45 protein-coding genes and 2 pseudogenes (1 of these 47 only partly in view) are annotated in these 57671 nt (G+C 33.6%); 26 read left to right on the plus strand and 21 right to left on the minus strand.

Features of this window, described 5'->3' with window-relative positions; all coding sequences use genetic code 11:
- Both MJQ71_RS05750 and MJQ71_RS05755 read left to right on the plus strand, forming a co-directional pair.
- Window positions 1-731: the 3' portion of an alpha-L-fucosidase gene (locus MJQ71_RS05750; protein WP_238805335.1), read on the plus strand. The gene continues 700 nt to the left of window position 1, outside the view; 731 of the gene's 1431 nt are visible here — the last part of the coding sequence; its start codon lies beyond the left edge, outside the window; the stop codon is at window positions 729-731.
- Between the two features lie 2 nt (window positions 732-733).
- Window positions 734-1756, plus strand: coding sequence for a sialidase family protein (locus MJQ71_RS05755; RefSeq protein WP_238805337.1), 1023 nt, complete (start codon window positions 734-736; stop codon window positions 1754-1756).
- Window positions 1757-1858: 102 nt separating this feature from the next.
- Here the strand turns inward: MJQ71_RS05755 and MJQ71_RS05760 are convergent, their stop codons facing one another.
- Entirely contained in the window at window positions 1859-2521 is a 663-nt protein-coding gene (locus MJQ71_RS05760; RefSeq protein ID WP_238805340.1) for a hypothetical protein, read from the minus strand.
- A gap of 164 nt (window positions 2522-2685) precedes the next feature.
- Window positions 2686-4956: an aconitate hydratase gene (locus MJQ71_RS05765; RefSeq protein ID WP_238805342.1), complete on the minus strand. Its 2271-nt coding sequence runs from the start codon at window positions 4954-4956 to the stop codon at window positions 2686-2688.
- Between the two features lie 377 nt (window positions 4957-5333).
- Here MJQ71_RS05765 and topA point away from each other — a divergent pair, with 377 nt between their 5' ends.
- The 3 genes from topA to MJQ71_RS05780 all read left to right on the plus strand — a co-directional run bounded on the left by topA (window position 5334) and on the right by MJQ71_RS05780 (window position 9711).
- Window positions 5334-7802, plus strand: coding sequence for a type I DNA topoisomerase (gene topA, locus MJQ71_RS05770; protein ID WP_238805344.1), 2469 nt, complete (start codon window positions 5334-5336; stop codon window positions 7800-7802).
- 116 nt (window positions 7803-7918) lie between these two features.
- Entirely contained in the window at window positions 7919-8617 is a 699-nt protein-coding gene (locus MJQ71_RS05775) for an SIR2 family NAD-dependent protein deacylase (protein WP_238805346.1), read from the plus strand.
- Window positions 8614-9711, plus strand: coding sequence for a serine hydrolase domain-containing protein (locus MJQ71_RS05780; protein WP_238805348.1), 1098 nt, complete (start codon window positions 8614-8616; stop codon window positions 9709-9711). The genes MJQ71_RS05775 and MJQ71_RS05780 overlap by 4 nt, the downstream gene beginning before the upstream one ends.
- Before the next feature lie 92 nt (window positions 9712-9803).
- Here MJQ71_RS05780 and trxA read toward each other — a convergent pair whose 3' ends face one another.
- Together trxA and dnaE are read right to left on the minus strand one after the other, a co-directional pair.
- The gene (trxA, locus tag MJQ71_RS05785) at window positions 9804-10127 is read right to left on the minus strand and encodes a thioredoxin (RefSeq protein WP_238805350.1); all 324 of its coding nucleotides are present in this window, start codon (window positions 10125-10127) and stop codon (window positions 9804-9806) included.
- A gap of 153 nt (window positions 10128-10280) precedes the next feature.
- Window positions 10281-13862 (minus strand): DNA polymerase III subunit alpha, encoded by a 3582-nt coding sequence (gene dnaE, locus MJQ71_RS05790; protein ID WP_238805353.1) that lies wholly within the window; start codon window positions 13860-13862, stop codon window positions 10281-10283.
- Between the two features lie 202 nt (window positions 13863-14064).
- On the opposite strand from dnaE, the gene rpmI reads away from it, so the two are divergent.
- Window positions 14065-14259 (plus strand): 50S ribosomal protein L35, encoded by a 195-nt coding sequence (gene rpmI / locus MJQ71_RS05795; protein ID WP_238805355.1) that lies wholly within the window; start codon window positions 14065-14067, stop codon window positions 14257-14259.
- Window positions 14260-14433: 174 nt separating this feature from the next.
- A complete protein-coding gene (rplT, locus tag MJQ71_RS05800; protein ID WP_238805357.1) occupies window positions 14434-14778 on the plus strand; it encodes a 50S ribosomal protein L20 in 345 nt (114 codons plus the stop codon).
- Between the two features lie 94 nt (window positions 14779-14872).
- Here the strand turns inward: rplT and MJQ71_RS05805 are convergent, their stop codons facing one another.
- Window positions 14873-15295, minus strand: coding sequence for a nuclease A inhibitor family protein (locus tag MJQ71_RS05805; RefSeq protein WP_238805360.1), 423 nt, complete (start codon window positions 15293-15295; stop codon window positions 14873-14875).
- Window positions 15296-15445: 150 nt separating this feature from the next.
- On the opposite strand from MJQ71_RS05805, the gene MJQ71_RS05810 reads away from it, so the two are divergent.
- The 4 genes from MJQ71_RS05810 (at window position 15446) to MJQ71_RS05825 (ending at window position 23305) form a co-directional block, all read left to right on the plus strand.
- A complete protein-coding gene (locus MJQ71_RS05810) occupies window positions 15446-16036 on the plus strand; it encodes a hypothetical protein (protein WP_238805362.1) in 591 nt (196 codons plus the stop codon).
- A 224-nt stretch (window positions 16037-16260) separates the two neighbouring features.
- Complete coding sequence (locus tag MJQ71_RS05815; RefSeq protein ID WP_238805364.1) at window positions 16261-18810, plus strand: NPCBM/NEW2 domain-containing protein; 2550 nt, start codon at window positions 16261-16263, stop codon at window positions 18808-18810.
- 147 nt (window positions 18811-18957) lie between these two features.
- Window positions 18958-20856: a molecular chaperone DnaK gene (dnaK, locus tag MJQ71_RS05820; RefSeq protein WP_238805366.1), complete on the plus strand. Its 1899-nt coding sequence runs from the start codon at window positions 18958-18960 to the stop codon at window positions 20854-20856.
- A 919-nt stretch (window positions 20857-21775) separates the two neighbouring features.
- Entirely contained in the window at window positions 21776-23305 is a 1530-nt protein-coding gene (locus tag MJQ71_RS05825; RefSeq protein ID WP_238805368.1) for a response regulator, read from the plus strand.
- Between the two features lie 53 nt (window positions 23306-23358).
- Here MJQ71_RS05825 and MJQ71_RS05830 read toward each other — a convergent pair whose 3' ends face one another.
- From MJQ71_RS05830 to trpS, 3 genes are read right to left on the minus strand one after another with little or no spacing between them, the layout of a single operon-like run.
- A complete protein-coding gene (locus MJQ71_RS05830) occupies window positions 23359-23784 on the minus strand; it encodes a DUF2147 domain-containing protein (RefSeq protein WP_238805370.1) in 426 nt (141 codons plus the stop codon).
- Between the two features lie 13 nt (window positions 23785-23797).
- A complete protein-coding gene (locus tag MJQ71_RS05835; protein WP_238805372.1) occupies window positions 23798-24382 on the minus strand; it encodes a phosphatase PAP2 family protein in 585 nt (194 codons plus the stop codon).
- Window positions 24383-24391: 9 nt separating this feature from the next.
- Window positions 24392-25366 carry a tryptophan--tRNA ligase gene (gene trpS / locus MJQ71_RS05840; protein ID WP_238805374.1) on the minus strand — a complete coding sequence of 325 codons (975 nt, stop codon included), beginning with the start codon at window positions 25364-25366 and terminating at the stop codon, window positions 24392-24394.
- Window positions 25367-25423: 57 nt separating this feature from the next.
- Here trpS and MJQ71_RS05845 point away from each other — a divergent pair, with 57 nt between their 5' ends.
- The 3 genes from MJQ71_RS05845 to MJQ71_RS05855 are packed head-to-tail and all read left to right on the plus strand — an operon-like array spanning window position 25424 to window position 29344.
- Window positions 25424-26092, plus strand: a complete 669-nt coding sequence (locus MJQ71_RS05845) for a DUF2461 domain-containing protein (RefSeq protein ID WP_238805376.1) — start codon at window positions 25424-25426, stop codon at window positions 26090-26092.
- A gap of 42 nt (window positions 26093-26134) precedes the next feature.
- Window positions 26135-27748: a DUF1800 domain-containing protein gene (locus MJQ71_RS05850; protein ID WP_238805378.1), complete on the plus strand. Its 1614-nt coding sequence runs from the start codon at window positions 26135-26137 to the stop codon at window positions 27746-27748.
- A 45-nt stretch (window positions 27749-27793) separates the two neighbouring features.
- A complete protein-coding gene (locus tag MJQ71_RS05855; RefSeq protein ID WP_238805380.1) occupies window positions 27794-29344 on the plus strand; it encodes a DUF1501 domain-containing protein in 1551 nt (516 codons plus the stop codon).
- Window positions 29345-29364: 20 nt separating this feature from the next.
- Here the strand turns inward: MJQ71_RS05855 and MJQ71_RS05860 are convergent, their stop codons facing one another.
- From MJQ71_RS05860 to MJQ71_RS05880, 5 genes are all read right to left on the minus strand, one after another.
- Window positions 29365-30537, minus strand: coding sequence for an aspartate aminotransferase family protein (locus MJQ71_RS05860; RefSeq protein WP_238805382.1), 1173 nt, complete (start codon window positions 30535-30537; stop codon window positions 29365-29367).
- Between the two features lie 292 nt (window positions 30538-30829).
- Complete coding sequence (locus MJQ71_RS05865) at window positions 30830-31549, minus strand: LytR/AlgR family response regulator transcription factor (RefSeq protein ID WP_238805384.1); 720 nt, start codon at window positions 31547-31549, stop codon at window positions 30830-30832.
- A 106-nt stretch (window positions 31550-31655) separates the two neighbouring features.
- A complete protein-coding gene (locus MJQ71_RS05870) occupies window positions 31656-32672 on the minus strand; it encodes a sensor histidine kinase (RefSeq protein ID WP_238805386.1) in 1017 nt (338 codons plus the stop codon).
- A gap of 146 nt (window positions 32673-32818) precedes the next feature.
- Window positions 32819-34159 (minus strand): MFS transporter, encoded by a 1341-nt coding sequence (locus MJQ71_RS05875; protein WP_238805387.1) that lies wholly within the window; start codon window positions 34157-34159, stop codon window positions 32819-32821.
- A 71-nt stretch (window positions 34160-34230) separates the two neighbouring features.
- On the minus strand, window positions 34231-36060 hold the full coding sequence (locus MJQ71_RS05880; protein ID WP_238805389.1) for an alpha-amylase family glycosyl hydrolase: 1830 nt from the start codon (window positions 36058-36060) through the stop codon (window positions 34231-34233).
- A gap of 102 nt (window positions 36061-36162) precedes the next feature.
- Here MJQ71_RS05880 and MJQ71_RS05885 point away from each other — a divergent pair, with 102 nt between their 5' ends.
- The 4 genes from MJQ71_RS05885 (at window position 36163) to MJQ71_RS05900 (ending at window position 42496) form a co-directional block, all read left to right on the plus strand.
- The gene (locus MJQ71_RS05885) at window positions 36163-38040 is read left to right on the plus strand and encodes an alpha-amylase family glycosyl hydrolase (protein ID WP_238805394.1); all 1878 of its coding nucleotides are present in this window, start codon (window positions 36163-36165) and stop codon (window positions 38038-38040) included.
- A 24-nt stretch (window positions 38041-38064) separates the two neighbouring features.
- Complete coding sequence (gene pgmB, locus MJQ71_RS05890) at window positions 38065-38718, plus strand: beta-phosphoglucomutase (RefSeq protein WP_238805395.1); 654 nt, start codon at window positions 38065-38067, stop codon at window positions 38716-38718.
- A gap of 8 nt (window positions 38719-38726) precedes the next feature.
- Window positions 38727-40109 (plus strand): thioredoxin fold domain-containing protein, encoded by a 1383-nt coding sequence (locus tag MJQ71_RS05895; RefSeq protein WP_238805396.1) that lies wholly within the window; start codon window positions 38727-38729, stop codon window positions 40107-40109.
- 62 nt (window positions 40110-40171) lie between these two features.
- Window positions 40172-42496, plus strand: a complete 2325-nt coding sequence (locus MJQ71_RS05900) for a family 65 glycosyl hydrolase domain-containing protein (protein ID WP_238805403.1) — start codon at window positions 40172-40174, stop codon at window positions 42494-42496.
- 68 nt (window positions 42497-42564) lie between these two features.
- Here MJQ71_RS05900 and MJQ71_RS05905 read toward each other — a convergent pair whose 3' ends face one another.
- Window positions 42565-45258 carry a M12 family metallo-peptidase gene (locus MJQ71_RS05905; RefSeq protein WP_238805405.1) on the minus strand — a complete coding sequence of 898 codons (2694 nt, stop codon included), beginning with the start codon at window positions 45256-45258 and terminating at the stop codon, window positions 42565-42567.
- Window positions 45259-45341: 83 nt separating this feature from the next.
- Window positions 45342-46946: an acyl-CoA carboxylase subunit beta gene (locus MJQ71_RS05910; RefSeq protein WP_238805410.1), complete on the minus strand. Its 1605-nt coding sequence runs from the start codon at window positions 46944-46946 to the stop codon at window positions 45342-45344.
- Window positions 46947-47082: 136 nt separating this feature from the next.
- Here MJQ71_RS05910 and MJQ71_RS05915 point away from each other — a divergent pair, with 136 nt between their 5' ends.
- Genes MJQ71_RS05915 through MJQ71_RS05925 form a run of 3 tightly spaced genes read left to right on the plus strand, consistent with a single transcriptional unit; the run spans window position 47083 to window position 49901 of the window.
- Window positions 47083-48237 carry an acyl-CoA dehydrogenase family protein gene (locus MJQ71_RS05915; protein WP_238805411.1) on the plus strand — a complete coding sequence of 385 codons (1155 nt, stop codon included), beginning with the start codon at window positions 47083-47085 and terminating at the stop codon, window positions 48235-48237.
- Window positions 48238-48243: 6 nt separating this feature from the next.
- Window positions 48244-49077 carry a hydroxymethylglutaryl-CoA lyase-like TIM-barrel protein gene (locus tag MJQ71_RS05920; protein ID WP_238805412.1) on the plus strand — a complete coding sequence of 278 codons (834 nt, stop codon included), beginning with the start codon at window positions 48244-48246 and terminating at the stop codon, window positions 49075-49077.
- Window positions 49077-49901 carry an enoyl-CoA hydratase/isomerase family protein gene (locus MJQ71_RS05925; RefSeq protein ID WP_238805413.1) on the plus strand — a complete coding sequence of 275 codons (825 nt, stop codon included), beginning with the start codon at window positions 49077-49079 and terminating at the stop codon, window positions 49899-49901. Before MJQ71_RS05920 ends, MJQ71_RS05925 begins: the two co-directional genes overlap by 1 nt.
- A 51-nt stretch (window positions 49902-49952) precedes the next feature.
- Here the strand turns inward: MJQ71_RS05925 and MJQ71_RS05930 are convergent, their stop codons facing one another.
- Complete coding sequence (locus MJQ71_RS05930) at window positions 49953-53183, minus strand: WD40/YVTN/BNR-like repeat-containing protein (protein WP_238805414.1); 3231 nt, start codon at window positions 53181-53183, stop codon at window positions 49953-49955.
- Between the two features lie 126 nt (window positions 53184-53309).
- Here MJQ71_RS05930 and MJQ71_RS05935 point away from each other — a divergent pair, with 126 nt between their 5' ends.
- The 3 genes from MJQ71_RS05935 (at window position 53310) to MJQ71_RS05945 (ending at window position 55041) form a co-directional block, all read left to right on the plus strand.
- A complete protein-coding gene (locus MJQ71_RS05935) occupies window positions 53310-53885 on the plus strand; it encodes a hypothetical protein (RefSeq protein WP_238805415.1) in 576 nt (191 codons plus the stop codon).
- Window positions 53886-53951: 66 nt separating this feature from the next.
- Window positions 53952-54416: a DinB family protein gene (locus MJQ71_RS05940; RefSeq protein ID WP_238805416.1), complete on the plus strand. Its 465-nt coding sequence runs from the start codon at window positions 53952-53954 to the stop codon at window positions 54414-54416.
- 79 nt (window positions 54417-54495) lie between these two features.
- Entirely contained in the window at window positions 54496-55041 is a 546-nt protein-coding gene (locus MJQ71_RS05945; RefSeq protein ID WP_238805417.1) for a DinB family protein, read from the plus strand.
- 65 nt (window positions 55042-55106) lie between these two features.
- Here the strand turns inward: MJQ71_RS05945 and MJQ71_RS05950 are convergent, their stop codons facing one another.
- The 5 genes and pseudogenes from MJQ71_RS05950 to MJQ71_RS05965 form a co-directional block, all read right to left on the minus strand.
- The gene (locus tag MJQ71_RS05950; RefSeq protein WP_238805419.1) at window positions 55107-55805 is read right to left on the minus strand and encodes a sensor histidine kinase; all 699 of its coding nucleotides are present in this window, start codon (window positions 55803-55805) and stop codon (window positions 55107-55109) included.
- Between the two features lie 45 nt (window positions 55806-55850).
- Window positions 55851-55922: pseudogene (locus MJQ71_RS20955) on the minus strand (hypothetical protein); the annotation flags it as partial.
- Entirely contained in the window at window positions 55910-56152 is a 243-nt protein-coding gene (locus tag MJQ71_RS05955; RefSeq protein WP_238805422.1) for a hypothetical protein, read from the minus strand. The gene MJQ71_RS05955 and the pseudogene MJQ71_RS20955, both read right to left, overlap by 13 nt.
- Window positions 56153-56262: 110 nt before the next feature.
- Window positions 56263-56463, minus strand: coding sequence for a hypothetical protein (locus tag MJQ71_RS05960; protein ID WP_238805424.1), 201 nt, complete (start codon window positions 56461-56463; stop codon window positions 56263-56265).
- Window positions 56460-56591 (minus strand): annotated as a pseudogene (locus tag MJQ71_RS05965) (winged helix-turn-helix domain-containing protein); the annotation flags it as partial. The gene MJQ71_RS05960 and the pseudogene MJQ71_RS05965, both read right to left, overlap by 4 nt.
- A 119-nt stretch (window positions 56592-56710) precedes the next feature.
- Here MJQ71_RS05965 and MJQ71_RS05970 point away from each other — a divergent pair.
- Together MJQ71_RS05970 and MJQ71_RS05975 are read left to right on the plus strand one after the other, a co-directional pair.
- On the plus strand, window positions 56711-57328 hold the full coding sequence (locus MJQ71_RS05970; RefSeq protein WP_238805425.1) for a YfhO family protein: 618 nt from the start codon (window positions 56711-56713) through the stop codon (window positions 57326-57328).
- Window positions 57279-57623: a YfhO family protein gene (locus MJQ71_RS05975; protein ID WP_238805426.1), complete on the plus strand. Its 345-nt coding sequence runs from the start codon at window positions 57279-57281 to the stop codon at window positions 57621-57623. Before MJQ71_RS05970 ends, MJQ71_RS05975 begins: the two co-directional genes overlap by 50 nt.
- The last annotated feature ends 48 nt before the right edge of the window (window positions 57624-57671 follow it).

Below are 57671 nucleotides of genomic sequence, written 5' to 3' on the forward strand. Positions count from 1 at the left end.
TTGATGGAGGTTGGGTTCGTCCGCTGGAAACTGTAAATGAAGAAGTTCGTTCCTGGGGTGCTAGAATACCCGAATGGAGTCAGCACATTGATATGCCAAAAATTGCTCAAATGACAAGAAAAAATCAACCAGGTATATTAATGGTTGATAGAACAGTTCATGGCCCTTACGAAAATTATCGTACACCTGAACAAAGTATTCCGAAAACAAAATTAGATACGCCTTGGGAAAGTTGTATCACTTTGGGCGGTGCTTGGGGCTATGTGCCGAATGACCAGTTTAAATCTTCAACTAAAGTTATTCATACTCTAATCGAGGTTGTTGCTAAAGGTGGGAGTTTACTTCTAGGTGTTGGACCAACGGCTGAAGGCATATTTTTACCAGCTCAGATTGAGCGATTAAAAGAAATCGGTGAATGGCTAAAACTGAATGGAGAAGCTATTTATAATACCCGTGCAATTGATAATTTTAATGACAAGGAAGTGTATTTTACCAAAAGTTTGACTAACAAATTTTACGCTATGGTCCGAATTGGAGAAAACCAAAGTCCAGAAGCCATTATTAGCTGGGCAAATAATGTTCCAAAAAGTGGAAGTCAAGTTGTTTTATTGAGCGAAAATCTAAAACTCAAATGGGAGAAAAAGGGAAATAAAACTTTTGTATATTTACCCAAAGAATTAGTTGAAAAATATAAAAATTACCCAGCCTTTGCTTTAAAATTTGAGATGTAATTATGAAAAATAAAATAGCAATTTTCGCAATTTTATTAAGCTTTAATGCTTTTTCACAAGTAAAAATGGTAAATAACCAATTTATTGATTCTTTTCCTGTTGAAAAATCTTGCCATGCTTCTACAATAGTAGAATTATCAAATGGGAAGTTTATGGCCGCATGGTTTGCTGGAGAATATGAAAGTCACCCAAAAGTTGGTATTTATATTTCAACATTAGAGGAGGGTATTTGGAGCAAACCAACAAAAATTGCAGACGGGATTGAAAATGAAGATAAACAATTTGCTTGCTGGAATCCAGTACTTTTCAAAAATAATTTGGGTAAATTATTCTTATTTTACAAGGTTGGTATCAATCCAAGAGAATGGTGGGGCGTGATGAAAACCTCAAATGATGAAGGGAAAACGTGGTCAAAAGCGTCAAAATTACCCAAAGATATACTTGGCCCAATAAAAAATAAACCCATTCAATTGCCTTCAGGTGAAATCTTGTCTCCATCCAGCACTGAAAGTTTAGATGCCAAAATTTGGAAAACGCATGTAGAATTCTCTGATGCGAATGGCGAGAATTGGGAAAAAATTGACATTGATTGTGCAGATTACGGTGTTATCCAACCAAGCATTTTAACCCATAAAGATGGTAGATTGCAAATGTTACTCCGTAGTCGTCAAAATAACATTATTCAGTCTTGGTCAGTTGATAATGGAAAAACTTGGAGCAAACTCTCCCCTATTAATTTACCAAATCCAAATTCAGGCATTGATGCAGTTACACTTAAAAATGGCGACTTTTTGTTGGTCTATAATCCTCTACCTTCTGGAAAAGACTGGTCAAATGGTAGAAATATATTAAAAGTAGCCATTTCAAAAGATGGAAATAACTGGACGGATATTTACGAACTAGAAAATCAGAAGAAAGCAGAATTTAGCTACCCAGCTATTATTCAAGCAAATGATGGAAATATTCATATTACCTATACCTATGACCGAAAGTTAATAAAAAATGTAGTTTTAAAGGTTGAGTAACCTACTTTTAGGCTATCAATAATAAAACGCAAACTTTTTGTGTCAATAAATAAAAAGCCCAACAGCTAGTTGGGCTTTTTATTTAAGTAAACCTTGATAAAATTATTTAATGAATTTTATTGCAGTAATTACGTTGTTATATCTTTCTTCATAATAGCCCACAACTCTCGTTCCATTAGCTTTTACCATTGAAGCAGTAACAAAAAAATCAAAATTTAGCGTAACGTTATCTTTTGAGGTAATTGAAACAGTTCCAGGCAAATCTCCAGGAGTTTCTTCATCAGCTCCGCTTAATACGCCTATAATTTTCTTCGATTCTGGGCTTAATTCAACTTTTTCATCGCTTATAATAGATTTGCCATTGACACGTAAATCCATCAAAGCATTAACTTGCTCACTTTTATATAAAAAAGATATATATTTTCCAGTCCATTTGCGAAGAACATTCGCATCAACGCCTTTTACTTCCTCTAAATTAACAGTAAAATATTCAGAAAATTTTCTTTCAGGAAACTCAATCGTCAAAGTTACCATCGGATAACCCGAATCCTCAACTTCTTTTATAATTCCCATTTCACGAATTTCATCATCTTTTGGATTCAACTCTTCATCTGATTCCGACGGTTCTTCAACAATTGCATTGGCAACTGTATCAGTATTAGTAGTTACTTTTGTAGAATCGACAGAAGCAGTTTTACTGTCTTTTGCACCACAAGAAATACAAAACATCAGCAGAAGCGATGTTGTAAAATTTTTCAAACTCATCTCAATAATTAGGTTTAAATGATAAATTGCAAAAGTACTTTTTTTTGATAAAAAAACACTTTTGACTATTTATTTTTTTAATAATTATTTGATATAAAAGTATTTAAAACAAAAAATACCCCACATAAATGTGAGGTATTTTCAGAAATTGTACTATTGTCAAATTATTTATTTGCTTCTGCAGCAATCAAATTCAAAGCGGAACCAGCTTTAAACCAACCAATTTGACTTTCATTATATGAATGGTTCAATTTGATTTCATCTTTTGAACCATCTTTGTGATTAGCTATCAAAGTCAAAGGTACACCTTCAGCAAATGTAGTTAAGCCTAAAATATCCAATGAGTCATCTTCTTGAATTTTATCGTAATCTGCAGGATTAGCAAATGTTAATCCTAACATACCTTGTTTTTTCAAGTTTGTTTCGTGAATACGAGCAAATGAACGAACAATGATGGCACGCACACCCAAATGACGTGGCTCCATTGCAGCGTGTTCACGTGATGAACCTTCACCGTAATTTTCGTCACCCACAACGATAGTTCCTACTCCTGCGGCTTTATAAGCACGTTGTACAGTCGGAACTTCACCATATTGTCCTGTTAATTGATTTTTAACAGTGTTAGCTTTACCGTTAGCAAAGTTAATTGCACCAATCAAGAGGTTATTTGAGATATTATCTAGGTGTCCACGGAATTTCAACCATGGGCCAGCCATTGAAATATGGTCAGTTGTACATTTTCCTTTGGCTTTAATCAATAATTTCAAGCCAGTCAAATCTGTTCCTTCCCACGGTTTGAATGGGTCAAGTAATTGTAAACGGTCAGATTTTGGACTAACAGCTACTTTTACTTTACTTCCATCTTTTTTAGGTTTTTGGTAACCAGCATCTTTCACATCAAATCCCATCGGAGGTAATTCAACGCCAAATGGATTGTCCAATTTTACTTGTTCACCATTTTCGTTTGTCAAAGTATCTTTTGCAGGATTGAAAGTTAAATCACCTGCAATAGCAAACGCAGTTACAATTTCTGGCGATGCAACAAATGCATGTGTATTTGGATTTCCGTCGGCACGTTTCGCAAAGTTACGGTTGAACGAAGTAATGATTGAGTTTCTTTCACCTTTTTCAGCTCCATGTCTTGCCCATTGACCGATACAAGGCCCGCAAGCATTGGCTAAAACAACACCACCAATTGCATCAAATTTTGCAAGAATTCCATCACGTTCAGCTGTAAAACGAACCAATTCTGAACCTGGAGTGATTGTAAATTCTGCCTTAGCTTTGATATTTTTGGCCGCAGCTTGAGATGCAATTGAAGCAGCACGAGTCATATCTTCATAAGAAGAGTTTGTACAAGAGCCAATCAAACCAACATCAAGTTTTTGTGGCCATTTGTTTTTAATAACAGCTTTCGCAAATTTCGATAAAGGCCAAGCTAAATCAGGCGTGAATGGACCATTGATTCTTGGCTCCAATCTCGAAAGATTAATTTCGATAACTTGGTCGTAATATAATTCAGGATTATCAATACATTCTTGGTCTGGACGTAACAAATCTTTGATACCATTCGCCAAAGAAGCTACTTTAGCACGGCCTGTTGCTTTTAAATAACCAGCCATTTTTTTGTCATAACCAAAAAGAGATGTTGTAGCACCAATTTCTGCACCCATGTTACAGATTGTACCTTTACCAGTTGCTGAAAGTGCATCAGCACCTTTACCAATATATTCTACAATTGCACCTGTTCCACCTTTTACAGTTAATTGACCTGCAACCTCCAAAATAACGTCTTTTGCAGAAGCCCATCCTTTTAGTTTTCCAGTCAATTTAACACCAATTAATTTTGGCATTTTCAATTCCCAAGCTAAACCTGCCATTACATCGCAAGCATCAGCTCCACCAACTCCAATGGCAACCATACCCAAACCACCTGCATTTGGTGTGTGTGAGTCAGTTCCAATCATCATTCCACCTGGGAATGCGTAGTTTTCAATTACTACTTGATGAATAATACCAGCACCAGCTTTCCAGAAACCAATACCATATTTATTAGATACTGAAGCTAAGAAATCGTAAACTTCTTTATTTTTTTCTGTAGCAATTTTTAAATCGTCTGTTGCACCAACTTTTGCTTGAATCAAGTGGTCACAGTGAACTGTTGAAGGAACGGCAACCTTTGGACGACCCGCCGACATAAATTGTAATAAAGCCATTTGAGCAGTTGCATCTTGCATCGCAACACGGTCTGGAGCAAAGTCAACATAATCTACACCTCTATTATGTGCTTTGGTTGGCGAACCTTCCCACATGTGAGAATATAGAATTTTTTCTGCCAAAGTAAGAGGTCGTCCAACTACCTTACGGGCAGCAGCTACTCTTTCTGGCATACGAGCGTAAACGCTCTTAATCATATCTAAATCAAAAACTGCCATTAGTTAAAAAATTTTAAGATTTATTGTTACCGATTCCTTTAGATTAGTAATGATGTACAAAGACAAAATTACAAAACAAAGATTAATTATATGTAGGAATTATTGCAAAAATAGAATAGAACATATGTAAATACAACCTTTGGGACTTTTTATCTCAAAAAAAATATTAAAAAAAATATTTCACCAACCAAAATAAGACATTTTCCCATTTATTATTGTTAATTACATTCAAATCAACCAATTATTGAATTTTTTTAAAAAGTAATAACAATATTTTCTGTTCAACAAATGATATATTTTAAGCAATTTTTTAAAGAAAATAGTTGTTTTATGAATCAAGGCTTATATTTGAGCCATAAAAACCAAAAACAGGATAGATGTCTAAAAATTTAGTTATAGTTGAGTCCCCTGCAAAAGCCAAAACAATTGAAGGTTATCTTGGTAAAGATTTTACGGTAAAATCAAGCTTTGGTCATGTACGTGACCTTCCAGATAAAGAATTAGGAATTGACGTAAAAAACCAATTTCTACCTAGTTATATAGTCTCTTCTGATAAAACTAAAGTCATAAGCGAATTAAAAAAATTAGCAAAAGAATCTGAAACGGTTTGGTTAGCAACCGATGATGACCGTGAAGGAGAGGCCATTTCTTGGCATTTAAAAGAAGCATTAGGCCTAACTGACAATACCCCTAGAATTGTTTTTAGAGAAATTACAAAAAAAGCAATCACCAATGCCATCGAAAATCCACGAACTATAAACATGGATTTGGTCAACGCTCAACAAGCTCGTCGTGTACTCGACCGACTTGTTGGATTTGAACTTTCCCCTGTTTTGTGGCAAAAAATTCGGACTGGCGAACGAACAAACCTCTCTGCAGGGAGGGTTCAATCAGTAGCTGTTAGAGTGATTGTTGACCGTGAAAGAGAGATAGATGCTCACGACTCAAAATCTTCTTTTAAGGTTGTTGCTCAATTTTTGGTCGAAAAAGGGAAAGTTCTTAATGCTGAATTGGGCAAAAACTTTGAAAAAGAAGCTGACGCTAGGGCATTTCTTGAAAAGTGCGTCAATGCTATTTTTACCATCAAAAATCTTGAAGTAAAACCAGCAAAAAAATCTCCTGCAGCACCTTTTACAACATCTACTTTGCAGCAAGAAGCTTCTCGTAAGCTTGGCTTTTCGGTTTTACAGACAATGACGGTGGCTCAAAAATTATATGAAGCAGGTAAAATTTCATATATGAGAACTGACTCAACCAATCTTTCAGGCGAAGCAATTGAAAAAGCTAAAACGCAAATTGAAAATGCTTACGGTGAAAAATATGTAAAAACTCGTCAATATAAAACCAAAAGCGAATCGGCACAAGAAGCCCACGAAGCCATTCGTCCAACTGATTTTAGCACCGAAAAAGTTGACGGCGATAGAAACGAACAAAGATTATATGATTTAATTTGGAAACGTTCGATTGCCTCTCAAATGGCTGATGCAGAATTGGAGCGAACAATTGCAACAATCTCAATTTCGACCACAAAAGAAGAACTCGTTGCGACTGGTGAAGTTATCAAATTTGATGGTTTCTTGAAAGTTTATCTCGAATCAAACGATGATGAAGACGAAGAAAACAAAGGGATGCTTCCTCCATTAAATATCGGACAAATTTTAGATTTGTCAATAATGAAAGCAACAGAAAGATTTACAAAACCAGCAGCTCGATACACAGAAGCAAGTTTAGTGAAGAAACTGGAAGAAATGGGCATTGGCCGACCATCAACTTATGCACCTACAATTTCTACCATTATTAAAAGAAATTATGTTGTAAAAGAAGATAGACCAGGAAAAGAAAGGAATTTCAAGGAGTTTACCCTCCAAAAAAACGAAATTACCGAAAAAGTAGGTAAAGAAAATTACGGTACTGAAAAAGCAAAACTTTTCCCGACTAATATCGGAATGGTTGTTAATGATTTTTTAGTTGATAATTTTGACGCTGTAATCGACTATAATTTTACAGCAAATGTTGAAAAAAGTTTCGATACTGTTGCCGACGGAAAAGCTCAATGGCAGAACATTATCGCAAGTTTCTATAAAGATTTTCACAGTAAAATTGAATTAGCCTCTGAAGCTAAGTCAACCGCTGGAACAAGAGAATTAGGAATTGACCCGAAATCAGGAAAAAAGGTTTCTGTTAAAATAGGAAAATTTGGTCCTTATGTTCAAATTGGAGAAAAAGACGACGAAGATAAACCAACTTTTGTAAGTCTTCAAAAAGGTCAATTAATTGATACAATTACATTAGAAGAAGGTTTAGCTCTTTTTGATTTACCAAAATTACCAAAAGAAGTTGGTTTCTTTGAGGATAAGCCAATCATTGTTTCGGTGGGTAAATTTGGTCCATATATCAAGCATGATGACAAATTCTATAACTTAGAAAGGTCTGATGACCCACATCAAGTTGACGAAAAACGAGCAATTGAAGTAATTGAAGCCAAAAGAAATAGCAACGACCTTTCTCAACCAAAAGATTTAGGAATTTACGAGGGTTTGGCGGTAAATATTGGCAAAGGTCGATTCGGGCCTTATGTGAAATATGGTGATAAGTATTACAATATTGCCAAAGGAATTGACCCTACAACTTTAACAATTGAAGGTGCAATCGAGATTATCAAAGCAAAAAATGCCGCAGAAAGTAATAAAATTATTAGAGAATTTGAAGAAAATAAAACAATTCAAGTACTTAATGGTCAATACGGCCCCTATATCAAAGCTGGAAAACGCAACGTCAAAATTCCAAAAGGAACTGACCCTGCAACTTTGACTTTGGAAGATTGCTTGAAATTAGCAAATGGTTGATTTTATTTATTAGATTTTCTTACTATTTATAATACAAAAGTGGCACAACTTGTTAGAAATAATAATTAGTTGTGTCACTTTTTTGTTAAAAAATTCATAAAACAAGATTTAATTCAATGAAAAAAAAGCTCGTCGTACTAACTGGTGCAGGAGTTAGTGCTGAAAGTGGACTAAAAACATTTAGAGATACTGGTGGACTTTGGGAAAATTATAGCATTGAAGACGTGGCAACTCCTGAAGGTTGGCAAAAAAATCCGGTACTTGTTTTACAATTTTATAATGATAGACGGAAAACAGCTTTCGAGGCTCATCCAAATCAAGGACATTTGGCTTTAGTTGATTTAGAAAAGTATTTCGATGTGCAGATAATTACTCAAAACGTTGATAATCTTCACGAAAAGGCTGGTTCAACCAATGTACTTCATCTTCATGGCGAACTTACCAAAGTTCGGAGTGTAAAAAATCAAAATCTAATTTATGATATTGGCGAAAAATCAATCCAAATTGGTGATTTAGCTGAAGATGGTGGACAATTAAGACCGCATATTGTCTGGTTTGGTGAAATGGTTCCGATGATTGAAGTTGCAACTGATATTTGTGCAAATGCCGATATATTTGTCGTAATCGGAACTTCCATGCAAGTTTATCCTGCTGCTGGTTTAATCGGATTTGTATCGAAAAACGTTCCAAAATTTATAATCGATCCAAGTATTCCAGATGTTTCTAAACAATATAAAAAGATAAATTTTATCAATGAAACAGCCACCATTGGTGTTCCTCAACTAGCTGAAATACTTATAAAAAACTATCAATGAAAAACATATTTTTTTTCTTTCTGATGATAAATATTGCTTCAGGACAAAGTTTCAAACAAAGCCTCGATTCGCTGCTTTCAGCTAATTATTCGGAAAATCAACCTGGTACAGCCATTTTAATTATTCAAAATGGCCAAGAAGTTTATAAAAGTGGCATAGGTTTAATGAATACTGAATCTAAAAATCCTATAAATGCTGTGACCAATTTTAGAATGGCATCTGTTTCCAAACAGTTTACCGCTATGTGTATTATGTTATTGGAAAAGCAAAAAAAACTTAGTTACGAAGATAATCTACTAAAATTTTTTCCTGATTTCGATGAAAAATTGGGTTCAACTATAAAGATTAAACATTTGCTTACGCATACTTCTGGCATATTTGATTATGAAGCATTAATTCCCGAAAACCAAAAAGACCAAATATTAGATGCCGATGTGGTTAATTTTCTAAAAAAATCAAATAAGACGTACTTTGAAGCAGGAAGTAAATTTCAATACAGCAATTCAGGTTTTTGTTTGTTGGAACAAATAGTTGAGAAAACATCAAAAATGAGTTTTGTACAATTTATTGAAAGCCAAATTTTTCGAACTTTAGGCATGTCAAATTCTCGAATTTATGAGGCTAATGTTAAAATTCCAAATCGGGCAATGGGTTATGCGAGAAATGAAAAAGGTGAATTTGTTCTGTCAGACCAAAGTTTAACAAGTGCAACTAAAGGCGACGGATGCGTTTACACTTCGTTGAATGATTATGAAAAATGGATAAATGCTTTGAAAAACGACAAATTAGTCAATTTAAAAAATCAATTACAAAAAATAAATTATTTGATTGAAGGTACAAAAAACATCAATTATGGTTTAGGCTGGTTTCATGCATATAATTCAGCCAAACAAATTGAGCTTTATCACACGGGCAGCACTTGCGGATTTAGTAATTCGGTCAATTATATTCCTACAAAGGACTTTTTAGTTGTTTGTTTTTCTAATATTGCTGATAATCATTCAATTGAGAAAAAAATTCGAGACATCTTGAAAAAATACAAAATAAATGATTCTAAAATAGACTTTATTCAAACACTTGAACTCACGCGTTAATCTTAATTATTTATTATTTAGTAAAATAAAAAATCCCTACTTTTATAAAAAGGCAGGGATTTTTTATAATTAAGGAAAACCTTATTACTATTTTATATATGTGCTTCCAATTTAGAAGTAAGGGCACCTTTTGGAACTGCACCAACGATTTTTTCAACCATTTTGCCGTTTTTGAAAATCATTAATGTTGGAATTGAGCGAATACCAAAAGAAGCAGGAACATTAGAGTTTGCATCAACATCTAATTTACCAACAATTGCTCTACCTTCATACTCCCCAGCGATTTCTTCAACAACTGGTCCAATCATTTTACATGGTCCACACCACTCTGCCCAAAAATCAACTAATACTGGCGTGTCCGAGTTAATTAAGTCTGCAAAACTTGCATCTGTAATTTCAATTGCTTTATGTCCCATTTCTATAAATTCCGTAGTGGAAATTAATTTAAAATTGTTTAATATGTTTACTGACTAAGTAACAAAACAGCCTTTATGAAAAGTTCCAAGAATTTTCATGTAAAAGTCCAATGGTTTAGGATTCGTTAGTATTCATGCCTTAAAGCTTTATAATTATGCTAAAATAACATTTTCTTCTCCGACTAATTCTTTTAATTGCTTAACAAAATCATTTCCAGAAGAAACTTTTTGTTTGCGTGAAAGTAATAACACATCCATTTTTTCCTCTGCATCAAAAATTGACATTTTAAAATCAAAAGTTCCTGGAAATTTTGCAGTCATCTCATTTATTTGGTCGATTAATTGGGCATTCACAAATTGTAAGCCCAACGAGATTTTGACTTCTTTGAAAATTTTATTTCTAATTTCACTTAACAATTCCATTCCTAATGCTTTAAAATCCCAATCGCCTTCACGGCCCCATTTGGTTTGTACCTTTCCGCGAATAAACAAAAACAGCCCAACTTGCATATATTTAGAAAAGTTAACAAAATCCTGTCCAAAAAGCATCATCTCCATACTTGAAGTATAATCTTCAATCTTTAAAATTCCGAACGGATTACCATTTTTGGCAGTTTTTGTAACAACACTTGTGACAACGCCGCCAATGGCAAATTCTTTATTCTGATTTAGGGGGTCGAGAACTTGGTCTAATGGCACGCATCGTCGCATTTCTAGTCTAAATTGGTCAAGAGGATGCCCAGAAATATAAAAGCCAACAACCTCTTTTTCAAATTTCAACTTTTGAATATCACCCCATTCTTCACAATCAGGTATTTTTGGTTTGGCAATATCAAAAGCCCCTCCCATTGCACCAAAAAGTGAATTTTGCCCCGCAGAAGCATTTTCATGAAACTTATTGGCATATTTAATAATTTTCTCAATGAGAGATGTACCATCTGTTTCATCAAAAAACTGAGCTCGGTGCAAATCCGAAAAGCAATCAAATGCCCCTGCATAAGCAAAAGATTCAAGGGTTTTCTTATTTACAGTACGAAGATTTACACGAGTGATAAAATTAAATATGTCAGTAAAATGTCCACCTTTGAGACGTTCGTCAATCACAGCGTCAACGGCAGCATCACCAGAACCTTTAATCCCTCCCATTCCGAAGCGAATTTCTCCTTTTTTATTAACGCTAAATTGTTTTTGCGATTCATTTACATCTGGTCCTAACACTTGTAAACCTAAAGCTTTACATTCTTCCATGAAAAATGTAATTTTATCAATATTACCCAATTGTGAAGTCATTACGGCCGCCATGTATTCGGGGGTATAATGTGCTTTCAAATAAGCCGTTTGATACGCAACAAAAGCATAGCAAGTAGAGTGTGATTTATTAAAAGCATACGAGGCAAATGCTTCCCAGTCTGTCCAAACTTTTTCTAAGATTTTCCCATCATGCCCTTTTGCCATCGCACCGTCCATAAACTTTGGTTTGAGTTTATCGAGTGTCGCACGGTCTTTTTTCCCCATTGCTTTTCTCAAAACGTCAGCATCACCTTTCGAGAAGCCTGCCAATTTTTGCGATAAAAGCATTACTTGTTCTTGATAAACCGTAATTCCGTAAGTTTCGCCAAGAAATTCTTCCATATCAGCCAAATCATACTTCACTTCTTCACGACCGTGTTTACGATTGATAAAATTAGGAATGTATGCAATTGGCCCGGGTCGATAAAGTGCATTCATCGCAATTAAATCGTCGAGTCTATCAGGTTTCAAATCTTTCATGTATTTTTTCATACCATCAGATTCAAACTGAAAAACTGCATTTGTTTCACCTCTTTGGAATAATTCGAAGGTCAAATTGTCATCTAAAGGTATGTTATCAATATCAATTTCGACGCCATGATTTTCTTTAATCATTCGCAGACAATCTTTGATAATTGTCAAATTTCGCAGACCTAAAAAGTCCATTTTAATTACCCCAGCATCCTCAATAATTTTCCCTTCATATTGAGTGATGAGAAGTTCGGTTTCTTTGGAAGTAGAAACTGGCAAAATATTGAATAAATCTTCGGGAGCAATGATAATTCCAGCGGCGTGAATACCCGTATTTCTAACAGTTCCTTCTAATTTATGGGCTTGCTGTAAAACCTTGCCTGTCAAGTCATTACCATTGTACATTGCCCTAAACTTCTTTACATTTTCAATTTCATCGGGCTGAATTCCTATTTCAACCAAACTTCCTTTGCCTTCTAAAGGATAATTAACCATTTTTTCAAAATCAATTCCATAAGCAGGTTTATCAGGAACTAATTTGACTATATAATTGGCATCTGCCAAAGGTAATTCCATCACACGAGCCACGTCTTTTATGGAAGATTTTGTGGCCATTGTACCGTAAGTAATGATTTGTGCAACTTGATTCTTTGTATATTTCTGTACCACATAATCAATTACTTTTTGACGACCTTCATCATCAAAATCTGTATCAATATCGGGCATTGATTTACGGTCAGGATTCAAAAAACGCTCAAAAAGTAATTGGTATTTTATTGGGTCAATATTCGTAATTCCGATGCAATAAGCCACCGCAGAACCTGCCGCTGAGCCACGTCCTGGTCCAATCATAACGCCCATATCTCGACCAGCTTTTATAAAATCAGCAACAATCAAGAAATATCCTGCAAAACCCATTGACTTAATCGTAAACAATTCAAAATCTAGTCGTTCTTGTACTTCAACACCAATTTCACTATATCTTTTTCGAGCTCCTTCGTAGGTCAAATGCTTCAAATATTCCCATTGATTGAGTACATCGTCGCTATGTATTTTAAATTCATCAGGAATCGGAAAGTTGGGAAGCATAATATCCCGCTTCAATTTCAGCGTTTCAACCTTTGAAACAATCTCATTTGTATTATCGATAGCTTGAGGCATATCGCTAAACAAAGTTGTCATTTCTTGGGTAGTTTTGAAATAAAACTGGTCATTATAAAATGCAAAACGAGTATTTTTTGAAGAACCTTCGTCATCATTAAAATCTTTCGCTGATGGTGTAGAAAACTTTTCATTGGTATTGACGCACAATAAAATATCATGAGCCACCCAATCTTGTTGGTCAACATAATGGCTATCGTTTGAAGCGATGACTTTGACATTGTATTTTTTTGCAAACTTCGCTAAAACCTCATTCGCTTGAATTTGCTCAGGGATTTCATGGCGTTGCAATTCCACATAATAATCTTCTCCAAATCTATCCAACCACCATTGAAACTCTTTTTCTGCTTCCTCTTCTCCCTTTTTTAAGATTGTTTGTGGAACAACAGCTCCAATACAACAAGTTGTTGCAATTAAACCGTCTTTGTATTGTTCAATTAGAGCCTTCGTAATTCGGGGATATTTTCCATAAAGCCCATCAATATAACCCATAGAGCAAAGTTTAACAAGGTTTTTATAACCTTGAGCATTTTTTGCCAATAATAATTGATGATACCTTTTATCTTTTTGGTCTTTGGTAAATTGCTTTCTAGTGTGGTCGTCAACCACATAAAATTCACAGCCAACAATCGGTTTTACGCCAAATTTGGCAGCATTTGATACAAAATCAAATACGCCAAACATATTTCCATGGTCAGTAATGGCCATTGCGGGCATATTGTCGGCTTGGGCTTTTTTGAACAGTTTTTTTATATCGGAAGCTCCATCGAGCAACGAAAACTGCGTATGATTATGTAGGTGTGAAAATTGCATTCGTAGAATCTATTTTTATCCATTTGACTTTAAATTTAAGCATAATGAACGAAAATATTTGAAGAAATTTGATAAACATCGATTAAATCACTGATAATCAGATTGATAAAGCAAAACATTTTCATAAAATTTTGAAAAATCAATATCAAGTCGTATCTTTGCACCCCAATTTACTTTTTGATCAATACTTAATGTTTTAGCGATGCCAAAGCAAAAAACCAATTCTGGAGCGAAAAAACGCTTCAAAATTACAGGAACAGGTAAGATTAAGCGTAAACACGCTTTCCATAGCCATATCCTGACAAAAAAATCAAACAAACGTAAAAGAAACTTGGTTTCTGCAACGCTTGTAAGTTCGGCTGATACTGACCGTATCGAAGGATTATTATGTATGTAATTTGACTAAAGTCTCTTACATGGTTAATGCGGACAGTCGAAAATCGGCAAACCGCTCATTGTTTCACCCGACAAATGGCAAAAAAGAGTTCTAAATTTAGAATTTAATGTTTTAAAACTATTCAATTCTAAATTAATTGAGCCGCCAAAGTCAAAAAACAAAAAACACAAAAAAATGCCAAGAAGTGTAAATCACGTTGCGTCAAGAGCAAGACGTAAAAAAGTCCTTAAATTAGCCAAAGGTTATTACGGACGCAGAAAAAATGTTTGGACGGTAGCGAAAAACGCCGTTGAAAAAGGTTTAGTTTATGCCTATTCGGGCCGTAAACAAAAGAAAAGAAGTTATCGTCGTTTGTGGATTGTTCGTATCAACGCTGGTGTGCGTCCATTAGGAATGTCATATTCAGTTTTGATTGACAAACTTGCAAAGGCAGGCATCGAACTTAACAGAAAAGTATTAGCTGATTTAGCAATGAATCACCCAGAAGCTTTCAAAGCTGTTGTGGACAAAGTAAAATAAATCCTTGATTTTACACGATTAGAAATTCGTTTCTAATTAAAACAAATAAAGGTATAGCAAAACGGCATCAAATAATTGATGCCGTTTTTGTTTTTTAAGATTCAATAAGTAAGGTTTTCAACCCTTTCCATTTGCCTTCTTTGTCTTGTCCAATTAAATAAGCCTCGATTTCAATTCTCCCCGCTCGAAGATATTCCAGATTAGTTAAGTTAGCTAAAATGAGTTCTTTTACTTTAAAAAAACTTTCAGCTCTGGTTTTCTCAAAATCACTCCACCACTCTTTTTCATCAATAACTGGTTCAAAGAACCTTTCCCAAGGCAAAACCTCAACTCTAACAGAAGGAGGCACACCAATGTATTTACGAAAAAGAATTGTATCAAATGGAGCGGGATTATCTGCTTGCCAGTCAATCACTTTGATTTTCTCATCAGATTCACTAGGAAATAACAAGCCGCTCACACTATTTGTCAGAATTTCGACAAAGTTTTTTTCTGAATTTTGTTCGTTTTCGCTCACTTTTAATCGGTTAGTAATTTTTTTTGTTTTTTTTGTTACCTTTTTAAAGAATAATTGTCAGATACATTAAATTAATTCCAATCAATTTGGGATTAAATGTAAGGAAAATAGTAATATTGTGCCAATTAACAACCATTAAATCTTAAAAAAATGTTAGAAGTATTGCAAGGGCTTATTCAGCAACACGGCCAAAGTGCTGTAATTAATAATCCTGATGTTCCAAACGAACACAATGAAGGTGTCATGGGTGAAGTGATGCAAGGCCTATTGGGGGGGCTTTCTAATCAAGCAACTTCTCAAGGTGGACTAGGTAGCTTAATTGGACTTTTAGGTGGTGCTGCTGGTAATAATGGTGGAAGTTTGATGTCAAACCCAATTGTAGGAAGCATTGCTCAAAGTGTTGTTGGAAACCTTATGGAAAAATTTGGTTTATCAAACTCTGCTGCAGCGGGAGTTGTGGGCAATATGTTACCTTCAGTTCTAGGAAATTTAATCCAAAAAACAAATGACCCAAATGATGACTCTATTGACCTTGGTGGTTTAATGGGAACAATTACAGGCGGTAAAACCTCTGGAATTGATTTCGGAAGTATTTTAAGTCAAGGAACAGCAGCATTGGCTGATGGCAAACTTGACATGAATGATTTGATGAACATTGCTGGAAATGCAATGGGTAGTCAAAATCAACAAGGAGGCGGTGGATTAGGCGGCTTACTTGGCGGCCTTTTTAGCGGAAAATAAGACAATAAAATATATAAAAAGTAGTTAATTAAATAAATTGAGCCGTTTAATCAATAATGGTGCAATGATATTTAATTAGCTACTTTTTTTTGTTATTTTTGTAGTTGCTAAAAATCATGACTTCTAATTAAATCTAAATATAGATGAGATTCATTTCTCTTACTTTAATAGTAATTTTCTTAACTCAACTGTTTTCATTTGCTCAAATTAGCCTAACATTTCCAATGGAAAAGGCTGTTTTTCAAAGAAACCAAAATAATACTGCAAACATCTACATTGCAGGAAATTATACTTCATCCATTTCAACTGTTGAGGCTCGTTTTACTAATGCTACAAATAGTCAAGTTGTCATTGATTGGACGGTATTTTCTTCAAATATTAATGGTGGCATTTTTCATGGAAGTGTTGCAAATGTGCCTGGTGGCTGGTATAATATTGAAGTTAGAGGAAAAATGAATGGTAATATCGTTGGAACTACCAATATTAATAAGGTAGGAGTTGGTGAAGTTTTTATCATTGCAGGACAATCCAACGCTCAAGGTCGTGAAGGAGATCAAGGTGAAGTTGGAGCTACTGATGAAAGGGTTGTTTCACACAATGAAGTTTCGTGGTTTGATGCAGGTCTAGGACAATGTGACATAAAATTTCCAAACTACCCAACTTTTTCACAAATCACAAGTGCAAGTGGAACACGCAGCTATTTATCAAAAACTGGTCAAAATCCATGGTGTTATGGAAAATTGGGAGATAACTTAGTGAATAAATTAGGCGTTCCTGTCGCATTCTTCAACTCTGGAGCAATATCAACTTCGTCTGTAAACTGGAAGGAAAGCTCTGATGGTTCTCCTACTAATAATCATTACTCAAATGTTCAATATTGCAACGCTGTCGGCGTTCCATATTCTGGTTTAAAAAGAGTATTAAACTATTATGCTTCTATTTTTGGAGTAAGAGCCATTTTATGGCATCAGGGTGAAACAGATAACTATATGACAAACACTGGAAGTAATTATATTTCAAATATTAATTATGTTATCAATAAAAGTCGCACTCATTTAGGACAAAACATCCCTTGGGTTATTTCTCGAGCTACTGTTTTTGATAAGAATGCCAACGGTGGTTCAGGAAACTCAAGTAGTACAATTATAAATGCTCAAAATTCAGTTATAAATAGTAGCAACAAAATTTTTTCTGGACCTTATACCGATGATATTCTTGGTTCAAACCGTTCGGATGAAGTTCATTTTTATGGAAGTGGTTTGATTGAATTAGCCAATCGATGGGATGCTTCCTTAAGTTTAGATTTCTTCAATAATGCCACTCCTATTCCAGCACAACCATTACCAAATATTTCTATAAGTTGTGCATCATTAAATCAACAGCGTCTAACTGCACCTGGTGGCTATGTTTCATATAAATGGGTGAAAGTGGATTCTGGAAACCAAGATTTTGAAGATACCGCTGAAGCGACAACCCAAATAATCGACCGTTCATCGGGTTCTTATAGATGTTATTTAACTGATAACTTAGGCAATATAACATTCACCCAAACCGTAACTGTACAAAATGTTGCAGCACAATGCTCTTGCGTTGGAATAATAAGTTGTTCAGGCATCACCTATTTATCTGATAATCAACCATGTAGCTCAACAAACGGTTGGGGACCAATAGAATTTAATAAAAGTAATGGTGAAAATGGCACTGGAGATGGGACAACAATTAAACTCAAAGGTGTAAGCTATGCTAAAGGAATAGGCGTTCATGCAAATTCAGAAATTAGATATAATTTAAACAATAGTTTTGGCAGATTTATCGCTGAATTAGGAATTGATGATGAAGTGAGTACGGCCGTTGGTGGAGCAACAGTTATCTTTAAAGTTTATAAAGACAATGTTATTAGTTATACTAGTGGCATTATAAATAAAAATACTTCGACTGTAAAAATTAACATCAATGTGGTTGGAGTTAATGAACTCAGGCTAGTTGTCGATGACTCTGGGGATAATTCTTTTGCAGACCATGCAGATTGGGCTGGAGCAAGGTTACATTGTGTTGATAGTCAAGCTCCAACAGCACCTACAGGTTTAGTTGAAAGCCTTATTTCTCAAAATTGTGCCACACTTACTTGGAATGCCTCAACAGACAATATGGAAGTAGAAAAATACAATATATATAAAGATGGGGCATTGATTGGGTTTGTTAACGCTCCAATTACCACATATAGGGTAACAGGTCTTAATCAACTTAATTACTACCAATTTCGGGTAAAAGCTGTTGATTACTCTGGAAATGAATCCTCTCAGAGTAACTTGGTTGAAGTTGTGACATTACAAAACCTTGTGATTACTAATTCAAATAAACAAATTAATATTGGTCAATCGAGCTCTCTTTACGCTTTTGGTTGTTTCGGAGGCACAGTAACTTGGTCAACTAATTCTACCCAAAACCCAATTTTAGTCAGTCCGACAGACACAACTACTTATAGTGTTACTTGTACTATTGGCGATTGTACAAGTGCCGCAACCAGTGAAACTGTTAATGTGATTCCAAATTGTAAAAACTCCTATAATTTACTCCAAGGCATAGACGATTTTGTCACCTCAACAACTAATTTGACTTATAATGCTTCTCAAACCATTCGTGCTACAAATATTATTTCGAGTGAGGCAAAGGTAAATTATAATGCAGGCCAATCAATCACTTTATTACCTGGTTTTCAATCCATCCCAGGAACAGTTTTTAAGGCAAGTATTGTAGGTTGTAACAATCCTTAGAAAAACGGTCATATTAATTATTTAAATTTTGAAACTACCCCAATAAACTGCCAATCTGTCAGTATTTTCTGACATTTTCATGCTTGGCATTTCAATTGATGAGAGTATTATCAAAACATTTTGATTAAATAATACTGACACAAAAACATGGGAAAAATTATTGGAATTGACTTAGGAACAACCAACTCGTGCGTTGCAGTGATGGAAGGAAACGAGCCAGTTGTGATTGCTAATAGCGAAGGTGCTCGCACAACTCCTTCGATTGTAGCATTTTTAGAAAACGGAGAAAAAAAGATTGGTGCACCTGCAAAACGTCAAGCTATCACAAATCCTAAAAATACAATTTCTTCAATTAAACGTTTCATGGGAAAACGTTTTACCGAAGTTGGAAGTGAATTGAAAACAATCACTTATGATGTAGAACAAGGAGCAAACAATACGCCACGTGTTCGCATTGGTGATAGACTATATACTCCGCAAGAAATATCGGCTTCTATTCTTCAAAAAATGAAGCAAACTGCCGAAGATTATTTAGGCACAACAATTACAGAAGCGGTTATTACAGTACCTGCATATTTCAATGACGCCGAGCGTCAAGCAACAAAAGAAGCGGGTACAATTGCAGGTTTAGATGTAAAACGTATTATTAATGAGCCAACTGCCGCTGCACTAGCTTATGGCCTTGACAAACAAGGAAAAGACATTACAGTCGCTGTTTTTGACTTAGGTGGTGGTACTTTTGACGTGTCTATTCTTGAATTAGGCGATGGCGTTTTTGAAGTAAAATCTACTGATGGAGATACACATTTAGGTGGTGATGACTTTGACCAAGTAATTATCGAATGGCTTGCAGAAGAATTTAAGAAAGATGAAGGAATTGACCTTCGCCAAGATGCAATGGCTCTTCAACGTTTAAAAGAAGCTTCTGAAAGAGCTAAAATTGAACTATCAAGTTCAGCACAAACAGAAATCAATTTGCCTTATATTTTTCCAGTAAATGGCATTCCAAAACACTTAGTAAGAAGTTTAAGCAGAGCTAAATTTGAACAACTAGCTGATAGTTTGATTCAAAGAGCAATGGAACCTTGCAAGCGTGCAATGCAAAATGCAGGTTTAAAAATAAGCGATATTGATGAAGTTATTTTAGTTGGTGGTTCTACCCGTATTCCAAAAGTACAAGAAGAAGTAGAAAAGTTCTTCGGCAGAAAACCTTCAAAAAATGTAAATCCTGATGAAGCAGTTGCAATTGGAGCAGCGGTCCAAGGAGGTGTTTTGACTGGCGAAGTGAAAGATATTTTATTACTTGATGTTATTCCTTTATCATTGGGTATTGAAACTTTAGGTGGTGTATTTACCAAAATGATTGAATCTAATACAACTATTCCATCTAAAAAAGTTGAAACATTCTCAACTGCTGCCGACAATCAACCATCAGTTGAACTACATATCTTACAAGGTGAACGCCCAATGGCTACGCAAAACCGTACATTAGGACGATTCCATTTAGATGGTATTCCACCAGCACCAAGAGGTGTACCACAAGTTGAGGTTACTTTTGATGTGGATGCTAATGGTATTTTGCACGTTGCAGCTAAAGATAAAGGCACTGGTAAAGAGCAAAAAATCAGAATTGAAGCTTCTTCTGGTCTATCTGATGCAGAAATTCAAAAAATGCGTGATGAAGCGAAAGCAAACGAAGAAGCAGATAAAGCTGAAAAAGAAAAAGTGGAAAAAGTAAATGGTGCTGATACAATGATTTTCCAAACTGAAAAACAGTTGAAAGAATACGGAGATAAATTATCAGAAGGAAATAAAACAGCCATCGAAACTGCCTTGACCGAACTAAGAGCGGCACATGGTACACGAGATATAGCAGCGATTGATTCAGCAATGGAAAAAATCAATGCTGCTTGGCAAGCTGCTTCACAAGAAATGTATGCTTCTGGTGCTACACCAAACCCAGCAGACATGGGCGGCCAATCTGCTAGTGGAAATACAACTTCTGATGAAGGTGTAACTGACGTAAACTTTGAAGAAGTGAAATAATACCGTTCAGTAAGTATTAAAAAGCCCTCTTTTCTATAGAAAAGAGGGCTTTTTTTTATCCACACTAATTTTATCAACTTAAAGGTTCTTACTTACTAGTAATCCCACAAAAAAATAAACCTTAAAGATAAATAGACCAATTAGATTATTCACAGTACGTCAGAAAACGAGGAAAATGCACTAAAAAACGAACCAATGAATCCTATATAATAGGCGTGCCAATTTTTAAAAAATAAAAAAAACACTTTTTATGAAGAATTTTTAAAACAATTTCTGCTAAATCAGTCAGCAAAAAACACACTTTAGGAGAGTTTTTATATTGTAAGTGTACTATTTGGGAAGATGCAAATTACAATTATTTTTTTCCACATTCCATTTAAAATATTCGGTATAATATTTGCAATATAAATATCATACTGGTACTCAAAATTTTAATAGAAAAGTTGCCTTTATCTAAAATTAGGAGAAAAGTAGAATTTAATACACGATGAATTTACCCGATTGACATCACAATTGAAGGTTAATGTATATTTTACAAAGACCGTGCCAATCTCAAAAACTACCCACAACTTGTTTTACAAAGAAGTTTGATTCAGGAAAACTATCTTTCGTAGTGACATTATACAATTTACTCTTTTTTAACAGAAAACTCATCTCAAGTCTAAAATTGAGATGAAGAATGAATTGTATCTTAAAAATACGTTTGGTTTTATTTTTTTGCATTAGTGCTTTCTTCGTAAAGATTCCTATAACATTGGCCATCCTAATAATTTATTGAGGTACGTATTATTTATTAATACTTTCTCAAACCATGATTCTTTTATATCGGTGCTTTCAATTTAAAGTAATCATAGTACGCTGTGCTATTATTATTGTTGACAAACTGTAATTATAAAAACAATACACCTTCTAAGGATTTATGAAAACCATTATGGATGCCATTCATTATCATCAGTCTCTGAATGATATGATAAAAAAACACTTACCGAAAGATTACTATAAACACAAATTCCTGACCCGATTTTTGTGGTCAATGAATGAGCTATGTTTTGCTTTTGAGAATGAAAAAGAACAATTAAAAGGACAAATTCGTCCGAGTGAAAGAAAGTATGCCGAAATAAATACAAAGCTCAAAGAAGAAATTGAGCAAAGAAGAGAGTCTGTCCACAAATTGATGGAAGGTATTAGCAAATTGGATTTGCCTAAAAATTACCAACTACCTGATTTTGGTGAAGATAACCTATTTGAGTTGGCTATTTTTATTAAGAAATTATTGATTTATCAACAAGGAATCGAAATCCAGTTGAGAAAAGCGAAGGAGGATGCTGATAAAGCCTCAAACGCAAAATCAGAATTCCTTTCGATGATGAGCCATGAAATTAGAACTCCTCTCAACGGAATTGTTGCAATGACTTATCTCATGCAACAAGGAACGCATGACCCTGAAATGACAGAGAATTTAAAGATATTAAATTTCTCTACCGAAAACCTCTATGTGCTTATCAACGATATTCTCGATTTTAATAAGATTGAAGCGGGGAAAGTTGCACTTGAGATGATTGAATTTAATCTAAAAGATTTGGTTACGAATATCAAAAAATCGGTTCAGATAAACGTTTCTACAAAAAAATTAAATTTAATTTTAAATTATGATGAACGAATTCCAGAGTTTGTCATGGGCGACCCGCTTCGTTTAAGTCAAATCTTAAACAACTTAGTAAATAATGCAGTCAAGTTTACTGAAGAAGGTTATATAATTATTGATTTGACACTTAATCAAATTAATGAGGAAAAGGTTTCAATCGATTTTTCAATAAAAGATTCTGGAATAGGAATTGCCAAGGAACATATTCCGTTTATTTTTGAAAAATTTAGGCAAGCTGATAATCAAATTTCACGACGTTTTGGCGGAACTGGACTAGGGTTGGGAATCACCAAAAAACTGCTAGAACTTCATGGCTCTAATATTCAAGTTGAAAGCGAAACCGATATTGGCTCAAAGTTTTATTTTACACTTGAAATGAAAATTGCTTCTCAAGATGGAGAAATTTTAAGAAAAGAAGAAGACTTAGATGAGCAAATATTGAGAGGAACAAGGATTCTATTAGTAGAAGACTTTCCGATGAATGTAAAAATTGCAACAAGATTTTTAGAAAAATGGGGAATGAAATATGACACCGCATCCAATGGTAGAATTGCCGTTGAAAAACTTTTACATAATAATTACCAAATTGTTTTAATGGACCTTTTAATGCCCGAAATGGATGGTTATACAGCTACTGAAAATATTAGAAAATTTGATAAAAAGACACCAATCATAGCTTTAACGGCTTCGGCTCTAAATACACAAAGCCGAGTCTATGAAGTTGGAATGAATGATTTTGTAACGAAACCATTCAACCCAAAAGAACTGTTTCAGAAAATAAATAAACATGCTCTGAGGGCCTAAAACAAAAAAGCGACTGTCTTACAAACAGTCGCTTTTTTATTGATAGATACAAATTAATCAGCTTTCGTAAATTTTGAAGTACGGCCAATAATTGAAATACCGATAAAACCTCTCACATCTAATTGTGTCGGACTTACTAATGTCATTTTGCAAGAATATGTTTTTCCATTTTTAGGGTCATAAACTTCTCCATCTTCCCAAATTCCTTTTCCTGTATTTTTGAAATTTTTCAAGTTAATTAATCCTAAAATTTGTCTTGATTTCTGTTTATCGTCTGGATTTTCTTTGTCTAATTTTGGTTTACCATTTTCAAGTGGGTCTTTAAGCCATACTATTTTTCCAAAAATCTTTTCTCCTTGTTTGAAAAATTGAATTTTGCCAGTTTTCTCCTCATTGAACCAAGTTCCTTGTGTAATATCTTGAGCGATTGCAAAAGTAGAAATGAGTAAAAAAGTAGAAATTGAGACTATTTTTTTCATAAATTAATGTTGATTAAGAATTTGTTGAATAAAATTTAACATTTATATAATTGAGAAGTGGAAATAAAATCAATGGAATAAAAGCACCCACAAGCCCTCCTACCAATAAATCTGTTGGAAAATGAACACCTACATAAATACGACTATATGAAACGAATATTGCCCAAAAAAACAAAAATAGGCATAGAATCCGCCTTTTTGAATGATATTTATTTAATAAAATATACATTGAAGAAACCAAAGCAAAACAATTGGCTGCATGACTAGAGGCAAATCCATATTGCCCACCACAATCACCAACTACGTGAACTAAATTTTGAATTAATGGGTCATGGCACGGTCGAAACCTTTGAAAATATGGTTTCATAAATCCCGATGTAATTCGGTCAGCTAATCCAACCGAAATGATTACAAACAATAAATTTCGCCAAGTATTGGTTTTTAGTTCCGTAAAAATAAAGTAAATGATGTACAAGTAAAGCGGAATCCATGTAAATCGGTAAGTAACCCAAAACATTACAACATCCCAAATGTTGGTATGAAAACTATTTAGCCACAAAAACCACTCGTATTCGGCAAATTTTATTGTTTGAATCATCATTTGAGTTTATAAATAACCTAATACACCCCTTACATCATTGATAGTTTTTTCGGCAATTTCTTTGGCTTTTTCTTCACCCGCTTTCAATTTTTCTTCCAGAGCTTCAGTGTTTTGCATGTAATAATTAAAAATTTCTCTTTCTTTTTCAAATTTTCGCCATATTAGTTCAAAAAGAGCTTGTTTTGCGTGCCCATATCCATAACCGCCATTTAGATAATTCGTACGCATTTCTTCAATTTCATTTGGGTCGGCAAGCAATGTAAATAACTTAAATGTGATATCAGTATCAGGATTTTTTGATGCTTCTAAAGGAGTACTATCTGAAATTATTGACTTAATTGCTTTCAAAAGTGGTTTTTCTGGCAAAAATACATCGATGAAATTGTTGTACGATTTGCTCATTTTTGTACCATCAGTTCCAGGAATCACCATAACATTTTCATCAATTAATGCTTCAGGCAAAATCAGCACTTCCCCATAGGTACGGTTGAAGGCTGCAGCAATATCTTTCGACATCTCAAGGTGTTGGCGTTGGTCCTTACCAACAGGCACAAAATTAGCTCCATAAAGAACAATATCTGCCGCTTGTAAGACTGGATAAGTAAAAAGTCCAGCATTAATATCAGATAATCTATCAGATTTATCTTTAAATGAATGGGCATTAGCCAACATTGGAAACGGTGTTTGGCAATTCAAATACCACATCAATTCAGTATGATAACCAGCCAAACGAGACTGACGATAAAAAAAGTTTTTTTCAGCATCAAAACCACAAGCCAACCATGCTGCAGCTACAGCTCGAGTATTTTCTTGCATGATTTTTGCATCCTTAATTGTTGTCATCGAATGCAAATCCGCAATGAATAGAAATGATTGATTATCAGGATTTTGAGACAGTTTGATTGCAGGCAAAATTGCACCTAAAATATTTCCGAGATGAGGTCGACCGCTTGCTTGTATGCCTGTTAATATTCTTGCCATATATCTATAAGTAATAAAAAATATTGTAATTTACCACAAAAATAGACATTTTTACCAATGCTGACCCATCATACGCTTCAATTTTTAACATACCTTCAAGAAAATAATAATCGAGAATGGTTTCAGTCCAATAAAAAAGATTACGAAAAGCTAAAGGAAGAATTTGAAGCTTTATGTCAAGATATTTTATCTGGTTTAACATTATTTCAAGAAGATTTGATTAATACGAAAGTAAAGGATTGTATTTTCAGGATTAATCGAGACGTTAGATTCTCAAAAGATAAATCTCCTTATAAAAATTATATATCTGCAGCATTTGGTCCAGGTGGCAGACATTCAAACAAAATTGATTTTTATATTCAAATTCAACCCGATGCAACTATTCTTGGTGGTGGAATGTGGGCCCCAACCCCTACTCAACTAGCTAGTTTCCGCCAAGAAATCGACTATAATCCTGCGATGTTGAAAGGCATAATTGAAGATGAAAGTTTTAATAAATATTTTAATGAAATTCATGGTGAAAAAGTAAAAAAAATGCCAAAAGGTTATCCGATTGACCATCCAGATATTGAATTATTGAAATATAAACAATTATTTTTTGTTCATCGCTACAAAAATGATGAGGTTTTTAATCCCACTTTTGCTAACGAAATTGTAACAGGTTGCAAAATCTTAAAACCGTACCTTGACTATGTAAACCATTTATTTTTTGAAGAGAACAACTAAACTATTGGCTACCAATGTAGTCCAAATCAAAATAACTATTTTATGAGTAACCCTTATTCTCAATCAAGTACACGAGCAGAAATCAATACCTATAATGGTGAATGGACTAAGGTACAGATCTGTCATTTATTAAAGCGAACCATGTTTGGAGCGACAGTTGAAGATATTGCTTATTTTAAAGAAAAGACCCTTGACCAAACTGTTGATGAATTGCTTCAAAATCAAGATTTGCCTTTACCCCCACTCAATTATTATGAAACGGCCGATTATAAAGATCCACAAGGAATCAAATTTGGAGAAACTTGGGTAAATGCCGCTTTTGGTGATGGAACAGTCAATTTCAAAAGAAATTCGGCTTACAAATATTGGTGGATAATGCAAATGCGAACTCAAAAGAGAAGCATTCGTGAAAAAATGATTTTGTTTTGGCATAATCATTTTGCTACGGAAGTAGATGTAATTAATGATGCTCGTTATGCATATTTGTATAATCTAGTTTTGAGAAAAAACGCTCTAGGAAACTTTAAGGACTTCGTAAAAGAAATCACGCTTGACCCTGCGATGCTCAAATATCTTAATGGTCGATACAATACCAAAGATGCCCCCGATGAAAATTATGCCAGAGAATTACAAGAACTTTTTACTATCGGGAAGGGTTTTGATGCGAAATTTACAGAAGATGATGTGAAGGCTGCCGCCAAGATTTTGACAGGTTTTAGAATTAATTCTGATACAAAAACTTATTCGTTTAGTGCATCAAAACATGATACAACTGATAAAAAATTCTCTGCTTTTTATAACAATACCGTTGTCAAAGGTATTTCTGGCGAAAATGGTGAAAAGGAATTGGACGAATTGTTAGCCATGATATTTAAGGTTGATGAAGTTAGTAAGTTTATTTGCAGAAAACTGTATCAATTTTTTGTTTATTATGATATTACTACAACTGTCGAGAAAAATGTAATCGAACCCTTAGCAAAAGTTTTTAGAGAAAATAATTACGAAATAAAACCAGTCATTGCTACGCTTCTTAAAAGTCAACACTTTTTTGAACCAAACTTTTATGGTGCAATAATCAAAAGCCCTCTCGACTTAGTGATTGGAACTTTAAGAGAATTTAATGTAGAATTTCCTTCGACAAAAACAAATCTTTATGAATATTATAGCTTGCACGGAGATATGATGCGACAAGCAGAAGGAATGCAACAAGCAATTGGTGAGCCACCAAATGTGGCTGGTTGGCCTGCTTACTATCAAGCCCCAAATTTTCATGAAATTTGGATTAATTCGGATACTTATATTAAAAGAAACCAATTTACAAATACGATTATAAAAAATGGATTTCCTAAAAATGGCCTACGAATGCAGGTTGATGTAATAGCTTTTGCTAAAAAATTAGAAAATCCAAGTGACCCAAATAAGCTAGTTTCGCAGTCTATTGAAATTTTATTTAAAACTGCAGTTTCATCTGATTTAATAAAACAATTAGTGAAGGATATTTTATTGAGTGGCCAATCAAGTGATTACTATTGGACTGAATTATGGGACAAAATGATTCAAAGTCCAACCGATAAAACAACACTACAAATGGTAACAAATAGATTACGAGATTTATATAAATACCTTTTAGGGATGCCCGAATACCAATTAAGTTAGAAAACAAATTTTCCTAATTTCAATTCATCAATATCACAAAGTTCAATGAAACGGAGAGAATTTATACAGAATACATTTACTGGCTTATTAATGCCAGCCTTAATAAACGGGCAAACATTTAGTGTTTTTAACCAAGTAGATACAAGTAGCATTGCAGATGACCATGTTTTGGTTGTCATTCAACTTTCTGGTGGAAATGATGGTTTAAATACAGTTATTCCAATCGACAAATATGGTTTATACAAAAATGCAAGAACAAATATTGCCATTCCTGAAAACAAACTATTAACAATTCCGCAAAGTAATGTTATTGGCTTGAATCCGAATATGACGGCACTGCAAAAAATGTTTAAGGAAGGAAAAGCATCAATAATACAAGGTGTAGGTTACCCAAATCCAAATTTTTCACATTTTCGAGCTACAGATATTTGGAATAGTGCCTCTGATGCCAATCAAATCGTCAATAATGGCTGGATAGGAAGATATTTAGCCATTGAAAATCCAAATTTTCCTACTGGTTATCCAAACGCAAAATTCCCAGACCCTTTAGCCATGCAAATCGGCTCATTGGTTAGTACTGCTATGCAAGGGCCAATACAAACAATGGGAATGTCGATTTCAAATACCTCAACTTTTTATAACCTTGTAGCCAACAAAGTAGAAACGACACCCGATACATTGGCTGGAAAAGAATTAAGATATTTGCGACAAGTTGCAAGTCAGACCAATTTATATGCCAATGTTATTAAAAATGCTGCGGCGAAAGTTAGCAAACAATCTGCCTACCCAGACACAAATTTGGCGGCAAAACTCAAAATTGTAGCTCAATTGATTGGTGGAGGTCTGAAAACAAAAATTTATTTCGTAAACATGACTGGCTTTGATACACATAGTGAACAAGTGAATCAAAGCGATACGACCACCGGGGTTCATGCAGAACTATTAAAAGTTCTTTCTGAAGCAATTAGTGCATTTTCAACTGATTTAACAAATCTTGGTGTTTCCAAGAGAGTTTTGGGAGTAACTTATTCAGAATTTGGTCGTCGAATAAAATCAAATGCTAGTGGAGGAACTGACCACGGTGCTGCTGCTCCAATGTTTATGTTTGGCGATTTAGTTAATTCAGATGTTTTAGGTAATACTCCAGACATTTCCACCAGTCCAACTGGTAACGACAATGTTAATATGCAATATGATTTTCGTTCAGTTTATGCATCCATTTTGGCAAACTGGTTCTGTCTTGATAGTTCATATCTTGATGATGTACTTTTGAAAAACTTTCAGCCTTTACCATTAATAAGCGGGCAAGCTTGTGGAAATATTACCGCTTCTGAGCCATTTTTGAATGAAGAACTCATTAATATTTCGCCAAATCCGTTTATTGATAGCACAAAAATTACTTTTATTAGCAAGGGGGGGCATACAATGATTCAGATTTTTGATAATATCGGCAGAATAATAAGTACACCAGTTGATTCAAAACTTAATGCAGGAAAGCATGAAATAACTATTGATACCAAAAATTTCATTGCTGGAATGTACTTTGCACGCTTACAAAATGGCTCTATTCAGCAGGTGAAACGAATGGCAAAATAATACAAGCACTAACAAGAGATTTAATCAATACAACTTAATATTACTTGGCAAGCTTCTTTGATTTCATTTTCAGTGATAATCAATGGAGGTGCAATTCGCATTGAATTATCGCAATACAAAAACCAATCAGTAATCACGCCTTTTTCAATAGCCTTATCAATGATTTTCTTTAAAATATCAAAACTTTCAAATTCGACTGCTAGCATTAAACCCTTACCTCTAACTTCTTTTATTTTCGGATGAATCAATAAATCTTTGAATAACTGAGATTTTTGTTCAATTCCTGCTAACATATTTTCGTCAAAAATAGCATTTAGAGTGGCTAGAGATGCTGCACAACTAACAGGATGACCGCCAAAGGTGGTAATATGTCCTAAAATTGGATTATCTTTCAAAACAGACATAATTTTATGTGAAGAAATAAATGCTCCAATTGGCATCCCTCCCCCCATTCCTTTGGCACAAAGTAAAATATCAGGATACACACCAAAATGCTCATAAGCCCAAAATTTACCTGTTCTTCCAAAACCTGATTGTATTTCATCAAAAACCAATAAAGCTCCCTCCTCCGTACATTTTTTTCTTAATGCTATTAAATATGCTTCCTCCGCAACTCTAATACCTGATTCGCCACCTACTGGCTCAAAGAAAACTGCCGCCGTTTTTTTAGTGATTTTTTCTAAATCCATGAAATCATTTCTTTCAATCTTTTGAATCGAAGGTAATAATGGGCGAAAATTTCGTTTAAAATGCTCATCTCCTAATGACAAAGCACCTTGAGTAGAACCATGATATGATTTATTAAAAGCTATAATTTCAGTACGATTTGTAAATCTTTTTGCTATTTTCATTGCCCCTTCTACAGCTTCTGTTCCGGAATTTGTAAAATATACATTATCAAGATTTGTCTTAACTAATGTTTTTACCAGTGCTTCTGCCAGTTTTACTTGTGGAGACTGAATATATTCCCCATAAACCATTAGGTGCATGTATTTATCAACTTGATTCTTGATTGCTTCCACTACTTTTGGATGACGGTGGCCAACATTACTTACAGCAATTCCAGAAATCAAGTCCATCATTTTTATCCCATTTCCATAAAGATAAATTCCTTCGGCCTTTTCGATTTCTAATGCAAGTGGAAAATCTGAAGTTTGAGCAACATTTTGGAGAAAAAGTTGACGATTAGTCATATCTATTTTTTTGATTTTTATGCAAATTTGGCACAAAAAAAACTCGCATGCAAAGCCCGCGAGTTTTAAGTACTAACCTATTATTTATGAGTCGTTAATTACTCCTTACACTAAACTTTTAATGTAATCCTTCAGAATTTTAAATTTCTTTAAATTTGAAACATTTAAATCTACTCTTCAATATCTTTTACATTAAAAAATGCTGATTAACATTAAAGTATCCACGAAAATAATATTTTTTTTTTTTGTTTCAAACGACATGAGACAAAACACCGTAATTCTGCGACTATGCTTATTTACTACCTATTCTTCGCAATAATTCATCAGAAAACTGCTCACTTACAGGTATTAAATGTGGCCCAATACTAATTTTTAGATTTCGGATAGATTCAATTTTATTGAGCGAAACAATGTATGATTTATGCACTCTCATAAAAGGCAACAAAGAAAATTTTTCTTCAATACTTTTCATCGTCATTCTTGTTATGATTGGTCTTGGCTGCGTATTGGTATAAATTTTAATGTAATCTTTAAGTCCTTCAATGTACAAAATATCAGCATATTTTACTTTTACAAGCGAATATTCGGCATTTACAAAGAAATGTTCCTCAACATTTATTCTGGGTGTATGAACATTATTTTTCAATTGCAATAATTCATTTGCTTTATTGCAAGCTTTTAAAAATCGTTCAAATGAAACTGGTTTCAAGAGATAATCTACCACATTCAAATCGAAGCCTTCAAGTGCATATTGGTCATAAGCTGTAATAAAAATGACCATTGGGTTTGAAACCATGCTTTTGAGAAACTGTACACCAGTAATCCCAGGCATTTGAATATCCAAAAAAATCAAATCAATATTTCTGTTTTCAGATTTTTCTTTTTGTAATAACTCAATTGCTTCAAAGGCATTTCTGCACCTTCCTACCATTTCCAAATAGGGTACTTGAGAAATATTATCTTCAAGTAAATCTAGAGCCAATGGCTCATCGTCAACTGCAATACAACGCATTTTAGTAGGAAGCGTAATACGCTTATTATAAGGTTAATAATAGGAATTGATGAACATATCAAATCAATTTGGATATGCTAAACAATCAGTTGAAAATTTAAACTTTCTATTTGAAATTCAATTTTAATTCGATGGTATATAAATTATCATTTTCAGAAACTTTAAGCTCATATTGTTTAGGATAAAGCAGCTCTAATCTTCTTTTTACATTGTTTAAACCAATGCCAGAAGCCCCATCTTTTGCTTCTTTTTTATCAGAACTATACTTATTAGAAACTTTAAACAATAATTGATTAACAGTAGTTTCCAATTCAACTGAAATGAATGGATTCTCTATTAGTCCAACACCATGTTTAAACGCATTTTCAACAAATGGAATCAAAAGCATTGGTTCAATATTTTTATTTTCATAAGTAGTTTTGGTTATAAATTCAATATTTACATAATCCCCAAATCTAATTTTTTGTAAATCAATGTAGTTTGATAAATATTTGATTTCATTATCAAGCGAAATTTGTTTGTCATCTTTTTCATAAAGCATATACCTCAATAAGTCTGACATTTTAAGCAAAACTGGCTCAACTAAATTTGATTTTTTCCGATTTAAAGAAACTAAACTGTTCAACAAATTGAACATGAAATGAGGTGAGATTTGTGAACGCAAAAACGAAAGCTCCGATTTTAATCTTTCATTTTCATTTTCTCGTTGAATTTCTTGTTGTTTTTGATAATCCGAAAAAAAACAATATGATGCACTTATTCCAAAAACATACAAATATTGAATAAACGCATTTACATAAAACAAACTTTGATTAATATCATTTCCGACAAAAGTCACTCTTACAAAAAAACGTCCAAAAAGCAATATTACAATCACGGCAACTAAGGTCAAGAAATACCTAATCGGTTGACGCTTATAAATTTTAGGAAATAATATTTGGGAGTTTAGGTAAAATAAAAAAATAGAAGAAATTGAAACGTATGCCCAATATGTTGGATTTGTATAAGGATTTACTTGAGTTCTGGCAGAATCACGTTGAAAAGCATTAATTAATGGTAATGTCGTATATCCAAGCCACATAATGATGTGCAAGAATATATATAAATATCTATTTTTAAACATAGGTTTAGGTTATCTTTCACAATGTTAAAAATTTACAAGTAAAGTATAAGTTTTATAAGATACACTAGTATTTTACATAGACAAAAATACTTTTTAAAGCGACAAAAGCCTTCATTCGATTATGAAGGCTTTTGATAAATGCTTTATTATCCATTGTTATCATCCACAAATCTAACACAAAATGCCGCAATTAATAAGCTAACGCCACCCGCGGCAACCACGTACATTGGTGCTTCAATTGAGCCTTCTCCAAAAATTGATTGAACTATTTTTCCTAAAAAAAGTGAAGCGAGAATTTCTGGAATAACAATAAAGAAATTAAAAATACCCATATAAACTCCCATTTTATTTGGCGGTAATGCTCCTGACAAAATGGCATAAGGCATAGAAAGTATTGATGCCCAAGCGATCCCAACTCCAACCATTGAAAGTAAAAGCACGTATTGATTGGTAATAAACAAAACAGAAATAAGTCCAATTCCACCACAAATAAGAGCAACTGTATGCACAAATTTTCTACTTGTCTTTTTAGCAATTACAGGAATCATGAATGCTACTAAAAAACAAACCACCGAATAAGTTGCAAAATTTACACCATTCCATTCTCCACCAGCTCTAAACTCTGGTGAATCGGCCGAAGTTGCACCGAATATATGGTAAGAAGTCATTAGTCCAAAGAAAATCCACATACAAAACAATCCAAGCCAAGTAAACATTTGTACAACAGCCAGTTGTTTCATAGTTTTTGGGATGCTTCCAACTGAACCAATTAATTCTCTAAAATAGCCTACAATTCCCTTGTTATCTTCTTTTTCCTTTTTGAAAGCCTCCATATCTTCTGGCGGATATTCATTCGTTGTAAAACAAGTATAAAGAACCGAAATCAAGAAAATAATAGCCCCTAATTGAAAAGCGTATTTAGTTGTCAATGAAATTCCACTTTCTGTTGTGCCAATTACGCCCATTTTACTAAATATGAATGGCAATAAATTGGCAAATGTTTGACCTAAACCAATAAAAAATGACTGCATCGCAAATCCAGCCGTTCTTTGACTAATATCAAGTTTATCAGCAACAAATGCCCTGAATGGTTCCATTGAAACATTGATACTTGCATCTAAAACCCAAAGTAATGTAGCGGCCATCCATAAAACCTGTGAATCTGGCATCAAAAAAAGACCAATTGAAGCTAATATAGAACCAACCAAAAAATAAGGTCTTCTTCTTCCAAATTTAGTCCAAGTTCGGTCACTCATTGAGCCAATTAGCGGTTGAATCAGAAGTCCAGTCATCGGGCCAGCTAACCAAAGAATCGGTATTTCGTCAGGATTAGCTTTTAATTGGGCATAAATACTACTCATATTAGCCAATTGTAATCCCCATCCAAACTGGATTCCGAAAAAACCAAAATTCATGTTCCACAATTGCCAAAAAGAAAGTTTTGGTTTGGCTTTACCGCCATCTTGCTGAATTGTTACTGCTGCCATATTGTAGGTTAAAGTTAAGTTTGGCAAATTTTTTAGCCCGCCACAAAGCTATTGAATAAAAAATTGAATCATTATTTCATTTCAAAAACCAAAACACTATTTGGAGCTAAATTTACTCTTAGCGATTCTTTAGTTGAAATTGCTTTGGTTTGTTGGTTAATTATTTGACTATTCAAATCTTTTTCGAATATTGCCTTGTTTGTATAGCTTACAGGAACTTTAGTGTCAATTTTCATCATTTCCCATGCTCCTTGTGGAATAAAAACAGTTGTTGAATATGATTTTTCCAAGTCAAAGTTGCAAATAAACAACAATTTTTGATTATCTGTGAATCTGAGATAACTAAATATTTTTTTATCATTATAATTTACAGATTGTCCATTTCCATTGACATACTGTAAATCATAAAATTTTCCTTCCTTTACTGCTTCATTTTCATGAACAAATTTCAAAATATTGGCATAAATTTCTCTAATTGATTTTTGCTCATTAGTCAATTTACCACCATCATAATTATGATTATTTACCCAGTTCTGAAACTCTGTTACTCCCCAATAATCAAACATGGTTGTTCGGCCATCTTCACCACTAAAACCTTCAGAAACGACTGGTTTAACTCCTACTTCCTGTCCAAAATACAACATGACAGGCCCTGTATGCAAAGCTGCACTCACAACCATTGCAGGAATTGCTTTAAATGGGTCATCGGCGAATTGTCTAGATGCAATGCGTTGTTCGTCATGGTTTTCCAAAAAACGCAACATTCTATTAGAAAAATCACCCGATTCTTTCTGCCAAACACTCGTGATATCATTCGCATTACCTCCGCCTTCCATTAATCTTCGTAAGGCATCATAAAGGCCCACTTTATCATACAAATAGTCAAATTTTCCTTCAAAGATATATTGTTTATAGGTTTGTGGATTGTAGATTTCAGCAATGAAAATAACATCTGGATTTATTTTTTTTATTTCTGGAATCACCCAACCCCAAAACTCAAAAGGAACCATTTCGGCCATATCACATCTAAAACCATCAACCCCTTTTTTTGTCCAATAAGTCAAAATATCACGCATTTTCAACCAAGTACTCGGAATCGGGTCAAAATGTTTTCTTCGATTATCTAAATAATCAACGCCATAATTCAATTTAATCGTTTCAAACCAATCATTAATACTTGGTCTTGCCGAAAAAACATCATTTCCAGTGGCTTTCGCAGGAGATTCGTAATAGCTATTTTTAACTTCAACTGGTGGGTTTACTCCATCAGGTACTACAAAATCTTGATTTGGCAAATAATAAAAATTATTATAGTTTGCAAAAGTCTTTCTTTTGTCGTCTTCCTCACCAAAATCTTTGATTCCCTTCGGTTTTTTATCCGAATGATAACTTCTTGCAACATGATTTGGCACACAATCAATCAGTACTTTTAAACCATTTTTGTGGCTACGCTCAACCAAAGCCTCAAATTCCTTCATCCGATTTTTAACATCAACCGCTAAATCGGGGTTTACATCATAGTAATCTTTAATGGCATACGGCGAACCCGCAATTCCTTTCACAACTAATGGATTATCTTGAGGAATACCAAATTTTGAATAATCTGTCATTGTTGCGTGTTCAATTACACCTGTGTACCAAACGTGCGAAACACCAAACTTTTTAAGTTCTTGCAAAGCTTTATCATTGATGTCGTTAAATTTTCCAGTACCATTTTCTGAAATTGAACCATAAAATTTGTTGGTAGTGTTTAGGTTACCAAACAAACGCGTGTAAATTTGATAAACTACTAATTTGTCAGTTTTAGGTAAGTTAGATTTTTCTTTGGTCATTTTTGGTAATTTTTGAGCTACTGCAAAATGGCATAATGCCACAAAAACAATGGCGATTTTACTATTCATTATATTTCAGGTTAAAGTTAGTTTCAAATCTAAACAGTATTTTTTTATGAAAAAATAGTTTGTTTGTGTTATTTTGCCTTAGAAACGAAATACTTTAATAAAATGAAAATTCATAAAAACCTCCTCCTTCTTGTTTTAGTACAATTAGGCTTGTTTACTCATTTATTTGCTCAAAAACCTGACATTCAACGTATTAACCCTACAAATTGGTGGGTTGGAATGCACAATCCAAATCTTCAAATATTGGTTTATGGCAAAAACATTGCTACATCAAAAGTTTCGTTAAAAACCTATAATGGCGTAAAACTAAAAAAAACACAAACGACCGAAAATCCAAATTACATTTTTGTAGATGTTGAAATTTCAAAAATTGCAAAAGCAGGCAATCTTCAATTTACATTTACCAATAAACAATCATCGGTAAATGTTTCTTACGAATTAAAAACTCGTTCGGCTCATCCGCAAGCAGTTTCACAGGAAGATGTTGTCTATTTGATTATGCCAGATAGATTTGCTAACGGCGATGAATCAAATGATAAATATGACAACATGAACGATACTCAAGTCGACCGTAAAAGTCCTTGGTTGCGTCATGGAGGCGATTTACAAGGAATCATCAACCACCTTGATTATTTCAAAGAACTAGGCGTTACGGCTCTTTGGCTTACCCCAATTATTGAAAACAACACACACCAGAGCAATGAAGGTGGTACAATGAGAAGCTCTTATCATGGCTATCATTTTACTGACCATTATCAAATTGACCGTAGATTTGGTGGAAATAATGCCTATCTGAAATTAATCAATGAAGCACATAAAAAAGGCATTAAAATTGTACAAGATGCAGTGTACAACCACGTAAGTGAAGACGCATGGTTGGTTAAAGATTTGCCAGCAAAAAATTGGTTGCACAATTGGGATAAATATACCAATACATCCTATAAAGACCAACCGCTTTATGACATAAATGGATCTAAATTTGACAATAAAATTACTGAAGAAGGTTGGTTTACGGCATTTTTACCTGATTTAAATCAAAAAGAGCCACTTTTGGCAAATTATTTAATTCAACATGCACTTTGGACTGTCGAATATTTTGGAATAGATGCCTGGCGAATTGACACATATATCTATAACGATATGGATTTTATGAATCGTTGTAATAAGGCTATTTTGGATGAACATCCGCAAATGTTGCTTTTTGGCGAATCAGCCGTGAATACAGTCATTGGCCAGTCATATTTCACTAAAAATAACTTAAATATTCCGTTTAAATGCAATTTGCCTTCAAGTTGTGATTTTCAGGTTCAAGGAGCAATTAATACAGCTTTGAAAGAAAACTTTGGATGGAATGAAGGCGTAAATCGTTTGTACCAAACTTTGGCTCAAGATATTGTTTACCAAAATCCAGAAAAACTTGTACCATTTGTAGAAAATCATGATACCGACAGATATTTCTCAGTAATTGGTGAAGATTTTAATAAATATAAATTAGGTTTAACTTGGCTTTATACCGTTCGTGGAATTCCACAAATGTATTATGGCACTGAATTTTTGATGAAAAACTTCAAAAATCCAACTGATGCGGAGGTAAGAAAAGATTTTTCTGGTGGATTTAACGGTGATTCAGGTAACAAATTCCTTCCATCAGGCAGAAATGCACAAGAAAATGCAGCGTTTGAATTTAACAAAAAACTGTTGAATTACCGTAAAACATCAGAGGCTTTGACCAAAGGTAAATTTATGCAATTTACTCCGTTTGACAATGGCGTTTACGTATATTTTCGTTATACTGACAAGCAAAAAGTAATGGTTGTGAGCAACACTAAAATTTCAGAAACAAGCTTTTCAACAGAAAATTTTGCAGAAATAATGAAAGGGACCAAATCAGCAAAAAATATTATGACTGATGAAGTGTTGAATGATATTTCAACTTTGAAAGTGCCTGCAATGACAGCAATTATTTTAGAATTAAAATAAAATTTACCAAAGAAAAAACATATAATGATTAAAGCTTTTTTATTTGATTTAGACGGCGTTATCGTCGAAACAGCCATTTTTCATTACCAAGCGTGGCGACAAATGGCCAATGATTTAGGTTTTGATATTTCAGAAGAGTTCAATGAAGGTTTAAAGGGAATAAGTCGAATGGATTCGTTGAATCTAATTTTACAACACGGCAATATTGAGCTTTCTGAAGAACAAAAACTAGCATTGGCCGCAAAGAAAAATGATAATTATTTGACATTAGTAAGCAAAATGACTCCCGATGATATTTTGCCAGGTGTTAAAGAGTTTTTTGAACAAATTAAGCAAACAGAAATAAAAATTGGTCTAGGTTCGGTCAGTAAAAATGCTAAAATGATTTTAGAAAGAGTTGATCTTTTAGATGATTTTGATGCAATTATTGATGGTACGAAGATTTCAAAAGGAAAACCTGACCCTGAAGTTTTCTTAAATGGAGCTACTGAACTAGGTTTTTCACCTTCAGAATGCATTGTTTTTGAAGATGCTGTTGCAGGAGTTGAAGCAGGGAAAAATGCAGGAATGAAAGTAATAGGAATTGGCCAAAAAGACATTTTAAATAAAGCCGATATCGTTTTACCTGGTTTTGAAGGAATAGAAATAACACAACTTTTAGAAAAACTAAAGAAATAGTAGCGTGTATGAAAATAGTTTTTGCTGTATTTTCTCTTATAATATCCACCACTTTTAAGAGTTTTTCACAAGTAGATTATTTCCTACCTGATCCTTGGCCAAATGCTTTGGAATTAGCAAAGGCAAAAAATCAGATGTTAGTAGTTTATTATAGTTCTGAATCTGAAAAATGTAAATTATGCAATGAATTAGATAAAAATATTTTTTCAAATTCTAATTTAATGGATAAACTTTCATCAAAAGTTCTTTTTTATAAGTTTTCAATAGAAGCTAAAAAAAATGATAAAGAACTAGAAAAACGGTTAAAAGATTATAACGCTAGCACGCCATCTTTGCTGTTTTTTTTGCCAAGTGGCGAAGTAATTCATCAAGTAAAACTAATTACTTCGGATTTTGATTTGGAGTCAATGTTTGAATCTGTCAATCTTAGATGGGATACCTATAAAAGAAATATCGCAAATTATCAGCATTACATTCAAAACAAATCAAATCCAGAGGTTGTTAAAAATTTCATAACAATTTTATTGGAGCGTTCTCCAACAATTTATTTAAATCATCTAATAAAAGAGTACTTGGTTTTGCTTAAAAAAGAAGAAATTGTTTCAGATGAAACCATAGATTTGACGTTAAGAAGCATTTATTATCCGGATGATGAACTGAATGAGTTTCTTTTCCTCCAATTACAACAATCAGCAGAAAAAGGAAATCTTTATTTTCAATATGCTTTAAAAGAAAAAATTCTTTCAACACCAATTCAAGCCATCACTCGTGGTACATTAGAAAGCAAATTAAAACTTAAAAAGGCAATTAATATTGCGAACAGATGCAATCAAATTGCTCCAAATTTTAGTAATAAAGGGAAGCAAATTTTTGATTTGTATTATCATTCAACGGCAGCCAATAAAATTAGATTTATGAAGTTGGCAAAAGCCTATTATCATGAAAAAGATATTAATTTTGATAAACAAGAATTAGCTTTGAAAGATGCAGTTTTTTATAAAAAAATTCTTGATAATATTGCCAGCGACACTACTATTTCAGATTTAAAGAAAAGTATTATGGCAGCGAAAAAAAATTATTTTTCAAACGTTCAGGCATCAAACTTAACTTTTATTGCTAAAACAATTTTATTTCAGCAAAATCATCCTAAAAAAATTGAAGTTGGAATAAGATGTGCAAAAAAAGCAGTAGAATTAGCCCCAAATACAGATAGAATGGCCACTTATGCACTTTTATGTGATAAAAATGAACGATACAAGATAGCTTACGAAATGCTTTTGTCGGCGATAGAAACAGAAAGTTCAACCGATGATAAAATTGGAAGCGACATTTCTCGGCAAGCTTATAACACATTTTTGAAAATTCAAAAAATGATTCCAAGTGAATATTGATATTAAAAAACAAAATACTTTACCTATAAATTAAGATGGTTTGAAACCATCCAAATAAAACAATGAAAAACTATATTACGCATCACGAATGGTGCATTGTGGAAACAGGTTTTCATCCTGAACACAATGAAATTACTGAAAGTTTGATGAGTTTGGGCAATGGCCGAATGGGCGGTCGTGGTAACTTTGAAGAAAAGTATTCAGGAAAAACACTTCAAGGAAATTACGTTGCTGGAGTTTGGTTTCCTGACAAAACTCGTGTGGGTTGGTGGAAAAATGGTTATCCAAATTACTTTGCAAAGGTAATTAACGCTTGCAATTGGACGGGAATTGACATTGAAATTGACGGCGAAATACTTGATTTGAATACAACTAAAGTGCTCGAATTTAGTAGAACTCTAGATATGCAAACAGGAGTTTTGGATAGAAATTGCTTAGTTGAATTATCTAATAATAAAATTCTAAAAATTCATTCGCAAAGATTTTTGAGTTTAGTTGATGATGAATCTGGTGTAATAAATTACTCAATCACACCAATCAATTTCTTTGGAACTGCGAAAATTACAATTTCTTTAGATGGAGATGTTTCAAATAAAGATTCAAATCATGGAGAAAAATTTTGGAATGAAATAAGTAAAGAAACGGCTCATAGTGAGGGATACTTGACCCTTGAAACTAAAAAATCTGCTTGGGAAACAGTACCTACTTTTCAAGTTTGTACTGGAATGAAATTCGACGTTTTCCAGAATGAACAATTACTCGATTTTCAAACGCTTCCTATCAAAAAAGAAAAATATGTTGCGAATGAATTTAAGCTTAATTTGGAAGAAGGGCAAGAAGTTTCGATTATTAAATTTGCAGCAAATTTATCTTCTGAAAATTATTCAATTGATAAATTAGAAGAATCAACCAAAGCGTATATTCAAAAAATTAGTAAAAAAGGGTTTGAAATAATGCTTCAAGAGCAAAAAGCTGCTTGGGCAAAGAAATGGGAAGGAAATGATATTCAAATTGAAGGAGATGTAGCAGCTCAACAAGCCATCCGTTTTAATATTTTTCAATTACAACAAACATACACAGGAGAGGATGCTCGATTGAATATTGGACCAAAAGGATTTACAGGAGAAAAATATGGTGGCGTAACATATTGGGATACCGAAGCTTATTGTTTGCCATTTTACTTATCAACTTCTGAACAAAAAGTAGCCCGAAATTTATTAGTTTATAGACATAATCATCTTCAAAAAGCCATTGAAAATGCCGAAAAATTAGGATTTTCTGGTGGAGCTGCCTTGTATCCGATGGTAACAATGAACGGTGAAGAATGTCACAACGAATGGGAAATTACATTTGAAGAAATTCATCGAAATGGAGCAATTGCGTATGCAATATTTGATTATATCCGTTACACAGGTGACGCAAAATACCTTGAAGAATACGGGCTCGAAGTACTTACAGGTATTTCAAGATTTTGGTCTCAACGTGTCAACTGGTCAGCTGATAAAAATAAATATGTAATGTTAGGTGTAACAGGACCAAACGAATACGAAAATAACGTAAACAATAACTGGTACACAAATTATTTAGCTAAATGGTGTTTGACTTATACGATTGAATGTTTAGAAAGCTTGAAAAATGAAAATCATCACAAATTTCAAGAAATAATTAGTAAAACACAGCTTGATTATACAAATGAAATAAATAAATGGCAGCATATCATCGAAAATATGTATTTCCCATTTGATGAAGAACGCCAAGTTATTTTACAACAAGATGGCTTTTTGGATAAAGAATTATTGACCGTACAAGATATTGCTGCCCATAGACCTATCAACCAAAAATGGTCTTGGGATAGGATTTTGCGTTCATGTTTCATTAAGCAGGCTGATGTTTTACAGGGAATGTATTTCTTTGAAGAAGATTTCACAATAGATGAATTACGAAGAAATTTTGATTTTTACGAGCCAATGACTGTGCATGAATCTTCACTTTCGCCATGTGTACACGTAATTCATGCAGCACGATTAGGTAAAAAAGATAAAGCATACGAAATGTATGTCCGTACTGCCCGTCTTGATTTAGATGATTATAACAATGATACCGAAGATGGTTTACATATAACCTCAATGGCTGGAACTTGGCTCTCAGTTGTACAAGGTTTTGGCGGAATGAGAGTAAAAAATGGCAAATTATCTTTCGAACCATTTTTGCCTGAGCAATGGCAAGGATTTTCTTTTAGAACTGGTTTTAGAGGAAATTCATTGAAGGTTTCTATTAATCAAAATCTAATTGAAATTGAAAATTTATCTGCCAATTCAATTTCAGTTCAAGTATTTGGAAATGAAGTGACAGTTCCTGCATTTAATACGCAAACAATCGCTTTTTAATAGTAATACTAGAAAACGAAGAAGACTGTCGAATTGAATTTTGACAGTCTTCTTCGTTTTCACGGTACTTAATTACATCCCCCAATTTCAGCTTTAAAAATGGTTCCATTATCTGCTTTAAAACCAGCCTTTAATTCAATACTTTTGGCTTGAAAAGTAGCTCTCGTGCCAATCCCAGTAATTTTATTTGTGGCTGTAATATTTGCAGTTGGATAAACTGAAGTAGTTGCTGAAGCTATCTTTGTAATATTACCGCTAGAAATGTCATCACCGGCACTGGCGAGCGTTAATATTAAAGGACAATTATTGATTGTAACAGTTGCAATTGCTCGTGTGTTACTTGTACAGCTATTTATTGAACAATCCGCAAAGTAAGAAGTAGTAATTACCAAAGGTGGAGTTGTAAAACTTAAACCCGTCGCTAAAATGGTAGTTCCTGTATTTGAACTATACCATTTCACAGTTCCTACACAACTGGTTGCGGTGAGTGTAGCTGTTTGTCCAGGAAGTTTTGATACACTTCCTACCGAAGGAGCATTTGGAATCAAATTAACAGTTGCAATTGCTAATGCTCTTGTACTAACACAACTATTAATAGTACAATCTACATAATAATTATTTGTGTTTGATAAAGTCGGTGTTGTAAAAGTTGAAGAAGTACCTAAACTTGAACCACTGTTTAATGAAGCATACCAATTATATGTTCCTGCACATCCAGATGCTGATAAAGTTAAAGTTCCAGTACCGCAACGACTAGCACCAACAGTTACTGGTACAGAAGGATTTGATTGACAAATGATATCTACCAAAAATTCTTCTGTTTCTCCGTAAGTGTAAGAACCGCATGGATTTGTTGGGGCCGAAAAGAAATTAGAAACAACCCTCATTCTAGTTTGGGTTTTTGTCGGACTATCCAGCGGAACAGTAAAAGACCCTGTTATTGGAGCGGAAGTTGCCGTAGAAGTTGTAAATACTTTTTCTGTAGTCTCAAAAATACCATTCTTATTATAATCTATCCAAATTGCTGCTTGAATGTCATTACCCCCTATCCAAAGTGGATTTAATGTTATACTATAAGAATTTCCAATGATAAGTGTTCTTACAGTATTAAATCGAAAACTATAACCACCATCAGATGCACAACCTGAACTTGGATTATAATTTACTCCACCAATAATTACATCGTTTAGACCAATAGCGTAATTATTACAACCTGTTGTATGATTTATCGTACAATAAACGATTGCTGGTGTCGAGTTAGTACTAAAATTACTGGTAACATAAGGTGAACAATTGGCCTTTACTCTCCAAATATATGCAGTATTTTGAGTCAAACCTGTTAATTGAACTGAATTTGAATTACTTGTTATCGTTTCCCAAGTTGAAGATGTAGTGGGTCTATATTCTATCGTATATGGCCCTGCAAATGATTCCCAAACTAAAATTACACTCGAATTATAAACTTCAAGAACACTCAAATTTGTTGGTGCAACAGCATTGCCCATACAGTTTTGGGTTCGATTTCTGATTAAATTTCCTGGCAAAATTCCAAAACCATTGCTAAAATTTATTCCATAACTAGTCAAATGGCAGTAACTCATTATCGTCCCACCATTTACTGGAGTTGGTCCACTCGAACAAGAACCCTCTGGAGAAACACAATTATCAATCGGTCCTCCAATCCATGAGCAACTTTGAGTATGAGGTGAACCAAAATTATGTCCCATCTCATGGCTTACTACTTCAACTTCCCAACTAAAAGTCGGTACGTTATAAACTTTATTTCCAATATTTGCACTTATTCCTTTACCTTTATTGCACAAAACATCTAAATAGGCCACCCCACCTCCTAAAGAACGTCCTGAAATTAAATGAGCTAAATCACCAGTAAAAGTATTTCCGACTTGCGTACTAAATGCATTTAACATAGCACTAGTGGTAGTGGTTGAATTGTAAGGGTCGACTATATCCCATATTTTAAGCTGCGAAATCTGAATTTCGATTCCTTCATTTGCATAAAGAACAGCAACTTGTGCAAAAAGAGCATTGACAAAATTTGTAGTTGAAGTTATATTAGAAGAATTAGCAAGATAAATTGCATTATCCGCTTCAAAATAAATCTGAACAGCACGGCAGGCGACATTATTTAAAAGGGTTGACTGAACTTCATTATTGAGCATCATTTTTAGATCTTCATCTTTTACTCCACACTCAAACGATGGTTTTTCAATCAAATCCTTATCATTATATAAAATATAATTGTTTGAATCTCTTAATTTCCCTAAAATATAATTTCCATACTTATTAGAAATTATCCCACATATTTCGCCATTCGCAATACTTATTGAAACCAATGATTCTTTATCTCCTTTTATAATTCCTTTATAATAAATGCCTCTTTCAACTAGAATTTCTTGGTTTGACCCATTAACAACCTTAAAATTATTACCAAAAATATCTATTTGAATCAGTTCTAAATCAAAATTATTTGTAAAAGAAAATGGAACAGATAAATTTAGTAAGGCAGGTTTAGTGCTCTCAATTTGGCGTAAATCTGCTGCATTAGCATTCAATTGTAAAGAGGTATTATTAACAGAGAATGAATTGCTTACGTTTGTTAAAGAAGTTGTAATGTTAAAAGGTGAAAAAAAAGTTGCATTTATCTGACTTTTAAAACTATTTATTTGGTTAAAAACTGTTTTTTGGGCAGAAATTCTTAAAGTAACAATTAATAGCAAGCAGGTGAAAAAATATTTATTCATTAAATTTTATAGTTTTTTACAAAACTATTTTATTTTAATGTAAATAAAATCAGTAAGGTATTATTTTTATTTTAAGGTTATACCTATGTCTGAATCACGCCAACATTATATCTTTTAGTAATAGGAGCATGATTAGCTGCCTCAATTCCCATTGAAATAATTTTACGAGTTTCCAACGGATCTATCACACCGTCTGTCCAAAGATTTGAAGCCGCAAAATAAGGACTAAGCTGTGAGTTATAGCGGTCAGTGATTTTATCTAGCAATTCATTCTCTTCGATTTCATCAATAACAATTCCTTTTGATTTAAGAGTTGCTGTTTGTATTTGTACCAAAGTTTTCGCTGCCGACGCACCGCTCATAACAGCCATTTGTCCTGTAACCCAAGAATAAATTAATCGTGGGTCATAAGCCTTTCCACACATGGCATAATTTCCAGCACCATAAGAATTTCCAACAATAAAAGTAAACTTAGGAACAACTGAATTGGCCATCGCATTGACCATTTTAGCTCCATCTTTTATTATTCCGCCATGTTCAGAGCGGCTACCAACCATAAATCCAGTCACATCTTGCAAGAAAACCAGTGGAATTTTTTGTTGATTACAATTCATAATAAAACGAGCAGCCTTATCTGCCGAATCTGAATAAATTACTCCACCCATCTGCATTTCGCCTTTTTTACTTTTAACAATTTTTCGCTGATTTGCTACAATCCCAACCGCCCAACCATCAATTCTTGCGAGGCCGCATAAAATAGTTTGTCCATAACCTTTTTTATATTGGTCAAATTCAGAATTATCTACAATTCTTTCAATAATTTCAACCATATCATACGGTTTTCCACGGTCAGCTGGAAGAATTGAATAAATTTCATTAGGGTCTTTTATAGGTAAAAACGATTCTTTTTTATCAAAACCTGCTTTGTCAAAATGACCCATTTTATCAAAAATATTTCTTATTTCATCCAAACATGCTTCATCATTAGGAAATTTATTATCAGTAACCCCCGAAATTTCGCAATGGGTTGTTGCTCCGCCTAAAGTTTCATTATCAATATCTTCACCAATCGAAGATTTTACCAAATATGAACCTGCCAAAAAAACCGAACCACTACCTTCAACAATCAATGCATAATCTGACATTATTGGTAAATAAGCCCCACCCGCAACACAACTACCCATAATGGCAGCCACTTGTGGAATTCCAATGGACGACATCTGTGCATTGTTTCTAAAAATACGACCAAAATGCTCTTTATCTGCAAATACTTCCGATTGCAGTGGTAAATATATGCCTGCGGAGTCAACTAAATAAACGATTGGGAGTCTGTTTTCCATAGCAATTTCCTGAGCCCTCAGGTTCTTTTTTGCAGAAATTGGAAACCATGCACCTGCCTTAACAGTGGCATCATTTGATACAATTACACACATTTTACCACTCACAAAACCTATAATGCACACACAACCACCATTAGGGCATCCACCCTCTTCTTCGTACATCCCATCTCCAGCAAATAATCCAAACTCGATATATTTAGTATCTTTATCAATTAAATATTCAATTCTCTCACGAGCAGTTAATTTCCCTTTGGCTTTATGGCTTTGTATTTTCTTTAATCCTCCGCCCATTTTTAATTGCTCATACTTTTCTTTTAATTCCTGCAATAAATTCTCAATTGTTTGCATAATTCTGGTTATATTTCGATGATGAAGCAAAATAATGATAATTTTTCATTGTTTTAAACAATTTTTACAAAGATGATAAATAGTTGTCAAAACAATGATTAGTTTTGCAATTAAATTATCAACAAACATAAAAATTATGAATCTAATTGAAATTGAAACGGCAGAACATACTGAAATGATTCGCCAAAGTGCCAAAGACTTTGCAGAAAATTACATTCGACCACAAATAATGGAATGGGATGAAAAACAGATTTTTCCTGTTGACCTTTTTCATAAAATGGGAGATTTTGGTTTTATGGGCGTGCTTGTCCCAGAAATATATGGAGGCTCAGGTTTGGGTTATCAAGAATATATTACAATACTTGATGAAATTTCAAAGGTTTGTGGAGCAATTGGGCTTTCTGTTGCTGCTCATAATTCGTTATGTACGAATCATATTCTAACTTTTGGGAATGAAGAACAAAAACATAAATACTTACCAAAATTAGCTTCGGGAGCCTGGGTTGGAGCGTGGGGATTAACAGAAACTGGTACAGGTTCAGATGCTGGTGGGATGGCTACTACCGCTGTTGAAGATGGAGATTTCTTTGTTTTAAATGGCTCTAAAAATTTCATCACGCATGCAATCAGCTCTGATGTATCTGTTGTAATTGTACGAACAGGACAAAAAAGTGATTCTCATGGGATGACGGCTTTAATTATTGAAAAAGGTACTCAGGGATTTTCTTCAGGAAAAAAAGAAAATAAATTAGGAATGAGGGCAAGTGAAACCGCATGCTTATTTTTTGATAATTGCAGAGTTCATAAAGATAATGTAATCGGTAATATTGGTGAGGGATTTGTTCAATCATTAAAAATTTTAGATGGAGGACGCATATCAATAGCCGCACTTTCACTTGGAATTGCCAAAGGTGCTTATGAAGCAGCATTAAAATATGCTCAAGAAAGAGAACAATTTGGCAAAGCTATTTTTAATTTTCAAGGAATTAGCTTTAAATTAGCCGAAATGGCCACCAAAATTGAAGCCGCCGAATTATTGACACGAAATGCTGGAACATTAAAAAATCAAGGCAAAAAAATGACAAAAGAAGGTGCTATGGCTAAACTTTTTGCTTCAGAAACAGCTGTAGAAGTAGCAACCGAAGGTATTCAAATTCATGGAGGTTATGGTTATACAAAAGATTTTCCTGCTGAAAAATATTACCGAGATGCCAAACTTTGTACAATCGGTGAAGGCACGTCAGAAATTCAGAAAATTGTCATTTCCAGAGAAATTTGTAAAAATATTTAATTTTTCATGAAACTCATCGAATGTCCTCGTGATGCCATTCAAGGATTGCATCAAATAATTTCGACCCAAAAAAAAATAAAATATATCAATTTATTACTTGAAAGTAATCTTTTTGATACAATCGACTTTGGTAGTTTTGTTTCGCCAAAAGCTATTCCACAAATGGCTGATACAAAAGATATTGTAAAAAAATTAAATATTAGTCAATCAAAGTCAAAACTTTTGGCCATTATCGCTAATGAAAGAGGTGCAAACGAGGCTTGTCAATTTGACGAAATAGCCTATTTAGGTTATCCTTTTTCGATTTCAGAAACTTTCCAAATTAGAAACACAAATGCTACTATTGAAGAGTCGCTTGAAAGAGTAAATGCCATTCAAGAAATTTCTCAAAAAGCTAATAAACAAGTAGTTATCTATATTTCAATGGGCTTTGGTAATCCTTATGGGGATGAATGGAATGCTGAAATTGCCTTAAAATGGATTGATAAATTAAGCATTCTTGGCATAAAAATCTTTTCTCTTTCTGATACAGTTGGTATTGCACAACCATGTTCAATTAAGTATTTATTTGAAAACTTAATTCCTAAATATCCAGATGTAGAATTTGGAGCTCATTTGCATTCAACACCAAACACGTGGAAAGAAAAAATTGAGGCTGCATTTAGTGCTGGATGTACAAGATTTGATGGAGCTTTTCTGGGGTATGGCGGTTGTCCGATGGCTGATGATGAATTGGTTGGCAATATGGCAACCGAAAATTTGCTTGATTTTTTTCAGCCAAACCAACATTTGAAAAAGATTAATGAATTAAAAATAGCATTTCAAGAATTAATAAACTAATGTTTTTTACAGAATCAGACATCCAGCAATATTCTAATGTTACGTTTAAATTGATAGAAACCCATCAAGAAGGAAATCTATTTAATATAACGCTCAACAGACCTGAAAAACGAAATGCCTTCACTCCTACTATGCTGCAAGAATTGGCTTTTGCGTTGGCATTTGCTCATTATAATAAAGAAATTTGGTGTGTTTTAATTGAAGCGAAAGGCTCAATATTTTGTGCAGGAATGGACTTAATGGTTTTTCAAAATCCACTTTTAGATGTAGAAAACACAACTTTACCAAAACCATTGAAGGAAATTACACTTGGAGATGCATTCAAATTTCTAGAAAAACCTTGTATTGCCAAAGTTCAAGGAAGTGTTTTTGCAGGTGGATTTTTGATAATTGGTGGTTGTAATTTTGTAATTTCGGTCGAAGATGTCCTTTTCGGTTTACCTGAAGTCAAAAGAGGTATTTTTCCAATGCAGGTGATGGCAACATTATTTAAAATTATGCCTCAACGCAAAGCTATTGAAATGGCAATTCTAGGAAAAAATTATACCGCTAACGAAGCTTATAGTTTAGGCTTAGTAACTCAAATTTCGACGAAAGAAAATATTGAACACGACACTAAAGAATTGATTAGTAGCATTTTAGAAAATTCACCTTTGGCAATTAGTAAAGGTCTTGAAGCAATGAATAAATTGCAAAATTTACCAGAAAATGAACAACATCAATATCTTTTAGGCATTTTGCAAGAAATCAAAAATTCGATGGATGCTAAGGAAGGGATTTTAGCTTTTAAGGAAAAGAGAAAGCCCAATTGGCTAAATAAATAAAAAAAAGCGACAAGGTAAATACCTCGCCGCTTTAACTTTAAAACCAAAAAATTAATTTATTTCTTTTTTCTTCCCAATATTTATGGCTGGAATTTGATTTTCAAGTACCATTTTATTGAAAGCTGGCACATCCTCATCAATTACTTTTTTAAGTTTTGTAGTTGTTTGTTCCATTTTCTTACTCAAATCATCCAAAGCTTCGTATGAACCTTTGGTTGGTTTAGAATCTGAACTTGAAACAACGCTTGCAACACCCGCAATTTTATCATTCAAACGAATCGGATACGCTAATAAATCTTGTGTCGCACGAGCCTTGTTTTGAACCAATGTTTGCTCTAAATCTTCAAGGTTTTTAAGCATTGGTTTAGTCAATTTTTGAAATTTACTTATCAAAACTGTATCTTTCACGCTTTTCATATACTCGCTCACAGCCTTTTTGATTTCACGCATTTGATTAATTGCTTTATGATTTTCATCCAATTTCTTGTGAATTTTCATTAATAAATCAAATTGTTCTTTCAATTCAGCATCTGTAGTCTCGTTTCTTGGGTCACGTTTAATTTCTGCAATTTCTTCTTTTACAATATCTTTCCCAACAACTAATCTAACTTTATAATTGCCTGGCACTACTTTTGGACCAGTCAATCCGCCAGCCCACATTGGTGAGCGTTCTCCTTGAATTTCGGTAGCGTCAGCATAACGCATGTTCCATACAAAACGATTTAATCCAGCATTTGCAGAAAGAATTCCAGATTTGGGACTTTTTGTATCTTCATAATAATCTTTAGAAATCTTCAATTCTTCACCTTTAACATCCTTTTTGCTTGAATAGGTAATAATTGTATCATTTGACATTGTCAAAAACTGCAATTTCACTTCATCTTTAGCGGTATTTTTCAAGTAATAATTGACCAAAACTCCGTTAGGTGCGTTTTGACCTTCATCAAGTGGAGCTCCACGACGACCAGCTTCACCACCTTGCATACGATATGAATGACGAGGTTTGAACAAATGCACATCAGCAACTGAATTATCTTTGATTTCATACAAAGGTGTTACATCGTCCAAAATCCAAAAAGAGCGGCCATGGGTTGCAACAACCAAATCTTTTTCTCTTTTATGAATTTGCAAATCACGAATGGGTGAAATTGGCATGTTCATATTAAATGGCTTCCACGACAAACCGTCATCGAAAGAAACATATATGCCTCGCTCTGTTCCTGCATATAACAAACCTTCTTTATTTGGGTCTTCACGCAATACACGTGTATATTCATCTTCTGGAATGCCATTGCTTATGTTAATCCACGTTTTTCCATAATCGCTTGTTTTAAACAAATATGGTTTTCTATCGCCAAACATATAACGAGTTGCCGCTAAATATGCTTTTCCTTTAACAAAATCTGATGGATGAATTGTGCTGATTAAAGCAAAATCGCCCAATTGAGAAGTTGGAACTGAAATATTTGTCCAGTTTTTGCCATTATCTGTTGTAACATGAATAAATCCATCATCCGAACCCGCCCAAATATTTCCTTTTTCTAATGTTGATTCTGCTAATGCAAAAATAGTAGCATAAATTTCAGCACCAGTTTGGTCAAGGGTAATTGGGCCACCTGTGGCACCAGTAGTTTTAGGGTCATTACGAGTCAAATCTGGACTAATGGTTTCCCAAGAATGTCCGCCATCATGTGTTACGTGCACATACTGTGAAGTTGCATACAAACGAGTATTATCATGCGGTGAAAAAATAATTGGATAAGTCCATTGAAAACGATATTTTTTCTCGGCAGAAGTATGCCCCATATTGTTTTCTGGATAAACCATGATATTTTGTTCTTGGTTATTGGTTGCATTTTGACGAGTCATAAAACCATCATAAGAACCACCATAAGTAATTTTTGAATTTTTAGGGTCGATGGCAATATATCCAGATTCTCCACCAGCAACAGAATACCAATCACGCAAACCAATTGAAAAGTTATCTGTTCTACTTGCAATTCTGACAGTGCTATTATCTTGCTGAGAACCATAAACATTATATGGAAAATCATTATCAAGGTGAACATGATAAAATTGGGCAGTCGGAATATCAATATCTGAAAACGTGATGCCATCATTATAGGTAACTTCTGCACCACCATCGTCTCCAATAATGAAGTTCGCACTGTTTTTTGGATTTATCCATACATCGTGTGTATCACCATGATGAACATTTAAGTTTCTGATTGTTTTTCCTCCATCATTTGACTTAAATGAATTTACATTCAAAATAATTAAGCTATTTTCATTTAGTGGGTCAGCCTGTAAATTCATATAATACCAAGGTCTTTGCCAAAGGTTTTTATTATCATTAACCAAAGTCCAATGTTCACCTGCATCAAAAGAAGTATATAACCCACCTTTAACATTTTCAATCATTGCATACAAACGGTTTGAGTTTGCTGGCGATACAGCAATACCTATTTTACCAAGTAAACCTTTTGGCATCCCAGGTTTTTCATTCAACGATTGCCAAGTATCACCTCCATCAACTGATTTATACAATCCACATCCAAGACCACCACTACTCATACTATGTCCATTTCGGTAGGCCTGCCACAAAGTTGCATATATCACTCGCGGATTATTTGGGTCAATACGAACATGGTACGCTCCAGTGCTATCGTTTTTAGCTAAAATATGTTCCCAAGTTTTTCCACCATCTTTACTTCTGAAAACGCCTCTTTCTTTATTAGGAGCAAATGGATTTCCTACGGCAGCAACGTAAACCAAATTATGGTCTTGAGGATGTACCTCAATAGTTGCAATAGCATCGGCTTTAGGCAATCCCATATGTCTCCAAGATTTTCCAGCATCTGTTGATTTATAAACACCATCTCCATAGCTAATATTGCTTCGCATATCAGCTTCTCCCATTCCAACATAAACAACATTTGGGTCAGATGGAGCAACGGCAATCGCTCCTACAGAACTTGATTTAAAAGTGCTATCTCCTACATGATTCCAATTAGCACCACCATCGGTTGTTTTCCAAACGCCTCCACCAACTGCACCAAAATAATAGGTTAATGGTTGGTTGGCATGACCAGCCACCGCTAAAGAGCGTCCTGCACGAAAAGGGCCTATATTCCGCCAAGATAAGCCATCATAAAGATTTTTATCTGTTTTTTTTATTTCGATTGAATTAGTACTTGAAGCAATTGTAGGAGTTTTTTTCTTTTGAGCGTATGTACTGAAAACAATCATACACCCTAATAGCAAAAAGGAGAGTTTTTTCATTTCTTGTTGAGAAGTTAAGGTTTATCTGTAAAATTAATGGCAACATAATAACAAAACAAGTAAAATTACCGAAATTTGTATTATTAACAAAGTGAACTATTATACTAAATTTTAATCAATAGTACTATGAATCTTATTACATTCACTCAGACGGAAGATTTTAGTCAATTCGTTGAGGTATGGTCACAATTTTATGACTATAATTCACCCTGGGAACCAAACTATAATAAACATATTAAGATTGGAAAACCATTTACACATAATGATATTATAAAATTATTTGAATGGGAAAATCAAGCAGGTTTAGGTCGCATTCGTGCGGGAGCTATTAAAGACAAAATTTATCCTGAAATTGATTATGTAAACGATATGAAATTTGAGGAATCAATTGACATTAATGAATATAACAACAAATTTATCACTGTTCCTGCAGTGTCACGCACTTTTTTATTGCATATCATTAAACCTGAGGTTTATCCATTATATGACCTAAATGTTCATATTGCCTATAATTTCATTCACGATATTGATTCAAAACTTCACCCATTTCCAGTAAGGCCAGAAGATAAAATAAAATTTTATTTTAGAAAATTGATGCCATTTATTGAAAGTGTTCGAGGTAATTATTCTTTGAAAAAAGTAGATGAAGCATTGAATTCATTTGGGCAACTAATTAAAAGAAATCCAAAATTTAAAATATAATTTTCCCTAATGATATGTCAATTCATTGCTTTTTCTCAAATTTGCGGATAAATTATACTTCACATCATGAGTAACAAAGAACTAGACAAAATAATTGACAATATCGAAACAGTTTTTAGGGGTGATGCTTGGCATGGGCCATCCGTCATGGAATTTCTAAATTCAATGCCCTTAGACATAGTTGATGTCCAAAAAAACTTTTCTAAGCATACCATTTGTCAAATTGTTTTTCATTTGGCAGCTTGGCGGAAATTTGTCTATGAAAAACTAAATGATAATATTAGATATGATTTGGTTGAAGAACAAGACAATTATGGTACTGAAGAAGAAATCACAAAGGCCAATTGGCATAACTTGGTCAATAATTTAAAAATAGCTCAGGAAAACTTGATTAGTAAATTAGCCGAATTTGATGATAGTTTACTTTCAAGACTTGTGCCTGGGCAAGATTATGATTATTATAAACTCCTTACTGGATTAATTCAGCATGATACTTATCATCTTGGCATGATTTGGGTATTGTGGGAATAGTAATAAAATATCGTAGTTATTTTATTACTATTAAAACCAATTTTTGTACGTCACAGAATTTAAAAATTACCTCTCTTGTATGGAAGAAGAATTGCAAACAACAGAACTAGACCGAATTAAGATATTATTGAACGCCACTTTTCATGGAGGAGCTTGGCATGGACCATCGGTTTTAGAAAATGTAAAAGATATTAAACCAAAAACGGCTGGAAATCGTCAAAAAAATATTCATACGATTGCAGAATTGGTGTACCACATCACAACTTGGAGAATATTTGCTTTGAAAAAAATTCAAGGTGATATTGAGTTCGTCATCAAAACTGAAAAACAAAACTGGGGAAACCTCAAAGAAATTGACGAATTTGAGTGGGAAACACTTCAAATGGAACTTACATTAAGCCATGATGAGTTGATGAGTGCTTTGGACGACAAAGACGATAGCTTTTTGGTAGAAATAGTGCCAGGAGCTGAATATGATTTCTATACATTACTTCATGGTATTATTCACCATGACCTTTATCACAATGGCCAAATAGCTATTTTGAAAAAATCAGCACCCAAAGCTAGTAAATTTGATGACGATGATGATTTAAGAACAACGAGTTATTTTGAAGACGAATATTGATATTCATAAATTTTCAAAAAAGGCTGGAAGAATTAGTTTCTTCCAGCCTTTTTTAATTATAAACTTTAAACAACATTTAAAATTGGAAACGAAAGCGAAAAGGTCGTACAATCGGCTTTATTTGAAATTAATTTAATTTCACCTCCGTGTAAAATTGCAATTTTCTCGACTAAAGAAAGTCCAATTCCGTATCCTTTGACTGTTGCGGTATTATTTGAACGAAAAAATGGCTGAAAAATTAAAATAGATTCATTTTCATTTATCCCGTGACTAATATTAGTAAAATCGATGATAATTGTATTTTTGTCTAATCTTATTTTCACATTAGTTGTATTCTTACAACCGTTTTCTAGCAAATTAAACAAGGCAATTTTTAGAAGATACGGATTCCCTAAAATACTAAATTCAATTTCTGCATCGCTTATATTCTCAAAACTCACAGCAACATTATAGTCTGGGTTATTTTTTTTCAAAAAATCTTTAGTTTCCCAAAGTAATTCGTCAAGTCTTATCGAACTTAACAAAAACGAATGGTTTTCTTCTGTTAATCTTGATAATTCCAGAAGCGTTTGCGAAAGTTTGCTTAGATTTTGAATATCTTCTAAAACCGAACTTAGTGTCTTTTTGTAGTCGTCTATATTTCTGTCTTTCAATAGCACAACTTCAAGTTGAGAAATAATCTTTGATAAAGTTTTTTTTAGTTCATGGCTTACATTGGAAATAAAAAAACGTTGCTGCTTGAAAGCTTCTTCGGTTCTATTCAATAATTGATTAAATGTAATAGTAAGTACGCATATTTCGTCTTCTTCAGTTCGTACTTTAAGACGTTTATTAAAATCGTGCGGATAAATGTTGTTTACTTGACTAATTACATCAGAAATGGGCTGTAAAGCTCTACCTGCAAAAAACCAACTGTAACACCAACCGCAAAAACCAGTATTATATAAAGCAAAAGCATCACTTGTCTAAGATTATTTAAAGTATCATTTCCAAACAAATCAACTGCTGCAGCAATAATTAACATATTTCGTTTAGATGAAGTATAGTTAACCACGATTATTTCAAAATCATTATCTTTAAATTCGGTAACAGTTCCATTTCTAACAAACATCTCATTTTTAATCTTAAACGCTAAAGTGTCTCTACTACGGTAAATTTCGTGATTGAGGCTATCGAAAATAACAATATTTTCTTTAAACAATAAGTCACGATTCGACTCATTTATTTTACGTGTAATGAGACATCAATTTCATTGTTTCCACTTAAAAGTTCTGCTGTAGTAATCGCTTTTGAACGAAGTCTGGTAAAAAACCGATGTGAAACATACGATTGATAAATATAATAAATGCCAATAAAAGTTGTCAAAACAATAGTCGGAACCAACAATACAAACTGGATATTTAGTTTTTGTCTTATTTTCATAAAATATCGGTCTTAATTACATAACCCATACCATAAACATTATGAAGAAGTTTAATTTCAAAATCTTTATCAATTTTCTTTCTTAATAAAGTAATATAAACTTCTACTACATTGGTATTAGACGAAAAATCTATTTCAGAATGTTACTATATTTTTATTTTTAGAAAGTATCTTGTTATTTGGTGTAGCTCAAGATAAAATAAAATATATTTCACTAAATTAATTACTGCTCATTGTAGTCGTTGAAATGATTACTATTACAGGTAATTGTATTTATGAGCGTAAAATTGTTGAAATAAAAGAAATCAAAATTGGAGGCTATAATGATGCAACCAAAGAAGCAATTTCTTACTTAAAAAGTATCGACAAGGATTTCTATCGTTTCGAAAAGAACTACTCATCAGGCATTTCTGACCATTCTAGTTTTAATGACGCACATATACAAGGTTATTACGGCTCTCGTTCATATCATTCATTCAATCAAGTTTATTATGTTAATTTCTTAAAAGAAGTTGGACTTTTAGACAAAAATGAAGAATTCAAGTCAAGATGGCTCGAAGGTTTAATGTATGCTCCGTACTTACAAAGACACTGTTCGATAAAGTATTACCTAACGAAATTACCCAATATAAAAGAAAATTTTAAAGGTTTAGAGCTAGATTCGTTAGCAAATTTTCAAGATGTAAAGGTACTAAAGGTAAAATATGCTTTACCGTTGGGAGTTACCTTTGATAATTTTATCACCGAAAATAATTTTGATATTTTATCAACACAACAAAAACGTAAAATTTTACTGAAAGCTGTTGTTGTAGATAGTGTCACAGCACAAAAAACTGAAAGGATTAAATCAAATAAAAAGTATTGAAAATAGTGCGGTTTTTGATGTTCAGTTTACACAAAAAGTAACAAATGAACTACGAAAAGAAAGTCTGCAAAATTTAAAAGTTCTTGATAATCAAGTATCTGGACAAATTAAGCTTCTGAAACCCAAAATCCTTTTTTTCTCGATTCCTTATGATAGGGGTTGGAGTGCCACGATAAATGGAAGAAAAATGGAAATATTAAAAATTGATATTGGCCTTACTGGAATATTATTAGAGACTGGAATTAATAATGTAAATCTTGTTTATGAAACGCCCTATTTAATTTGGGGAATTTAGATTTCAATAATAACACTTTTACTTTATTTTTCTTATTGGTGTTTGAGT

This window comes from Emticicia aquatica, from assembly GCF_923079645.1.
Lineage (GTDB): Bacteria > Bacteroidota > Bacteroidia > Cytophagales > Spirosomataceae > Emticicia > Emticicia aquatica.

What these genes read in the sequence shown, in the direction of transcription:
- MJQ71_RS05755 (WP_238805337.1), top strand. Translation starts at nt 734, where the DNA reads ATGAAAAATAAAATAGCAATTTTCGCAATTTTATTAAGCTTTAATGCT.
- MJQ71_RS05760 (WP_238805340.1), bottom strand. Translation starts at nt 2,521, where the DNA reads ATGAGTTTGAAAAATTTTACAACATCGCTTCTGCTGATGTTTTGTATT.
- MJQ71_RS05765 (WP_238805342.1), bottom strand. Translation starts at nt 4,956, where the DNA reads ATGGCAGTTTTTGATTTAGATATGATTAAGAGCGTTTACGCTCGTATG.
- topA (WP_238805344.1), top strand. Translation starts at nt 5,334, where the DNA reads ATGTCTAAAAATTTAGTTATAGTTGAGTCCCCTGCAAAAGCCAAAACA.
- MJQ71_RS05775 (WP_238805346.1), top strand. Translation starts at nt 7,919, where the DNA reads ATGAAAAAAAAGCTCGTCGTACTAACTGGTGCAGGAGTTAGTGCTGAA.
- MJQ71_RS05780 (WP_238805348.1), top strand. Translation starts at nt 8,614, where the DNA reads ATGAAAAACATATTTTTTTTCTTTCTGATGATAAATATTGCTTCAGGA.
- trxA (WP_238805350.1), bottom strand. Translation starts at nt 10,127, where the DNA reads ATGGGACATAAAGCAATTGAAATTACAGATGCAAGTTTTGCAGACTTA.
- dnaE (WP_238805353.1), bottom strand. Translation starts at nt 13,862, where the DNA reads ATGCAATTTTCACACCTACATAATCATACGCAGTTTTCGTTGCTCGAT.
- rpmI (WP_238805355.1), top strand. Translation starts at nt 14,065, where the DNA reads ATGCCAAAGCAAAAAACCAATTCTGGAGCGAAAAAACGCTTCAAAATT.
- rplT (WP_238805357.1), top strand. Translation starts at nt 14,434, where the DNA reads ATGCCAAGAAGTGTAAATCACGTTGCGTCAAGAGCAAGACGTAAAAAA.
- MJQ71_RS05810 (WP_238805362.1), top strand. Translation starts at nt 15,446, where the DNA reads ATGTTAGAAGTATTGCAAGGGCTTATTCAGCAACACGGCCAAAGTGCT.
- MJQ71_RS05815 (WP_238805364.1), top strand. Translation starts at nt 16,261, where the DNA reads ATGGAAAAGGCTGTTTTTCAAAGAAACCAAAATAATACTGCAAACATC.
- dnaK (WP_238805366.1), top strand. Translation starts at nt 18,958, where the DNA reads ATGGGAAAAATTATTGGAATTGACTTAGGAACAACCAACTCGTGCGTT.
- MJQ71_RS05825 (WP_238805368.1), top strand. Translation starts at nt 21,776, where the DNA reads ATGAAAACCATTATGGATGCCATTCATTATCATCAGTCTCTGAATGAT.
- MJQ71_RS05830 (WP_238805370.1), bottom strand. Translation starts at nt 23,784, where the DNA reads ATGAAAAAAATAGTCTCAATTTCTACTTTTTTACTCATTTCTACTTTT.
- MJQ71_RS05835 (WP_238805372.1), bottom strand. Translation starts at nt 24,382, where the DNA reads ATGATTCAAACAATAAAATTTGCCGAATACGAGTGGTTTTTGTGGCTA.
- trpS (WP_238805374.1), bottom strand. Translation starts at nt 25,366, where the DNA reads ATGGCAAGAATATTAACAGGCATACAAGCAAGCGGTCGACCTCATCTC.
- MJQ71_RS05845 (WP_238805376.1), top strand. Translation starts at nt 25,424, where the DNA reads ATGCTGACCCATCATACGCTTCAATTTTTAACATACCTTCAAGAAAAT.
- MJQ71_RS05850 (WP_238805378.1), top strand. Translation starts at nt 26,135, where the DNA reads ATGAGTAACCCTTATTCTCAATCAAGTACACGAGCAGAAATCAATACC.
- MJQ71_RS05855 (WP_238805380.1), top strand. Translation starts at nt 27,794, where the DNA reads ATGAAACGGAGAGAATTTATACAGAATACATTTACTGGCTTATTAATG.
- MJQ71_RS05860 (WP_238805382.1), bottom strand. Translation starts at nt 30,537, where the DNA reads ATGACTAATCGTCAACTTTTTCTCCAAAATGTTGCTCAAACTTCAGAT.
- MJQ71_RS05865 (WP_238805384.1), bottom strand. Translation starts at nt 31,549, where the DNA reads ATGCGTTGTATTGCAGTTGACGATGAGCCATTGGCTCTAGATTTACTT.
- MJQ71_RS05870 (WP_238805386.1), bottom strand. Translation starts at nt 32,672, where the DNA reads ATGTTTAAAAATAGATATTTATATATATTCTTGCACATCATTATGTGG.
- MJQ71_RS05875 (WP_238805387.1), bottom strand. Translation starts at nt 34,159, where the DNA reads ATGGCAGCAGTAACAATTCAGCAAGATGGCGGTAAAGCCAAACCAAAA.
- MJQ71_RS05880 (WP_238805389.1), bottom strand. Translation starts at nt 36,060, where the DNA reads ATGAATAGTAAAATCGCCATTGTTTTTGTGGCATTATGCCATTTTGCA.
- MJQ71_RS05885 (WP_238805394.1), top strand. Translation starts at nt 36,163, where the DNA reads ATGAAAATTCATAAAAACCTCCTCCTTCTTGTTTTAGTACAATTAGGC.
- pgmB (WP_238805395.1), top strand. Translation starts at nt 38,065, where the DNA reads ATGATTAAAGCTTTTTTATTTGATTTAGACGGCGTTATCGTCGAAACA.
- MJQ71_RS05895 (WP_238805396.1), top strand. Translation starts at nt 38,727, where the DNA reads ATGAAAATAGTTTTTGCTGTATTTTCTCTTATAATATCCACCACTTTT.
- MJQ71_RS05900 (WP_238805403.1), top strand. Translation starts at nt 40,172, where the DNA reads ATGAAAAACTATATTACGCATCACGAATGGTGCATTGTGGAAACAGGT.
- MJQ71_RS05905 (WP_238805405.1), bottom strand. Translation starts at nt 45,258, where the DNA reads ATGAATAAATATTTTTTCACCTGCTTGCTATTAATTGTTACTTTAAGA.
- MJQ71_RS05910 (WP_238805410.1), bottom strand. Translation starts at nt 46,946, where the DNA reads ATGCAAACAATTGAGAATTTATTGCAGGAATTAAAAGAAAAGTATGAG.
- MJQ71_RS05915 (WP_238805411.1), top strand. Translation starts at nt 47,083, where the DNA reads ATGAATCTAATTGAAATTGAAACGGCAGAACATACTGAAATGATTCGC.
- MJQ71_RS05920 (WP_238805412.1), top strand. Translation starts at nt 48,244, where the DNA reads ATGAAACTCATCGAATGTCCTCGTGATGCCATTCAAGGATTGCATCAA.
- MJQ71_RS05925 (WP_238805413.1), top strand. Translation starts at nt 49,077, where the DNA reads ATGTTTTTTACAGAATCAGACATCCAGCAATATTCTAATGTTACGTTT.
- MJQ71_RS05930 (WP_238805414.1), bottom strand. Translation starts at nt 53,183, where the DNA reads ATGAAAAAACTCTCCTTTTTGCTATTAGGGTGTATGATTGTTTTCAGT.
- MJQ71_RS05935 (WP_238805415.1), top strand. Translation starts at nt 53,310, where the DNA reads ATGAATCTTATTACATTCACTCAGACGGAAGATTTTAGTCAATTCGTT.
- MJQ71_RS05940 (WP_238805416.1), top strand. Translation starts at nt 53,952, where the DNA reads ATGAGTAACAAAGAACTAGACAAAATAATTGACAATATCGAAACAGTT.
- MJQ71_RS05945 (WP_238805417.1), top strand. Translation starts at nt 54,496, where the DNA reads ATGGAAGAAGAATTGCAAACAACAGAACTAGACCGAATTAAGATATTA.
- MJQ71_RS05955 (WP_238805422.1), bottom strand. Translation starts at nt 56,152, where the DNA reads ATGTTTGTTAGAAATGGAACTGTTACCGAATTTAAAGATAATGATTTT.
- MJQ71_RS05960 (WP_238805424.1), bottom strand. Translation starts at nt 56,463, where the DNA reads ATGAAAATAAGACAAAAACTAAATATCCAGTTTGTATTGTTGGTTCCG.
- MJQ71_RS05970 (WP_238805425.1), top strand. Translation starts at nt 56,711, where the DNA reads ATGATTACTATTACAGGTAATTGTATTTATGAGCGTAAAATTGTTGAA.